Origin of the sequence: Streptomyces sp. NPDC087901, assembly GCF_044742205.1 — a bacterium.
Lineage (GTDB): Bacteria > Actinomycetota > Actinomycetes > Streptomycetales > Streptomycetaceae > Streptomyces.
The window spans coordinates 1-47,315 of sequence record NZ_JBIUUC010000026.1 but is presented as its reverse complement, the minus strand read 5'-3'; the positions used below and the strand labels follow the sequence as shown (position 1 = coordinate 47,315).

General features: G+C 65.8%; 39 protein-coding genes and 3 pseudogenes. 14 read left to right on the top strand and 28 right to left on the bottom strand.

Annotated elements, in window-relative coordinates; translation table 11 throughout:
• The first annotated feature begins 256 nt into the window (after positions 1–256).
• Positions 257–1,555 (top strand): DUF6986 family protein, encoded by a 1,299-nt coding sequence (locus tag ACIOEW_RS39465; RefSeq protein WP_401970248.1) that lies wholly within the window; start codon positions 257–259, stop codon positions 1,553–1,555.
• 45 nt (positions 1,556–1,600) lie between these two features.
• Here the strand turns inward: ACIOEW_RS39465 and ACIOEW_RS39460 are convergent, their stop codons facing one another.
• Positions 1,601–2,629: a LacI family DNA-binding transcriptional regulator gene (locus ACIOEW_RS39460; protein ID WP_362556227.1), complete on the bottom strand. Its 1,029-nt coding sequence runs from the start codon at positions 2,627–2,629 to the stop codon at positions 1,601–1,603.
• Positions 2,630–2,810: 181 nt separating this feature from the next.
• Between ACIOEW_RS39460 and ACIOEW_RS39455 the strand changes: the two genes are divergently transcribed.
• Positions 2,811–3,767, top strand: coding sequence for an ROK family protein (locus ACIOEW_RS39455; protein ID WP_362556226.1), 957 nt, complete (start codon positions 2,811–2,813; stop codon positions 3,765–3,767).
• A gap of 201 nt (positions 3,768–3,968) precedes the next feature.
• Here ACIOEW_RS39455 and ACIOEW_RS39450 read toward each other — a convergent pair whose 3' ends face one another.
• Positions 3,969–6,011 (bottom strand): NPCBM/NEW2 domain-containing protein, encoded by a 2,043-nt coding sequence (locus ACIOEW_RS39450; protein WP_401970245.1) that lies wholly within the window; start codon positions 6,009–6,011, stop codon positions 3,969–3,971.
• A gap of 263 nt (positions 6,012–6,274) precedes the next feature.
• Here ACIOEW_RS39450 and ACIOEW_RS39445 point away from each other — a divergent pair, with 263 nt between their 5' ends.
• The 4 genes from ACIOEW_RS39445 (at position 6,275) to ACIOEW_RS39430 (ending at position 9,814) form a co-directional block, all read left to right on the top strand.
• Complete coding sequence (locus ACIOEW_RS39445; RefSeq protein WP_362556231.1) at positions 6,275–7,564, top strand: ABC transporter substrate-binding protein; 1,290 nt, start codon at positions 6,275–6,277, stop codon at positions 7,562–7,564.
• A 16-nt stretch (positions 7,565–7,580) separates the two neighbouring features.
• A complete protein-coding gene (locus ACIOEW_RS39440; RefSeq protein WP_362556222.1) occupies positions 7,581–8,495 on the top strand; it encodes a sugar ABC transporter permease in 915 nt (304 codons plus the stop codon).
• The gene (locus tag ACIOEW_RS39435; RefSeq protein ID WP_362556220.1) at positions 8,492–9,406 is read left to right on the top strand and encodes a carbohydrate ABC transporter permease; all 915 of its coding nucleotides are present in this window, start codon (positions 8,492–8,494) and stop codon (positions 9,404–9,406) included. Before ACIOEW_RS39440 ends, ACIOEW_RS39435 begins: the two co-directional genes overlap by 4 nt.
• Positions 9,407–9,652: 246 nt before the next feature.
• A complete protein-coding gene (locus tag ACIOEW_RS39430) occupies positions 9,653–9,814 on the top strand; it encodes an SHOCT domain-containing protein (RefSeq protein WP_401970244.1) in 162 nt (53 codons plus the stop codon).
• Positions 9,815–10,036: 222 nt separating this feature from the next.
• Here the strand turns inward: ACIOEW_RS39430 and ACIOEW_RS39425 are convergent, their stop codons facing one another.
• From ACIOEW_RS39425 to mpaD, 23 genes are all read right to left on the bottom strand, one after another.
• Entirely contained in the window at positions 10,037–11,656 is a 1,620-nt protein-coding gene (locus tag ACIOEW_RS39425) for a condensation domain-containing protein (RefSeq protein ID WP_401970241.1), read from the bottom strand.
• Positions 11,657–11,749: 93 nt separating this feature from the next.
• Positions 11,750–12,049: an acyl carrier protein gene (locus ACIOEW_RS39420; RefSeq protein WP_362556214.1), complete on the bottom strand. Its 300-nt coding sequence runs from the start codon at positions 12,047–12,049 to the stop codon at positions 11,750–11,752.
• The gene (locus tag ACIOEW_RS39415) at positions 12,040–13,593 is read right to left on the bottom strand and encodes a D-alanine--poly(phosphoribitol) ligase (protein ID WP_401970238.1); all 1,554 of its coding nucleotides are present in this window, start codon (positions 13,591–13,593) and stop codon (positions 12,040–12,042) included. The genes ACIOEW_RS39420 and ACIOEW_RS39415 overlap by 10 nt, the downstream gene beginning before the upstream one ends.
• Positions 13,590–16,154, bottom strand: a complete 2,565-nt coding sequence (locus tag ACIOEW_RS39410; RefSeq protein WP_401970236.1) for a beta-ketoacyl synthase N-terminal-like domain-containing protein — start codon at positions 16,152–16,154, stop codon at positions 13,590–13,592. Before ACIOEW_RS39410 ends, ACIOEW_RS39415 begins: the two co-directional genes overlap by 4 nt.
• A gap of 8 nt (positions 16,155–16,162) precedes the next feature.
• Positions 16,163–17,353 (bottom strand): MupA/Atu3671 family FMN-dependent luciferase-like monooxygenase, encoded by a 1,191-nt coding sequence (locus ACIOEW_RS39405; RefSeq protein ID WP_401970233.1) that lies wholly within the window; start codon positions 17,351–17,353, stop codon positions 16,163–16,165.
• 51 nt (positions 17,354–17,404) lie between these two features.
• Positions 17,405–18,343, bottom strand: coding sequence for a transglutaminase domain-containing protein (locus ACIOEW_RS39400; protein ID WP_401970231.1), 939 nt, complete (start codon positions 18,341–18,343; stop codon positions 17,405–17,407).
• A 14-nt stretch (positions 18,344–18,357) separates the two neighbouring features.
• Positions 18,358–19,119, bottom strand: a complete 762-nt coding sequence (locus ACIOEW_RS39395; protein ID WP_362556204.1) for an SDR family oxidoreductase — start codon at positions 19,117–19,119, stop codon at positions 18,358–18,360.
• On the bottom strand, positions 19,116–20,939 hold the full coding sequence (locus ACIOEW_RS39390; RefSeq protein ID WP_362556202.1) for an ABC transporter ATP-binding protein: 1,824 nt from the start codon (positions 20,937–20,939) through the stop codon (positions 19,116–19,118). Before ACIOEW_RS39390 ends, ACIOEW_RS39395 begins: the two co-directional genes overlap by 4 nt.
• On the bottom strand, positions 20,923–22,827 hold the full coding sequence (locus ACIOEW_RS39385) for an ABC transporter ATP-binding protein (RefSeq protein WP_401970229.1): 1,905 nt from the start codon (positions 22,825–22,827) through the stop codon (positions 20,923–20,925). The genes ACIOEW_RS39390 and ACIOEW_RS39385 overlap by 17 nt, the downstream gene beginning before the upstream one ends.
• A gap of 77 nt (positions 22,828–22,904) precedes the next feature.
• Positions 22,905–23,426 (bottom strand): chorismate--pyruvate lyase family protein, encoded by a 522-nt coding sequence (locus ACIOEW_RS39380; RefSeq protein ID WP_401970227.1) that lies wholly within the window; start codon positions 23,424–23,426, stop codon positions 22,905–22,907.
• Positions 23,423–24,841, bottom strand: coding sequence for a class I adenylate-forming enzyme family protein (locus tag ACIOEW_RS39375; RefSeq protein ID WP_401970225.1), 1,419 nt, complete (start codon positions 24,839–24,841; stop codon positions 23,423–23,425). Before ACIOEW_RS39375 ends, ACIOEW_RS39380 begins: the two co-directional genes overlap by 4 nt.
• Positions 24,838–25,470, bottom strand: a complete 633-nt coding sequence (locus tag ACIOEW_RS39370; protein ID WP_401970222.1) for an HAD family hydrolase — start codon at positions 25,468–25,470, stop codon at positions 24,838–24,840. Before ACIOEW_RS39370 ends, ACIOEW_RS39375 begins: the two co-directional genes overlap by 4 nt.
• 53 nt (positions 25,471–25,523) lie before the next feature.
• Positions 25,524–26,573 carry a nicotinate-nucleotide--dimethylbenzimidazole phosphoribosyltransferase gene (locus ACIOEW_RS39365; RefSeq protein WP_362556192.1) on the bottom strand — a complete coding sequence of 350 codons (1,050 nt, stop codon included), beginning with the start codon at positions 26,571–26,573 and terminating at the stop codon, positions 25,524–25,526.
• 38 nt (positions 26,574–26,611) lie between these two features.
• Positions 26,612–27,922 carry a glycosyltransferase family 4 protein gene (locus ACIOEW_RS39360; RefSeq protein WP_401970221.1) on the bottom strand — a complete coding sequence of 437 codons (1,311 nt, stop codon included), beginning with the start codon at positions 27,920–27,922 and terminating at the stop codon, positions 26,612–26,614.
• On the bottom strand, positions 27,919–29,067 hold the full coding sequence (gene rfbG, locus ACIOEW_RS39355; protein ID WP_401970219.1) for a CDP-glucose 4,6-dehydratase: 1,149 nt from the start codon (positions 29,065–29,067) through the stop codon (positions 27,919–27,921). The genes ACIOEW_RS39360 and rfbG overlap by 4 nt, the downstream gene beginning before the upstream one ends.
• Positions 29,049–29,822, bottom strand: a complete 774-nt coding sequence (locus ACIOEW_RS39350; RefSeq protein ID WP_362556187.1) for a sugar phosphate nucleotidyltransferase — start codon at positions 29,820–29,822, stop codon at positions 29,049–29,051. The genes rfbG and ACIOEW_RS39350 overlap by 19 nt, the downstream gene beginning before the upstream one ends.
• Before the next feature lie 188 nt (positions 29,823–30,010).
• Complete coding sequence (locus tag ACIOEW_RS39345) at positions 30,011–31,090, bottom strand: UDP-glucuronic acid decarboxylase family protein (RefSeq protein WP_401970217.1); 1,080 nt, start codon at positions 31,088–31,090, stop codon at positions 30,011–30,013.
• A 20-nt stretch (positions 31,091–31,110) separates the two neighbouring features.
• Positions 31,111–32,004, bottom strand: coding sequence for a glycosyltransferase (locus ACIOEW_RS39340; protein WP_362556183.1), 894 nt, complete (start codon positions 32,002–32,004; stop codon positions 31,111–31,113).
• A 69-nt stretch (positions 32,005–32,073) separates the two neighbouring features.
• Positions 32,074–33,090: a 3-oxoacyl-[acyl-carrier-protein] synthase III C-terminal domain-containing protein gene (locus ACIOEW_RS39335; RefSeq protein WP_362556181.1), complete on the bottom strand. Its 1,017-nt coding sequence runs from the start codon at positions 33,088–33,090 to the stop codon at positions 32,074–32,076.
• Positions 33,087–34,094, bottom strand: coding sequence for an isopenicillin N synthase family dioxygenase (locus ACIOEW_RS39330; RefSeq protein WP_401970214.1), 1,008 nt, complete (start codon positions 34,092–34,094; stop codon positions 33,087–33,089). The genes ACIOEW_RS39335 and ACIOEW_RS39330 overlap by 4 nt, the downstream gene beginning before the upstream one ends.
• A 44-nt stretch (positions 34,095–34,138) precedes the next feature.
• Complete coding sequence (locus ACIOEW_RS39325) at positions 34,139–35,362, bottom strand: cytochrome P450 (protein WP_401970212.1); 1,224 nt, start codon at positions 35,360–35,362, stop codon at positions 34,139–34,141.
• Entirely contained in the window at positions 35,359–37,002 is a 1,644-nt protein-coding gene (locus ACIOEW_RS39320) for a carbamoyltransferase (protein ID WP_401970210.1), read from the bottom strand. Before ACIOEW_RS39320 ends, ACIOEW_RS39325 begins: the two co-directional genes overlap by 4 nt.
• Before the next feature lie 68 nt (positions 37,003–37,070).
• Positions 37,071–38,345 (bottom strand): daptide-type RiPP biosynthesis aminotransferase, encoded by a 1,275-nt coding sequence (gene mpaD, locus ACIOEW_RS39315; protein WP_401970208.1) that lies wholly within the window; start codon positions 38,343–38,345, stop codon positions 37,071–37,073.
• A gap of 240 nt (positions 38,346–38,585) precedes the next feature.
• On the opposite strand from mpaD, the gene ACIOEW_RS39310 reads away from it, so the two are divergent.
• The 6 genes from ACIOEW_RS39310 (at position 38,586) to ACIOEW_RS39285 (ending at position 44,088) form a co-directional block, all read left to right on the top strand.
• On the top strand, positions 38,586–38,936 hold the full coding sequence (locus tag ACIOEW_RS39310; protein ID WP_401970205.1) for an acyl carrier protein: 351 nt from the start codon (positions 38,586–38,588) through the stop codon (positions 38,934–38,936).
• 17 nt (positions 38,937–38,953) lie between these two features.
• Positions 38,954–40,459: an AMP-binding protein gene (locus tag ACIOEW_RS39305; RefSeq protein ID WP_401970203.1), complete on the top strand. Its 1,506-nt coding sequence runs from the start codon at positions 38,954–38,956 to the stop codon at positions 40,457–40,459.
• A 128-nt stretch (positions 40,460–40,587) separates the two neighbouring features.
• On the top strand, positions 40,588–41,682 hold the full coding sequence (locus ACIOEW_RS39300) for an aminotransferase class I/II-fold pyridoxal phosphate-dependent enzyme (RefSeq protein ID WP_401970201.1): 1,095 nt from the start codon (positions 40,588–40,590) through the stop codon (positions 41,680–41,682).
• A 51-nt stretch (positions 41,683–41,733) separates the two neighbouring features.
• The gene (locus ACIOEW_RS39295) at positions 41,734–42,015 is read left to right on the top strand and encodes an acyl carrier protein (RefSeq protein ID WP_401970200.1); all 282 of its coding nucleotides are present in this window, start codon (positions 41,734–41,736) and stop codon (positions 42,013–42,015) included.
• The gene (locus tag ACIOEW_RS39290) at positions 42,012–42,950 is read left to right on the top strand and encodes a transglutaminase domain-containing protein (protein ID WP_401970198.1); all 939 of its coding nucleotides are present in this window, start codon (positions 42,012–42,014) and stop codon (positions 42,948–42,950) included. The genes ACIOEW_RS39295 and ACIOEW_RS39290 overlap by 4 nt, the downstream gene beginning before the upstream one ends.
• A gap of 502 nt (positions 42,951–43,452) precedes the next feature.
• Positions 43,453–44,088 carry a helix-turn-helix transcriptional regulator gene (locus ACIOEW_RS39285; protein WP_401970196.1) on the top strand — a complete coding sequence of 212 codons (636 nt, stop codon included), beginning with the start codon at positions 43,453–43,455 and terminating at the stop codon, positions 44,086–44,088.
• Positions 44,089–44,201: 113 nt separating this feature from the next.
• Here ACIOEW_RS39285 and ACIOEW_RS39280 read toward each other — a convergent pair.
• Positions 44,202–44,441: pseudogene (locus ACIOEW_RS39280) on the bottom strand (AraC family transcriptional regulator); the annotation flags it as partial.
• A 59-nt stretch (positions 44,442–44,500) separates the two neighbouring features.
• Here ACIOEW_RS39280 and ACIOEW_RS39275 point away from each other — a divergent pair.
• Positions 44,501–44,659: a hypothetical protein gene (locus tag ACIOEW_RS39275; RefSeq protein ID WP_179889927.1), complete on the top strand. Its 159-nt coding sequence runs from the start codon at positions 44,501–44,503 to the stop codon at positions 44,657–44,659.
• A gap of 126 nt (positions 44,660–44,785) precedes the next feature.
• Here the strand turns inward: ACIOEW_RS39275 and ACIOEW_RS39270 are convergent, their stop codons facing one another.
• Positions 44,786–45,535, bottom strand: a complete 750-nt coding sequence (locus tag ACIOEW_RS39270; protein ID WP_401970194.1) for a transposase family protein — start codon at positions 45,533–45,535, stop codon at positions 44,786–44,788.
• 203 nt (positions 45,536–45,738) lie between these two features.
• Positions 45,739–46,176, bottom strand: a pseudogene (locus ACIOEW_RS39265) (IS110 family transposase); the annotation flags it as partial.
• Positions 46,177–46,328: 152 nt separating this feature from the next.
• Between ACIOEW_RS39265 and ACIOEW_RS39260 the strand changes: the two are divergent.
• Positions 46,329–47,088, top strand: a pseudogene (locus ACIOEW_RS39260) (transposase); the annotation flags it as partial.
• Positions 47,089–47,315: the final 227 nt, after the last annotated feature.

The following is a 47,315-nucleotide window of genomic DNA, read 5'->3' as shown; positions in this document are numbered from 1 at the left end:
ACTACGGCGTCGTCGGTGACCTCTTCAATGTCGTCCCGCAGCTCACCGACGAGGTCACCGCCCGCAAGGGCTGACCCGGCCGGGCAGCACACGGCGCAACAGCAGGACCCTCAGTCCGGGGCCGCACGGTGAACCCACCGCGCGGCCCCGCACTGTTTCCGATCACCATTGACGCAGATACGGCAGCCTTATAACTTCACTATACGGATTGTTGATTCCGGGAAGCGGAAACAGCGAGAGCGTGGAGGGTGCGGAAATGGGTCAGCAGGAGAAGGTGGCGACGAGCCTCGCCGGCGCGGTCAGTGAGGGGATCAGCGCCTCCCTCACGGCGGTGGACGCCGAACTCGCCCGCCGCTACCCGGGCGACCCCGGAACGCGCCAGCCCGTCCACACGGTCTACGTGCCCGGGGACGCCTTCACCGCAGGCACCATCCGGTCCTGGGGCGACCAGGCGTTGCGGGCGCTCGACGAGCACGCCCCCGACGCGGCCTCCCTCGCCGCCGTGCTCGGCATCCCGGCCGGCCTCGCCGGACCCGTCCACGACCGCGTACGCGCCAAGTTGAGCCGTGAGCCCGTCGAGGACCTCCGCGTCGACTTCGAGGACGGCTACGGCCCCCGCTCCGACGCCGAGGAGGACGAGGCCGCGGCCCGTGCGGCCCGGCTGATCTCGGAGGCGTACACGAACGGCACGGCGGCGCCGTACATGGGCATCCGGATGAAGTGCATGGAAGCGGCCGTACGCGACCGGGGCATCCGCACCACGGACGTCTTCCTCACGGGTCTGATGGAGGCGGGCGGCCTTCCCGACGGGCTCGTGCTCACCCTGCCGAAGGTGACGTACCCCGAACAGGTCACCGCCTTCGTCCAGCTTCTCGAAGCCTTCGAGGAGGTGCACGCACTGCCCTCCGGACGGCTCGGCTTCGAGATCCAGATCGAGACCAGCCAGTCGATCCTCGCCGCCGACGGCACCGCCGCCGTCGCCCGCATGATCGACGCCGCACAGGGCCGCGCGACGGGTCTGCACTACGGCACGTTCGACTACAGCGCCTGCGTCGGGGTCAGCGCCGCGTACCAGGCGAGTGACCACCCGGCGGCCGACCACGCGAAGGCCGTGATGCAGGTGGCGGCCGCGGGCACCGGCGTACGTGTCTCCGACGGTTCCACCAACGTCCTGCCCGTGGGACCCACCTCCCGGGTCCACGAGGCCTGGCGGCTCCACTACGGCCTCACCCGGCGCGCCCTGGCCCGTGCCTACTACCAGGGCTGGGACATGCACCCGGGCCACCTCCCGACCCGCTACGCGGCCGTCTACACCTTCTACCGCGAGGGTCTGGAGCAGGCCGCGGCCCGGCTCGCCGCATACGTGGCCAAGGCGGGCGGCGACGTGATGGACGAACCCGCCACCGCCAAGGCGCTCAGCGGCTACCTGCTGCGCGGCATCGACTGCGGCGCGCTGGACACCGCAGAGGTGGCCCGGCTGACCGGACTGACCCGCGCCGACCTGGACGCCTTCGCCTCACCGCGGCGTGGCGGACTGACCGTGACCGCTCCGTAGGCCTCCGGCGCGCCCCGCCGCCCGGTCGGAGGTCACCGAAGCCGCTCAGGCCGGGCGCAGTTCGCCCGAACCGCGGGGGATCAGCCTTGTCGGGAGCTCGACGCGTGCCGGCGAGTGGTCGGCGCCGTCGAGCCGTCGGAAGAGGTGCTCGGCCGCCGTGCGGCCCACGGCCGCCGCGTCCTGGGAGATGACGGTGATGCCGAGCAGATCCGCGAGCTCGATGTCGTCGAAGCCGACGAGGGCGACCGGGTGTTCCCGGCCGGCCAGTACGCGCACCGCGGTAACCGTCACGCGGTTGTTGCCCGCGAAGAGGGCGGTGACGGGTTCGGGGCCGGAGAGCATGGCCTCGGCGGCCGGACGGACCCGCTCGGGATCCGTGGAGCCGAGCGAGACCCAGGAGTCCTCGACCGTGATCCCGGCGTCGGTCATGGCGGTGTGATACCCGCGCAGGCGCTCCGTGGCGGTGTGGATCCGGGGCTGGTCCCCGATGAACCCGATCCGGCGGTGGCCGTGGGCGATCAGATGGGCGACGCCCTCGCGGGCGCCGCCGAAGCTGTCCGAGAGCACCATGTCGGCCTCGATGCGGCCCGCCGGACGGTCCACGAAGACCGTCGCTATGCCGGCCTTGATCTCCGGCTCCAGATAGCGGTGGTCGTCGCCGGCCGGAATCACGATGAGCCCGTCGACGCGTCGTGCGCACAGCGCGAGCACGAGCTCCTGCTCGCGCTCCGGATCCTCGGCGCTGGAGCCGTTGATGAGCAGGGCGCCGTGCGCGCGGGCCACCTCTTCCACGGCGCGGCTCAGCGGCCCGTAGAACGGGTCCGCGAGATCCTCCAGGACCAGGCCGATCGAGGCGGTGCGGCCCTTGCGCAGCACGCGCGCGCTGTCGTTGCGGCGGAAGCCCAGCGCGTCGATGGCCTCCTGGACCCGGCGCTCGGTGTCGGGCGTGACGCCCGGCTCGCTGTTCACCACGCGCGAGACCGTCTTGAGGCCCACTCCGGCACGGGCGGCCACGTCCTTCATGGTCGGCCGGTTGCCGTAACGGGGCTCGGGGTGACGGGTGGTCTCGGCCACGGTGTGCAGTCCTGTCGTAGGGTACGGGCGATCCGGACCGGGCCGCGGAGGGTACCGCGGAGGAGGCCGGAGGCTGTGGCGTCGAGCATAGGCCCTGGACAACGTTGTCAGCGGAATGGAGACTATGCAGACCATTTACTGAAGCCGCAGGTCCCGCCACCTCACCCACGGAGCCACACCGATGCATACCGACCTCGTCGCCGCGCTGGACATCGGCGGCACCAAGATCGCCGGGGCGTTGGTGGACGGCGACGGCACGCTCCGCGTGCGGGTGCAGCGTCCGACGCCCGCCCGCGAGGACGGCGAGACGGTGATGGCGGCGGTCGATGACGTGCTGTCGGAGCTGTCCGCGTCGCCCCTGTGGGGCCGGGCCACGGGCGTCGGCATCGGCAGCGCGGGTCCGGTGGACGCCGCAGCCGGGACGGTCAGTCCCGTGAACGTGCCGGGCTGGCGGGGCTTCCCGCTGGTGGAACGGGTGAGCGCGGGGACCGGCGGTCTCCCTGTCGAGCTGGTCGGCGACGGGGTCGCGATCACGGCGGCCGAGCACTGGCTGGGCGCCGCCCGCGGCCACGACAACGCGCTGTGCATGGTCGTGTCGACCGGAGTCGGCGGCGGGCTCGTCCTCGGCGGCTCGCTTCACCCCGGTCCCAGCGGCAACGCGGGCCACATCGGGCACATCAGCGTCGACCTCGACGGTGACCCGTGCCCCTGCGGGGCGCGCGGCTGCGTCGAGCGCATCGCGAGCGGTCCCAACATCGCCCGCCGCGCGCTGGAGGGCGGCTGGCGGCCCGGCCCGGACGGTGACACGACCGCGGCGGCGGTCGCGGCCGCGGCGCGAGCGGGGGATCCGGTCGCCGTGGCCTCGTTCGAACGGGCCGCACAGGCGCTGGCCGCGGGCATCGCGGCGACGGCCACCCTGGTCGAGATCGACATCGCGGTGATCGGCGGGGGAGTGGCCGGCGCGGGCGATGTGCTGTTCGCCCCGCTGCGCAGCGCCCTGCGGCGGTACGCGACGCTGTCATTCGTCCAGCGACTGACCGTGACGCCGGCGGTCATGGGCAATGACGCGGGGCTGGTGGGCGCGGCCGCGGCGGCCTTCGCCGCGCGCATGGGTGCGGACGGGGCAGTGCCCGTCTAGAGCCTCTCGTTCGGATCAGGCCGGGCTCGCGGGATCACGCCCGGCTCACGGAGTCCGGCCTGATCCCGCTGAGTCCGGCCTGATCCTGACGAGAGGCGCCCTGGACGGCAGGGCGGTGGCGGTGCTCGCCGGGCGCCGCGGCACTCCGACGGGTGGCGACGACGTCGGACGCCGCCACCCGCGTCCCTCGCTCAGGCGGCCTCAGCAGGTGATGCGGAGGTCCGCCCAGTCGGCGTGGTCGGAGTCGACGCCGTCTCCCCCGTCGGTGACCACCAGACGTACGACCTGCGCGCCGCTGACGTCCGCCGAGACGGACTGTGCTGCCATCGCGTTGGTCAGGACCCCGGTCGATGCGGCCTTCGTGCCGTCCGACCAGATCTCGAAGGCCACGCTTCCCTTCGCGCCCTTCTCGTCGTCGGCCCCGACGCGGGCCGTCACGGTGCTGCACGCGCCGCCCGCGTAGTACTCGACGGCACTGGCCGCGTGCACGCCCAGCCCCTTTGCGTACACCTCGCCGCCGATGGTGAGCGGATGGCCGTCTCCTGCCGCGCTCTCACCGTTGCTGGTGTCCTTCTCGACCGGTCCGTAGCCGTTGGCCGCGGAGAGCTGGGGCAGATCGCTCAGATAGCCGCCGCCGGGCGGCGGAGCCGTCACCACATGGGCCTGGAACGGTACGGAGGACCGCACCCGCTTTCCGGAGGGCGAGCGGTACTGAGCGGTCAGCGTCAGGTCGTATGTGCCGGTGGGCGTGCCGGCCGGAGCCGTCACCCGCCAGCGCGTGGTCAGCGCCCTGCCCGTCGGCAGTGCCGCCGTCGAGGTCGCGGAATCGGCGCTGACCTGCCAGCCGGACGGTGCCGTGAGTGCGGCCGACACCTTCACGGCTGGTGTACGGCCCAGATCGGTGACCGTGGTCGTCAGCCGGGCCGTGCGGCCGGCTTCCATCAACGGACTCCCGTCCAGGGCCAGTTCCACGGCCGGCGGATACGCCGCCCAGTGGCTGTCGGCTGCGACGCGCAGCAGCACCGTCCCATGGGCCGGGACGGTCGCGGAGAGACCGCCCGCCGTGTTGCGCGTGGTGTGCGCCCACAGGTCGCGCACGGTGTACGCGTCCGCCTGCGGAAGCCCCGCAGCCGCAGCCGTCGTCGCGATCCGCTGCGCGCTCCCGGTCTCGTTGAACAGCGCCACCACCCGGCTGCCGTCCTGCATCTCCTTGCCGACGACCCAGCGTCCGGCGTCGGAGGAGAGCACGACCCCCTGTTTGCCCAATGGGTCCTGGTCGACGGCGATGACCTCGTGGTTGGAGAGGATCTGATACGTCTCGGGCGTCGCCGTGCGCAGATCGGAACCGATGAGCAGCGGCGCGGCCATCACCGACCACATCGAGAAGTGGGTGCGGTACTCGGTGTCCGTCATCCCGCCGTTCCCGACCTCCAGCATGTCGGGGTCGTTCCAGTGGCCGGGGCCCGCGGCCGCGGCGAGCGGCAGGTTCTGCTTCATGATCGACAGCATGCTGCTCCAGCTGTCGTTGATGTCACCCGTGGTGCGCCACAGGTTGCCCAGCTCGGCGGCCCACTCCCAGGGTTTGTTCTCGCCCCATTCGCAGATGCTGTAGACGATCGGCCGGCCGGTGGCGGCGAGCGCGTCGCGCATCGTCGTATAGCGCTCCTTCGCATCCACTCCCTGGTTGTTGCAGTTGTCGTACTTGAGGTAGTCGACGCCCCAGTCGGCGAACTGCTGCGCGTCGCTGTACTCGTGCCCGAGCGCGCCGGGAAGTCCGACGCTGTCACAGGTCTTGGTGCCCGCGCTGGTGTAAATGCCGAGCTTGAGCCCCTTCGAGTGGACGTAGTCCGCGACGGCCTTGATTCCGTTCGGGAATCGCGCCGGATCGGCTTCCAGCTTGCCGTCGGCATTGCGCTGCGGCTTCGCCCAGCAGTCGTCCAGATTGACGAACTCGTAGCCCGCTTCCCTGAGTCCCTTGTCAACGAATATGTCGGCGATTCCCTTGACCATCGCCTCGTCGAACTCGGCCCGGCAATGGGTTGAGTTCCAGTTGTTGAAGCCCATGGGCGGAGTGAGCGCGAGACCGTTGCCGGCCCGTGCACCCGCCGTCGGCGACAGAGCGGGGGCCGGGGACTGGGCGACGGCGGGAACGGTGGTTCCCGCCGCGCACAGGAGGCCTGCGGTCAGCGCTCCGATGACTCTGTGGCGGCTTGTGCGGGTTGTACGGCCTGGGAGATGACGCATCGTTACGTTCCTCCGTGCTCGTGCCGAATCGAGTGGCGTCATGTGCACGCCAAGACGAGCGATTACGTTAGAGCGTGTTGGAGTCTGTTGGAAGAGGGGTGGTGCCGGTTGTTCGGTATCTCGTCAAAACCCTTGACGCCGCTGCTTGTTGAGGGTGAGATCCAAGCGCACGTTCGGTTGTGTTGGGTTGCCATCCGGAGGAGTGGGTCATGGCGCACTCGTACGACAGGTCAGATCTGCCCGGCAGTGTCGCGGGGCATCGGATGTCCCGGCGAAGTCTGCTGCGTGGCGCGGCAGTCGGAGCCGGCGCGGTCACGCTTCCCGCACTGCTCACCGCGTGCGGAGGTGGCCCCGGAGGTGACGGCAAGACCATCACCCTGGGCTCGAACTCGTCGGACCCCGTCCCGAAGAAGGCGTTCGCCGACGCCTTCAAGGCTTATGCCGAGCAGTCCGACGGCCGAAAGGTGAAGGTCAACACCGTTGACCACAACACCTTTCAGGAGAACATCAACCGCTATCTGCAGGGCAAGCCCGACGACGTCTTCATGTGGTTCGCCGGAAACCGCATGCAGTTCTTTGCCAAGAAGGGTCTGCTGTACGACATCAGTGAAAACTGGGAGGGTTACGAGGGATTTTCGGACGCCCTGAAGGCCCAGTCCACCGGCGAGGACGGCAAGCAGTACCTCACGCCGTACTACTACTATCCGTGGGCCGTCTTCCACCGGAAGAGCCTCTTTGCCGAACGTGGCTATCAGGCGCCCAAGACGCTGGACGAGTACGTGGCCCTCGCCAAGCAGATGCAGAAGGACAAGCTGGATCCCATCGCGTTCTGCGACAAGGACGGCTGGCCCGCGATGGGCACCTTCGACTACATCAACATGCGGACCAACGGATACGAATTCCACAAGAGCCTCATGGCCGGCGAGGAAGCCTGGACGGACAAGCGGGTCAGGGAGGTCTTCGACACCTGGCGACGCCTGCTCCCGTACTGCCAGCAGGGCGCCAACGGCCGCACCTGGCAGGAGGCGGCGACCAGCCTCCAGAAGCGTGAGGCCGGGATGGCGGTCTTCGGCCTGCCGCACCCCGGAGCCCAGTTCCCCGAGGCCGAGCAGGCCGACCTCGACTTCTTCCCCTTCCCCGTCATCAACCCGGAGCACGGCCAGGATGCCGTCGAGGCGCCCATCGACGGGTTCCTGCTGGCGAAGAAGTCGAAGAACCTCAAGAACGAGAAGAGCCTGGAGAGCGCCAAGGACCTGCTGAAGTGGCTTGCCACCGGCAAGGCCGAGGACATCTACCTGAAGAGCGACCCGAACAACATCGCGGTCAACGACCAGGCGGACACCTCCCAGTACTCCGCCATCCAGAAGAAGGCCGTCGAGCTGGTGTCAGGGGCGAAGCAGATCTCCCAGTTCCTGGACCGTGACACCCGGCCGGACTTCTCGTCCACGGTCATGATCCAGGCGATCCAGAAGTTCATCAGCAGTCCGAACGACGTGGACGGCCTGGTCAACGACATCGAACGGCAGAAGAAGACAATCTTCGCCTCGGACTGAACCGGGAGTACCGACCGTGTCGTTCATCTCGGGGCGGCGCACCGGACGACGGGGTTCGCGGCGGTTCACCCGCCGCGACCTCTTCGTGCTCGGCGCGCTGCTCGGCATACCCGTCCTGCTCGACATCGCCATCGTGTGGGGGCCGACCCTCGCCTCCGTCGTCCTCTCGTTCACCAGCTGGGACGGCATCGGCGACATCGAGTGGGTCGGAACACGCAACTACACGAACCTCTTCACGAACTACCCGCAGTTCTGGCCGGCCGCCCGCCACAACCTGCTCTGGCTCGCCTTCCTCGGCCTGGTCGCCACGCCGTTCGGGCTGCTCCTCGCCGTACTCATCGACAAGGGCGTGCGCTTCAGCCGCTTCTACCAGTCGACGCTGTACATGCCCGTGGTGCTTTCCCTCGCCGTGGTCGGCTTCATCGCACAGCTGGTCTTCTCCCGCGACCAGGGAGCCCTCAACGCGATCGTCGGCGACACCGCATCGCCGACCGACTGGCTGGGCGATCCGGACCTCAACATCTGGATGGTCCTGCTCGCCGCGGCCTGGCGTCACACCGGCTACGTGATGATCCTCTACCTGGCCGGGCTCAAGGCCGTGGACTCCTCCCTCAAGGAGGCCGCCGCGATCGACGGGGCGAGCGAGTCCCAGACCTTCTTCCGCATCGTCTTTCCGACGCTGCGCCCGGTCAACATCATCGTCGGTGTCATCACCGTCATCGAGTCGCTGCGCGCCTTCGACATCGTCTACGCCGTCAACCACGGCCGCAACGGCCTTGAGCTGCTCTCGGTGCTCGTCACCGACAACATCATCGGCGAGGCCAGCCGGATCGGGTTCGGCTCCGCCATCGCCGTCGTCCTGCTGGCCGTCTCCCTGGGATTCGTCGTGACGTACCTGGTCCAGGAGATCCGAGGGGAGAAGGACCGATGACCACGCAAGCAGCCGCCGCCCGTCCGGCACCACCCGTCCCCGTCACGTCCCGGCGCAGGATCCGGCCCGGCCGGCTCGGCGTGCACGCCTTCCTGATGACGGTCTCGCTCGCCTTCCTCGCCCCGCTGCTGCTCGCCGTGTACGCCTCGCTCAGGCCCTACGACGAGACCTCGGAGCACGGCTACTTCTCGCTGCCCCGCCATCTCTCGCTGGACTACTACCGGCAGGCGTTCACCGACTCCGGCATGACGAAGTACTTCGTCAACACCATGATCATCGCGGTGCCCGGGGTTCTCATCACCCTGTTCCTCGCCTCGTTCGTGGCGTTCGCGCTGGCCCGGCTGAGGATGCGTGGCGGCCTCGTCCTGCTGATGCTGTTCACCGCGGGGAACCTGCTCCCGCAGCAGGTGATCGTCACCCCGCTGTACGTCGTCTTCAACCGCATCCCGTTGCCCTACTGGATGTCCGACTCGATGACGATGTTCGACTCCTACTGGGCCGTCATCCTGGTCCAGGTCGGATTCCAGCTCGGCTTCTGCGTCTTCGTCCTGGCCAACTTCATGCGGACGCTCCCGCAGGAGATCCTGGAGGCGGCCGTCGTGGACGGGGCGGGCGTCTGGACCCAGTTCTGGCGAATCACCCTGCCCCTGTGCCGCCCGGCGCTCGCCGCCCTGGGCACACTCCAGTTCACCTGGATGTACAACGACTTCCTCTGGGCGCTGGTCTTCATCTCGGACGGCGACAAACTTCCGGTCACCTCGGCGCTGAACAACCTGCGGGGCCAGTTCTTCACCGACTACAACCTGCTCGCCGCCGGATCAGTGATCGTCGCACTCCCGACCCTCGTGGTCTTCCTGCTGCTCCAGCGGCACTTCATCGCGGGGCTCACGCTGGGGTCCAGCAAGGGGTAGGGGGCGACCTGCGGAGACGACCCGTCAGCCGGCTCCGGCAGGAGCCGGCTGAGCAGCCGACGACGCCCTGGGGACGGGTCGGGACGAGGCAGCCGCCAGGTCTGCCGGCACGTGCTCCCCGCCTTCACCGTGCCCGGGGAGAATCCGGGCGGTCTTTGGGGATGCGACCACCACGGAAATCCAGTCGTACAGCCGGGAAGCCAATCAAGCCGGGTGACGCGGGGAAGGACTTCGTACGGCTTCACGGTGAACCTCCAACAGGTCGTACGGGAAAGTCCAACCGCCCATCACGCGCCCCCGCAGACCCGCACCGCCCCGCCCGCATCGCTCGCCGACGAGCTGGCCGGCCTGCGGGACCAGGGGATCCTGACGCCTGCCGAGTTCGAGCAGCCGCGAGCGGTTCCATGAACACGAAGACGCGCACCGCCGTCGACGACAGCCCTTCACCGGCATGCTGTCAAGAACGCCTGCCGCGAGGTCCAGCCGCTGCCTGTCTACGAGCCCATTCCCAGCCATCAGCCCGCGTTGAGTGCGGCCAAGGCCGATGCGGCCGTTGCGGCTGCGCGACGATGGCTGCGATGCCCACAGGGCGGCGACCGCAGCTCCTCCTGACCCCGCCCGCGCCACTCCTCAGGATGAGTCTGGGCGGGTATCGCCGCGCCCGGACCCCGAATCAAGGAGGCGCCCCCTGTTTCGACCTCCAAGATAGACGTCATATCGGGTTGGCGCAGATCCGTTCGGGAACGAGTGCAACCTGTCGACGATACTGGAGTGGACATGGCGGGCCGTAATTCGTTCATTTTCGACATAAACGCGGCAAGCAATTTTCGGATCCCCCTCGTCGCCCTCTTCGATCGCAATGGATGCCGATTCCACTCCCGAAATCTCTTCCAGTAGGCTTCGAGTGGAGCGAAGGTCGACATGGGTGCGGTCCCGATATATCCATTCATCAGAGCGAACCATGGGGGAAATTCCACAGATGTCAACGATGTCGGAGATTTCGATATCGCGAGTAGCAGCCTCGGCGCAAATACTCTCCACCCCCCGAAGAAGAAGTTCTACGTCAGCCCTGGCCAGGTATGCGTCATCCGCCTCGATTCTCAAGTGAACCATCGACCTTGCCGACAGGACGTTGAATTTCAGCGTAGGGGCAGTCCATCGAGAACTGGAACCCAGCCATTTCACCTTCCCTAGAGGTTTGAATTCTGCTACGGGAAGGTCACCGACAGCATCAATGTAATTGAACATGCAGGAATCGCGTGTCACATGCATTCCGCGCTCACTGCGAACTTCACGCATCAGTTCATCCTCTATCGTAGGGTCATATCTCCCGTGCCGATACGCCCGCAGTGCCGCTCCGCTGACTCGTTTCGCAATGGTGTCAAATGTTGCGCCGCTGCAGTCGACTGGTGCGACTGCGTTCTGGGCGAGATTTGTGACAGAATTCTCCACCTCCCTCGACAGGCGATTCGAACAGAGAATCTGAAGAGTTACGTAATTGTTTGACGTCAGTACCGAAATCAACGAAAAGAATGCGGCGGCAACGATCGAGGGCCGACTTACACCCAAGCGCTGCGCAGTCATCGCCTGCGACTTCGCAAGGGCGGCCGAGTTATAAGCTGCTTGAATTATCCGCTGGGGCCCGTGGACGCTCTGCACCGGGCGGGTGGCCCTGTCGATGCGAGGCGAGAATGTCGTGCCTGGAATCTGACGAAGCACGTTCGCCCAGTGCCCTGCTGCCCTGGAGCTCCGCGCCCTTCCGAGTTGAGAGTGTTCGTATTCCTGGATCTCGAAGGGTTGCATCGCACGAGATTTGGGATTCGAGTGCGCACCGATTCCCCTCATCCTATCCGTGATGGCAGCATCAACCAATCCCGCGGAGATGCCATCGACAGTCATGTGATTGTAAACAACATAAAGGCGTCGCACTGAATTGTGTTCGATGGTGATTGCAAATCGTACAGAGTACTCGTCACCGAAATGCTTTCGCTGCCAATGGTCGATGTAATCGTTCAAGGATTCGTGTTCATCGCCCTCGATTTCAATAGCGATGACCGGAACGGTTCCCTTGATCGAGAGGATCTGAAGTCGATCGGGGCCTGAGTCGAATCGGGTTCGGAGAGCCTCGAACCGTTCCATCGCAAGCGCGACGGCCTCGACTACTGTTTCAATTCGAGTACCTTGGGGAATCGGTATTTCTCGCCTGATATTGAAAACACCGAATTCGGATGGATGCTTCTCGTCGAGCAAGCGGGAGAACCTTACCTGCCCCCACGTCATGGGTCGGATACCACTTCGGGTTCCGTGGAAGTGTGCGGGAATTTCGGAGATTCGCATGCTGGGTTAGATCTCCTTTACTTGGGAGTCTGGGGTCGCACCACTCACCCGTTCTATGGAATTCACAAAGCCAACGATGGCTCTGACCGATGTCAACTCCACCAGCATTTCGTCATCAATAAGCGAATCATAGACCTCCTCCAATCGCATCATGAGCGCTACATGAGCCAGGCTGTCCCATTCCGGAATGGACTGGAAGGCCAGATCGTCAGTGACATCGGAAGTGCAAATATTCAGACTTTCCGCGACCACTCTGCGAATTCCCTCTACCTGATCCATATCGCCCTCGCAATCCACTACGCCCACACCCTGGCCGTAGCCAGGGCTTTCAGAGCGGAAGTATCTGTCTTCCCATTAGAATTCAGCGGGAATTCATGGATGACCTCGATTCGGTGTGGAATCATGTATGAAGGAAGATGTTCACGCAGCTCCCGCTGAATTTTTGAACCTGCCCCCTTCTCCAAGTCCTTGCCACATACGAAGGCGACGAGACGTGCTGTGCTCTCTGCCGAGCCGGCCACAGTTACCACCGCACTTCGTGTCACACCGTTCTGCCTGTTCAACTCACCCTCGATCTCGCCCAGTTCGACCCTCATCCCATTGATCTTCACCTGCTGATCAATGCGCCCCAGGAAGATGAACTCGCCTCCGTCATTCCGCTTAGCGATATCTCCGGTTCGGTACCATTTCCGCATGACACCGTCCGAGCCCTGCGCCTCGAAAAGAACCCTTGCTGTCAGGGCAGCATTTTCCCAGTACCCAGAGAAGACCTGTGGCCCGGCGAGACAAATTTCCCCCTCGCCATCGGATACCAATTCCAACTGGCTGTTGAAAAGGTCGGCATTCGTGCCTCGAATCGGGATGCCGATAGGCACCGTGCCGTTGGCACGGCTGGCGTCGGATACTCGAGGGCTCCAACGGTGTGCCATGCAGGCCACCGTCACCTCTGTCGGGCCATAGAGATTCTCAACCACGGAACGGGACGCGGCTCGCTGCCACGCACGGGCGCTCTCCACCGGGAGCGCCTCACCGCAGAAGAGACTCCAGCGAAGCGGAGAAAGGCTGTTGGGAGTAAGTGAGCCTTTCTCACGGAGCAAGCCGGGAACCGAGGGGACGGAGAACCAGACACTGATCCCGTTCTCCGCTACAAACCGAAACGGCGCCAACTGGTGAATAGCCTCCATGGGGACCAGGCACCCGCCACTCCGCCAGGCCATGAACAGGTCGAACATGGACAGATCGAATGTCTGGTCAAAATTCTGAGTGAACCGGTCATCAGGTCCGAAATCATACCGTTCTGCCATGACCTCCAGAAAATGCGTGATGTTTCGATGACTGACAGGAACACCCTTTGGAACGCCTGTCGTTCCGGAGGTGAAGAGGAGATAGGCCGCTTCATCCGGGTCCACGAATACAGGTGATGTCATGGGTGGTTCCTCACACCGGCCACTGTCCGAGAAAACACTGACACGAATATCTTCACTGCCCAGGATGGCGGGGATCTGAGGCGCTGATGACTCGTCCGCAAGTATGACGTCGATACCTGCAACCTCCACCATCAGCCGAGTGCGCTCCAGTGGGAATTTTCTGTTGAGGGGAACCACGGTTGCCCCCAGGTAGAGAGCTGCCAGCATGCCTGCATATGAAGCCAGACTCTTATGGGCAAACAAACCTACGCGTTTGGGTGGGCGGCCGTCGCTGCCGCTCAGCTCAGTGGCCCAGCAGCGTGCGATATGGTCCAACTGGGCGTAGGTCCATTCATTTCCTCGCAGTCTGAGGGCAGAGTTGTCCGGGTATCGCTCGACCGATATCAGGAACCCGGAATTCAAATGCTCTCGCCGATCGGTCACTGCGCGGCGCCCTCTCGGAGATCGTCTGCCGTCAACTTCACGTATCGCGTGTCGACTTCAGATGGATGTTCCAGTATCAGATACTCGGCTATCGCCGCGAGGCTCGGGTGGTCGAAGATAATTACCGGTTCGATATCCAACCCGTACATCTCGCCCAGTTCAGCGGTGAGTTGAACCAGAGAGATCGAGTCGAACCCGAGTTCCATGAGGTCGGCATCAATGTCGACGTCTTCCGGCTCCATCAACAGGAATCCACATGCAGCAAGTTGCATGTCGCGCTCGGTCATCAGGTGCCGGCCGGACTTCGTCGCAGGCCGATCCTCGACGGCTGCCGAGAGTTCCGCCGTCTCCTCCGGGCTGTCGAAGGCCCAGAACCTTTTCCGCTCGAATGGGTACGGGGGGATGTCTGTCCGGCCCGGATGGCGATTGCCCCACAGGCCCGCCAGTTCCACCGGTGCCCCGTCGGCCCAGAGACGGGCCAGCTTTGTCAGCCGTCGCCTCTCGAGAAGCGACGATATGAAATCCCTGCCGTCGTCATCATCCAGTACGTGGCTTCCGCCGCCTGCGAGCTGCACCGAGCCGACGCATGCCGCCGGGCTCTCCTGCTCCTCGATGAAGGAGTCCAGTGCGGCATTGAGCGACTCGAGATCGACGGCCACCACAGCCAGCCGCTCACCCAGGTGCTTGACGCCGACCTGAGTGCTGAAGGCCAGACGCTCGAGCTCTTCTGCTGTGTCCGGCCGGCCGGTGAGCGAGAGGGCCATCGCGACAGCCAACCGGCGGAGGCTGTCCTTGGAGTGGGCAGTCAGGACGACCAACTGCTCGCCGCCACAGGGCCTGTGATCGCCGGCTTGGCGAAGCGGCACCTCGGCCGCGGGTGACCAAGGGCGGTACTCCTCGACAACCACGTGCGCGTTCGCCCCACCGGCACCGAACGAACTGACTCCGGCGCGCAGCGGTGTCACCTCGCCGTCAACCACAGCTCCTTGCCATGGCATCAGGTCACGTGGGAACACCAGTGACTTCCCGGAAATCTTGGGGTTGACCTCGTTCAGACCAACGCACGGTGCGATCTGCCGGTGCTTCATCTGCAGTAGGACCTTGGTCAGTCCGGCGATCCCGGAAGCCCCTTCCAAGTGTCCGATGTTCGCCTTCACCGAACCGACGGCGCAGTCCTGTCCTTGTGGTCGGCCGGCGGCAAGCGCCCTGGAGAGTGCGGCCGTCTCCAGCGGGTCGCCGAGTTCCGTGCCCGTGCCGTGTGCCTCGACGTAGCTGATGGTGCGCGGGTTCAGGCCGGCCCTTGCGAGGGCCGTCGCCACCACATCCGCCTGAACAGAAGGGTTGGGAACAGTGAAGCCGGAGGTACGGCCGGCCGTGTTGACCGCGCTCCCCCTGATCACCGCCCAGATACGGTCTCCGTCGGCAACAGCATCTGCGAGTGGCTTGAGAAGAACAGCCCCTACCCCCTCACCGGGCACGAACCCATCTGCCGCCGCATCGAAGACCTTGCACGCGTCATCGGAGGACAACATCCCGGCCATGGACAAGCCGACCAGATGGGAAGGGTGCAGGAGTAGATTGGCTCCGCCGGCGATCGCTACCCGGCATTCACCGCGCCGCAAGCTCTCACAGGCCAGGTGGATGGCGGTGAGCGACGACGAGCATGCCGAGTCCACCGCGAAGCTCGGGCCGTGGAAGTCGAAGAAGTAGGACACCCGGTTGGCGACCGACCACGCTGCGGAACTCGGCCCGGTCAGACGGCCCTGCGCCCACTGCGAGGCTCCGAGCTTCCCATAGGCGGAGTTCATGGTTCCGAAGAAGATGCCCGTACTCGGCTCATGCGTGGTGGCGCCGAGCTGCCCCGCCTGTTCCAGAAGGTGCCAGCACGTCTCCAGGAACAGACGCTCCTGCGGATCCATATTGGCCGCGTCCCGGGGCAGGATTCGGAAGAATTCGGCATCGAACTCGGCCACACCATCGATGAAGCCGCCCCAACGCCCGTACGACTTCTGGGCTTGAGCGCGTCGTTCGTCGTAGTGAGTTCGCCAGTCCCAGCGATCGGCGGGCACCTCGCTGATGCTGCTGACACCGTCGCGCAGGTTGTCCCACAGCGCTTCCAGATCGGTGGCCCCCGGGTACCGCCCGGTGACCGCGATGACCGCAATCCCGTCGACCGGGGCGGTCGACGAGGGCTCACGCTGCTTTTCTCCGGTCTCCACGGCCTCGGTGATGTGTGGCGTATGCGACTGCGGAGTCGAGATGACGTTTCTCAAGTCGTCCTCGCGCTCTTTCAGCAGAAAATCAGCCAGCTCATCGATCGTCGTGTGCTCGAACATGATCGTCGGTGGGATGTCCCCGAGATCCCGGTCGAAGCGGAGAGTGATGTTCATGCGTGTGAGAGAGTCCATATCCAGCGCCCTCAAGGAATCCGGACCACTCAAGTCCTGGTCCGCGCAACCGGTGACCTCCGCAATGGTCCGACGGACGTAGGCACGTATGTCAGCAGGGTGAAGGGTACCGGCTGGAATCTGGTGCGGTATGTCGAAAGAATCAGACGGCATGACGGTTCCTATACAGCCGATCGGCCTGACGAGGCCGGGGGTGGACAACTATTTGCAGTGGCCGCCAAGGGACGTCCCGTAGTGCCTGGTGGATCAGGGTCGGACAGGCCCTGGGACGGGTACCGCCCGATGTCGGCTGTGCGCTCGCTCATCAACCGGTACTTGATCTCCGTCAGGTGATTCACCGTCTCCAGAACAGTTGTCCTGGGCACGCCGAAATCAACCAGGCAGGCGACCTCATCGGCACCCGATGCATAGAGATCGCGCATCATTTTCTCGACCTCGTCCCGATCGCCGATCAGGGAACGTCCTCGGAGATAGCGTTGCACCGCGAAATCCATGCTCTTCCGAAAGGTTTCCGCATCAGTCCGAGTCTCTTGCTGATTCGCGTACGCCTCCAGGTATCGACGAAGTGGCTCCTGGGCAAGTTGACGTGTCTGCCGCCCATCAGCGCCGATCGCCGCGTGGACCATGACACTGACCCGGCCCGGCCCTGTGTGATGTGCAGCGTGAGCACGGCGGTATTCCGAGATCAGCGAGGCGAGTTGAGCGGGTGGGAAGAGCCCATAGCTGGTGAGCAGTCCGGCGCCCGTCTCGCCCGCGTACCGGAACGTGGCCGGGTTGCCCGCAGCGGTCACCCAATGGGGAAGACGGGGCTGGATCGGACGGGGATAGGTGCGAATCTCGTGCACGGCACCGCTGGGGCCGACGCGCTGGACCGTTGCTCCGCTCCACAACGCCTGAACCGTGCGCAAGTGCTCCTTGGCCAGGGAAGCACGCTGCACGTACTGCTCGGGAGCGAGGACGAAGTCGCGAGGGTTCCAGCCAGTGGCCGACGACAGTTCGACGCGCCCACCGGACAGGTTGTCGACAACCGCCCATTCCTCCGCGACACGAATCGGGTCATGCAGGGGCAGTACGACACTCCCCGCGCGGATGCGGATGGACCGGGTCGCGACGGCCAGGGCCGCGGCCAGCACCGCGGGGTTGGGATGCGCGCCGCCAAACGGAGTGAAGTGCCGCTCGGGGACCCAGACGAAGTCGAGACCTCCCTGGTCAGCGGCCTTCGCGGCCTCGATCAAAACCTCGTACCCTGCGGCAGCCGGCATCTCCTCGTCACAGGCCGAGAAGAAGTAGAGACCTACAGGACATTGGGCAGTGTGGCTCGCTGCGTTCGGATCGTCATGCTCTGAGCGCATGCCTTGGTCCCTTCTGACGGAGATGCCTGTCGTCTGTGTGAGCGAGCAGTGTCATGCACCGATCTGCCCGTCGCGTGCTCTGGTCGGGAAAGAGAGCTGCGTCGGGACACCACCGCTGGTCGCCAGAACGAACTCGTCCGCTGCCAGCCGCCAGGCGGCCTCCCCGATGGAACGGTTGGCAGGCCAGGCATCGGCTGGTAGCAGGCCCCACCCGCAGAGAAGGTTCAGAAGGTGGGGGTCGAAGGAGACCCAGCGCCCATCGATGTGGAGTTCCATCCATGCGTGGGGGATGGAATACGGAGCGGCGAGGAACAGGCCGAAGGACCGGCGAGCCCTCAGTCCCAGAGCGCCCGCCTCACGCACCAGGAACGTGGAGGCCAGGGCGCAGTCCGCGAGCCGGCTCTCCGCCAGAAATGCGAGGTCGGCGCGCAGTTCCGGGGGGATCAGATGGAAATGAATCGGTGCCACCAGGTTCGTGATCGCCTCCGCCTCCGGGAACACACGTGTGGACCGTCCGTGGACCGTCCGTGTGAGAGTTACCGAGCCGTCAGCCGATCTGCCGCACTCCGGCCGGGCAAGAAGTGGCGCGGCTGGTTCCAGACGGCTGTCGGTCGTCGGCGCGGCGCCCAGGCCGGCAGCGGGATCCCCGTTCCGTCCGCTCGGCTTGACCTCCACTTCATAGGTAAGGGTGGACGGCGTGTTCGCCGTGGCTCGAATGGCTGCGGACCAGCCTCGCATCGAGAGGTAGCGCGGCGAGGGCATCCTGAGCGCGAGCGAAGCGTTGGCGAGGTCCAATTGGTCGTACCGGACTGTTCCTCCCGTACGCCGGAAGGGGAGTCCCGCTTCCATCAGAGCTTCCAGAAGTGGCGGTTCGATGCCGTGATGCCAGCCGGCGTCCCGTGTGTCCTGGCGGAACACGCGGTAGACGTCTGGAACCCGGCGAATCCTCTCGACTATCGCCCGCAGCGCCGCTTCCTCGGATTCCGCCATGTACGTCCGCGTCATCAGACTGCTCCACCCGCTGCCCGCAGGTTCTGACCGGTGAGCCACCGTGCGTCGGGCCCCACGAGGAAGCCCACGACGTCGGCGATGTCCGCGGGCCGGCCCATCCGGCCGAAGGCGCTTGACCGCTTCCACCGCTCCAGCACCTCGGGCGGGACGCCCGCTGTCATTTCTTCTGTTTCCACCGCACCGGGGGCGACGGTGTTCACCGTGATGCCGCGGCCTGCGAGCTCCTTCGCGGCTACCCGTGTCAGTTGGTCCAGCGCCGCCTTGCTTGCCGAGTAGGCGGCTTGCATGGGGTGCGCGAGCACTGTGGCAGTCGAGGAGATGTTCACAATGCGCCCGCCTTCACGCAGCCGGGTGACGGCCTGCTGGATCGCGAAGAACGCCGCCTTCACATTGAGCGCCATCATGGCGTCGAAGTCTTCCTCGCTGGTGTCGGCAAACCGCGCCTTGCGCATCAGGGCAGCGTTGTTGACCAAAATGTCTATCTGGCCTGCCACGCTCTCGCTCTCGTCGAACAGACGCCTCACGCCTTCGACCGACATGAGGTCCGCGCACACGGCGAACGCCGAACCTCCGGAGTGCTCCGCATGGGCCACCACCTCGCCGGCCGCCGCGGCGTTCTCCCTGTATCCGACTCCTACGGTCGCTCCGTCGCGGACGAGGCGCGCGACAATACCGCGGCCGACTCCGCGTGAGCCTCCGGTCACCAGGGCGACCTTTCCGGCCAGCGAACCGTCGCCCGTCGCCCTGCCGTTCATATCTTGGCTCCGTCCCGGTACGAAGCCGCCTGAAGACCGTAGAGATCGGCGTACAGCCCCTTGCGCGCCATGAGCTGCGCGTGCGAGCCGTGCTCGACCACGCGGGCTCCGTCGATCACGACGATCAGATCGGCCATGCCAACCGTGGAGAACCGGTGCGAGATCAGCACGGTGATCTGTGACGCGACATCGGCTCCTTGCCCGCGCGCAGCCGTCGCATAGCGCTCGAACAGTGCATGTTCCGTCTCCGCGTCCAACGCGGACGTCGGCTCGTCGAGAACCATGAGCAGAGGCTTGTCCCGCATGAACCCGCGCGCCAGCGCGATCCTCTGCCACTGTCCGTGGGAGAGGCCCACACCCCCCTCCCAGGTCGGACCGAGCTGGGTGTCCACGCCGTGTTCGAGTCCCGAGACGGTCCCGTCAGCCCCCGCGCGGGCGATCGCTCCCTCAACCGCCGACCGGTTGTCGATACGTGCCAGGTCTCCCAGCCCGACGGATTCCACAACGGAATACTCGAACCGGAAGAAGTCCTGGAAAGCCCCTGTGACGCGAGCACGCCAACCATCTGGAGGGAGGCGGCCGAGATCCGCTCCGTCCACGGTGATGTGCCCTGATGTCGGTTCATAGAGCTTGCACAACAGCTTGACGAGGCTCGACTTGCCGGCACCGTTCGCGCCCACTATGGCAACCACCTTGCCTGCCGGGAGATGAAGGTTCACATCCCTCAGGGCGTAGGTGTCGCCACCCGGATACCGGAAGGAGACGTTCTCCAGCCGGATGCCGTGTTCAAGCCGGTCGGGCACCTGCAGATCGGCTCTGCTCCGCTCCGCTGCCGCGAGGTTTTCGAGCCAGGCGAGTTTGCGTGAGGCGTCGAGCCAGATGGCGCGGAAGAACTGCGTCTGTGTGACGGTCTGACCGATGTACTGCGAGAGGCGGCTCCCCGCGGTGAGCAGGAGCAGGGTGTCCGTGGCCGCTGGTCCCCGGCCATGGGCGACCTGGGCGATGGCAGCGATGAACGCGGCACCGAAGAGCAGCTGGGAGGCCGACTGCCACAGAGCGCTCCGCCACCGCGCCTCGCTCAAGGGGGCGTATCGGCGCAGCCAGGAGTCACGCCACTGCTCGCGCAGCCACCCCTGCACCCCTGCGACACGAATCTCCTTACCCGCTCCCGCCTGCGTGGCGAGCGTGAACAAATGCCGCGCGCGACGGTCGTGCTGAGCGCCCGACTCCTCAACTGCTTTGTCCACACCCGACCTCCAGTGTGAGACAGCCACCCCCGGGACAGCGACGAGGCCGAGCAGTCCCAGAGCTGGATGGACCGACATCAGCACTGCCAGGGTGACGACGAGACGGACAGCGGCGCCGACGGTCGAGAACAGTTGCTGGTACAGCTGGCTGAGAGCACCCGCGTGGTCGCGCAGAAGCGAGAGCCGGTCGAGGTACGACGGTCGCTCGTGGTGTTCAAGGGTGACGATCGAGGACTGCAGCCTGGCGACATAGGACTCGACGTACACAGCGGCTCGGTCGGCAAAGCGGCGGTTGGCCCTGTCCGTCACGGTGTTCAGCAGCCAGCTGCCGGTTGCGAGGGCTCCGAGAGCTACCGCTGCCGTCATGATCTGTGCGGAGTCCTGATCGATCACCGCATGGATCAAGAGCGCGAACCCCACTGCGAAGAGGGCGTCCGGTGCGGCGGCGGCGACGGTCGTGACGAAGGCGACGAGGATGAGTGCGGGGCCCGCCCGGTATCCGAGCCGCAGAGAGCGGCCCAGTGAGGTCAGCGAGGGGGGCAGTGGTGCCATTTCGTCAGGAGTGCGAGACATCAGGCTCCTCCGTTTCGAACCGGGATGCCTGAAGGTCAAACATCTGGCGATAGCGGCCTCGTGCGGCCATGAGTTCTGCGTGCGTACCCAGCTCGCTCACATGACCGTCCTCCAGCACGCAGATCCGGTCAGCGTGCCGGACCGTGGCGAACCGGTGGGAGATGAGGATCGTCGTGGTGCCCCGGGTTGCGCGCAGGATCCGCTCGAAGACCTCGGCCTCGCCCTTGACGTCCAGCTGGGCCGTGGGTTCGTCGAGGATGACGACGCCGGCACCCTGGCGAACCGCACACAGCGCGCGTGCCACGGCCACCCTCTGCCACTGTCCGCCGGACAGGTCCCGGCCCCCGTCGTAGCCAGGAGCGAGTACGGTTTCGAGGTCTGCCACGTCGGCGGCTCCCGCGTCCCGCAGCGCCGCCAGGACTGCGTCGTCAGGTGCACCGGTCGGTGCCACATTCGTACGCAATGGCATCTCGTAGCGAATGAAGTCCTGGAACACCGCTGTCACGCGGCTTCGCCAGGATTCCGGGGTGAGGTCCCTCAGATCGGTGCCGTTCGCCTCGATCGTCCCCGCCGTCGGGTCGTAGAGCCTGCACAGGAGTTTGATCAGAGTGGTCTTGCCCGCCCCATTGACGCCCACGACCGCCAGGGAGGTGCCTGCCTCGACAGTGAGGTCCAGGCCGTCGAGCACTGGGCGCTTGCTGTCCCCGTAGGAGAACCGGACTCCGCTGAAGCGGAGTCCGACAGCGGAATCCCGCCGGGCCGGGCTTCCCTCCGAGGGAAGTTCGCCGGCCTTCGCCATCGACGCCCTGAGTCGGAGTACGGATGCCACCGAGTGGGCGGCCGGCGGCAGGGACCAGTTCAGACCGCCGAAGGCGATGGCGGATGCCCCCACGACTGCCTGGGCGAAGACGGTCATGTGACCCGCGTCGATCGTGCCCGCCGAGGCGCTCCTCGCCAGCGACCACAGCACAAGGCCGTTGGCAGCCAGCAGCACGAGCAGGGTCCAGATGACGGGCTTCTGCCTCAGCCGCGTCTCCTGCCACCGCAGATCTACCAGTCGCCGGCGGTGTCGGGTGAACTCGGCTACGGTCCATGCGCTGAGGCCGAACAACCTGAGCTCCTTGGCCGCGGGTGATTCGACCGCGAGCCGGTAGGCATATTCCGCCCGCCGTTGAGCATCCCGGACGTCAGCCGCGTCGCGGTCCCAGACGCTGCTCTCTCGCAAGAGCCAGTGCGTCGACAACCAGGCTGCGGCGATCACCAAGGGAGCCCACCACGTGTACGCCGCGAGCAGAGCGACTTGGGCGAAGCCGGCGACCGCCTGGACAAGGCTGCCTGCGATGAGCCCGACGGACAGATGCATCGGCGGCCCTGTGACACCTTGGTCGAAGTCCCGTGCGCCGGTGAGTTCGCCGGCCAGGTCATGCGACTCCAGATGGGCGAGACCCGATGGCGTCGTCGCAGCGTCGATGAGCTGTTCGTGCAGCCAGCACGAGAGACGTTCGCCCAGGTCCGTGCTCAGCTGACCGTGCAGTGCGCCGAGCACCTGAATGAGCAGGAACACCGCGCCCACAGAGGCCAGCGGTACGGCCAGGGCGCGCTCGTCGGCAAGTGATGACACCAGCAGGCCTACGGCCAGGGTGAACAGCGCGGGCAGGAGCCCCCGTACGGCAATGAGGCACCACCAGATCAGGGCCCTTGTGCGCTCTGCACGCGGGAGGACGGCGAAGAACTTCCACTCCTCTCGGGCGCGCAGCCGTTCCGTGAAGCCATGCGGCGACGGGTGGGATGCCGCCTCAGGGCCTTTCTCGGGCAGGCCGCCGGCGCGCTCCGTCTCCTCGGTGTCGTCTGGAATCACTGAAGTCTCGCCGTGTGGCGGGGTGGGCATAACGTGTACTTCTCTCCGTATGTGGCCCTGGTTCGCGGCACTCGCCGGGGCTTCGTGCAAGGGCTGTCCCGTATCCCCTAGATGCCGTGGACGAAGCAGGCTTCAAGGAAATGCTCCTCGATGAGAAAGCCGGGGGAGTTGTTGATGTAGATCGCGTAGTGCCGACGGGCCGCATCGGAGCTGTCGTCCTCGCAGACCTGATCGGGGAGCGACTCACGAAAGGTCTCGACACGGTTTTCGCGCAGGAGCCTTCCTATCGGTTCCGCCGTTCCCAGCAGCCCGTTTCTGACCCGGGCAGGCAGGACGTCAAGAGCGATCAGGGCCTTGGTGCGGGCGAACACCCGGCCGGAGTCCTGTCCCGCCAGATCCGTACTGCGCACCAGGATCGCGCTGCCGGTGGGGATGACCAGTTGCCTGGCCGCCTCCTCATCAGCGGTGGTCTTCGCCTGGATGAGGCGATTGGTGACCAGTCGTTCACCAACGATCTGCTCCAGCATCGGGGTGACGGTTCCATCCGTGGCGAGAAGCAGCCGTTTCACGATGTCTGCCCTGGCGAAGTCCTGCCGGCGCTGCAGCCCGGTCCGTCCGTGGTGTGTCATGTGGCCCGCTTCCGCGGTGGTGACCACTGCGCCTTGCCGGTCGGCGACCTCAAGATCTCAGCGACCGGTTCGACCTGCCGGGGCACAGCGTGCGGCGACAGCCTTGTGCGGCACCAACTAAGCAGTTCGTCCACCGGCGTTGGCATCCGGAGTACGACTCTGGCTACCGGAACCTGTCCCCTCGCACCGTCCGGTGCGGCTGTCACCACGGCGTCCAGCACATGAGGATGCTTGGTCAGTACGCGCTCGACCTCGCTCGGGCTCACCTTTTCCCCCGCCACATTGATCGCAGCGCTCATCCGGCCGACCAGGTCGATCCCCTGAGGCTGCCTCAGCCTGGCGAGGTCACCGGTGCGGTACCAACCGTCTTCGTCGGTGAGCGGCATCATGCTGTCAGCGGTGAGCCGCCCCTCCGCCAACGAGGTGGAACGCAGCATCAACTCACCGGTTGTGCAGGCGTTTCGGGATTCGTCGACACGAGCGGAGACGCCCGGCAAGGGTGCCCCGATGTATCCGGTGTCCTCGTCCCCCTCGAGTCGCGCCAACGTCACGGCACCCGCTTCCGAGGAGCCGTAGCAGTTGTAGAGAGCAATCCGATGGCGGCGCACGACGTCGGACGTGGTGCCGACGCCGAGGGGCGCTCCGGCGGACACAGCGGACTTCAGACCGTTCAGCCCTCGATGTGCATCCTGGTTGGGGGTCGCACTCAGGAGACCGTAGTGCGCGGGCAACGCGATGAGGGTGTGGGCGCCGGCCTCGCTCACCACCCTGTCGAGCTGCGAGGGCACCGACCTCGCCGGAGCGCAACGCAACGGGGCACCCGCCAACAAGGGGCCGATGAGGCCGTAGTTGAAGCCATAGGCATGAAAGAGAGGTGCAGCGGACACGACGGGATGGTCCGGCCCATAGCCGAGAAACCTCGCGACGCGGAAGGCATCCGCCAGGATCGAACGCACGCTTCGCACTACGCCAACGGGCGCCCCGGTGGATCCGGAGGTAAAGAAGACGTGCGCTCCATGAGGCAGGCGCACAGGTGTGTCCTCCAACGGCCCGCCGGAGCGCAGCCACAGTCCAGGGGTGCCGAGGACCTGGGCCTCGCCATCACGTGGCGCATGCACAAGCCCGTCATGCAGAACCCTCCCGGGCAAGGCGTTGGGCGCGGTCGGGTCCCTGTGCAGCAGGCACACACGCACGAGGTCGCACCCAAGCGTCGCCACCGCGGCGGCGACGGGATCCGTGACCTGCAACGAGACCCGGTCTCCTGGCTCCGTGTGTGGTGCGAGGCGTACCGCGAAAGCTTCTGCGGCGGCCAGCAGTGCACGGAAGGTCCAGTCGCGTTGCCCTGTGCGCAGGGCGATGTCCTTGCTGTGTCCTGCGCCGTCCCGCACAGCGTCGTACAGGCTGCGGAGCGTCATTCCGACTTCCTTTCAGCACGTCCGGTGTGGGCCAGTAGCTCGCTCAGCTCAGGGAGGTGGCTCGGGGGCGACTGGCCACGGGGGCGCGCTTCCCGTGCCCCCAGGACGAGGGTTCGAACTCCAGCGCTGCGGCCTTGCCGCAGGTCGGTGGCAGTGTCACCGACGTACAGTGCTTCGCTCGTGGCCAATCCCAAGGCATGGACCGCGGCGAGCAACCCGGCGGGGGCGGGCTTGGGCTCCACTGCCTCTTCCCTGGCGATGACCAACGGGACTTCGAGCCCGCACGCATTCAGCAGTGCCTGTGCCTCTCTGCGTGACCGCCCCGTGCAGACGCCGATACTCAGCCCCGAGGCGCGCAGGCGACGGAGTGTCTCGGCCGCGTGGGCTGTCGCCTTGGGCGGATCGACGCCGAGTCGCGCGAGGAATTCCCTTCGATAAGCGGTCCAAGCGGTCGCAAGGTATGCGTCGCCGACCAGGGCACGCACGGTCGCCAGGTCGGTCGGGCGTTGCGCTGCGGCAAGCCTGGCCGAGCTGGGCTCGCTGATGCCGGCCTCCGCCGCGGCGTGTCGCAGGGCGTATCGGTGCACTTCCCAGGAATCAACGAGTGTGCCGTCCAGGTCGAAGATCACCCCTCGCACGGCTCCTCCGCCTGCCCTGTCCTCGGGCATCGCGGTCGCGGCCGTCATCGGTGCCCTGCCATCTCTGCCATGTCCACCGACCGGGCAGACGGCACCAGGTGTGCCACGGCCAGGGCCGCGTTGACGAGACCGAGGGCGAGCGCCGCTCCAGAGGCCATACCCAGGCGCATGTCGAGACTGAGCAGAGGACGTTGGTTCAGTTCGCGCAACAACGCCTGGTGGGCGGGTTCCGTCGCGAGGTGAGCGAACACCAGGTGGTCGGCGACAGCGGGTGCGAGCCTGACAGCCAGCAGCGCGGCAACGGCGGAGATGGTCCCATCGACGACTACGACCTGACGGCGCGCAGCCGCGGCCAGGATGACCCCCACGTTGCCGGCGATCTCGTATCCGCCCAGGGCAGCGAGCAGTCCCAGCGGGTCGTCCGGCAGGCGCGCCACACGCCGGAGCGCGTGTTCCACTATGCCGAGCTTTCGCAGCACGGTGTCCGGATCCACCCCTGATCCTGCTCCAACGGCCTGGCTGGGATCAAGGTCGAGGAGACGCGCGGTCAAGGCAGCAGTGGCAGTCGTGTTGCCGACGCCGATCTCGCCGACGCCGACCATGGCCACGTCGGCCAGTCGTTGCGAGGCGTATTCGGCGCCGTTCGCGACAGCCCGGAGGGTCTGGGGCCGCGTCATGGCGTCGCTGTACCGGATGTCGCGAGTTCCCCGGCCTACCTTGAACCGCTGATCACCGACAGCCTTCAGAAGCCCGAAGTCCATGCCTTCGACTCTCGCGCAGACGCGTGCGGCGAGGATGTTCACCGGGGCCCGTCCATCGAGGATCAAGCCGAGTACCTTCGCTGTCGCACCGTGGCGGAAGGAGGAGGTGCCGGCTGCCGCCACGCCGTGATCGCCCGCGAGCACGCTCACGGCGGCGGCGAGAGGTCCTGGCGATGGCTCGTGGCGGATGCCGGCGACTCGGTGCACCAGCTCGTCGAGTTGCCCGAGGCTGCCCGCAGGACGAGCCTTCGTCAGCTGCCTGACGGACGAGAGCCTGGTGCTGCGGGAATCCGCCGGCCGGACGGCCGAGCTCAGCCTTGCCACCTGCTCCATCAGGGCGATCGGGTCCTCACCCCCGGTCCTGGTCCGGCTCACCGCGCCCCCTCCGTGAGGTCGCGGGTGAGGGCCGATATGCCTGCCGCGAAGGTTGTGTTGGTGAAATGTCCAAAGATCCTGCGCCGGGCGGCCTCACCACGGCGGCGCGCCTCGGCCGGATGGGCCAACGCCTGCCGCAGGCTGCTGGCAAGGGCGTCCGGAGAGAGCGTCCGCTGTCCGGACGGGCCGTCGACCCGCACGGGGTAGCCGTATTCCTCGCTGGGGACGAGTTCGCGCAGCGAGTCGACCGCAGCGCTCACCACAGGTCGGCCGAACGCCATCATCTCTGCGCATACGTAGCAGAAGGACTCCCAGAGGCTGGGCACTACCGCGACATCGGCCACGGACATCCAGCCGAGGGCATCGCGCCGCGGAATGTCTCCGAGGAATGAGATCCGATCCGTGATTCCCAAGTCCGCAGCCAGTCGCCTCAGATGGGGCTCCTCGGGACCGACGCCGACCAGGACGAGGTGCGGCTCCTCCTGCGAAGCCCCGGGGCGGTGCACGGAACCGAGCCGGGCCAGCGCGGTGAGCAGAATGTCGAACCCCTTCACTGGGACGAGTCGGCCACAGGCAACCAGGAGGGGCCCGTTCGCTCCCGTGCCGGGGAGCCGCCGGCGGCGGGACCAGGGCAGTGGATCGGCCTCCACCGCCGCGATCTCCGCAGGATCGACCCCGAGGTGCACGACGCCGGAAGGGGCTGTGTTGCCCGGGTAGTAGCCAGTGGTGGCATCGGCCAACGCCCTGCTGATGAACACCGTGTGATCGCTTCGGTGAACGGCCTTCCGCTCCAGATCCAGGAGGTGTTCACGCTCCGCGGACACGCCACTCGTCACGCGGTGACCGTCCCTGTCATAGGGCGTGATGGCGCGGAAGTCCTGGAGCAGAATGTTGATGAGCGGCACATGATGGCGACGCGCGAACATGGCCGCTTCCGGGTAGCAGAAGAGATCCGGCATGATGACTACGTCCGGGGGCGCCGCCTGCGCAGCGAGCTGTTCGGCGGCCTCGTAGAGGCGCCGGTGGACACGGATACTCTGATCGCTGAGTCCGGTATCGGTGTGGTAGACGGAACTGGTCCCGACCCGGTGCACCCGGACTCCGTCAAGGACCTCGTCGGTATTTTCACGCTCCGCATCAGGGGTTCCCGGCAGCGTCGTGATGACGGTGACGTCGTGACCTTCCGCACGCAGGCCGGTCGACAGATTGCGCGCCACCGTGCTGGTGCCGCCCACGGTTGTCGGCGGGTACTCACGTGAGAAGACGAAGGTTCGTCCGGGTGCGGAGGCCGACGTCTGCGGATTCATTGATGCCTGCCCGTCTGTCGCCGCGCGCTGGGCGCTCGCTGAATGGTGTCCAGGAAATGGCTCACCTGAGTCGACGTGACCTGGTGCGGCGCAGAACCGCCGGCCACGCGGTGGTGCCATGCCACAACGGAGGCCGCTGCATCGGCGGAGTCGAAGGCGTGGTGCCAGCCCAACGCGTTCGCGGCTTTCCGCCCGTCAAGACGCAGCAGTTGGTCCTCCGGGAACTCACCGCGGCCTGCGGTCAAAGGCACATCGACACCGCTCAACTCGCGGTGGGAGGCAGCCAGGGCCGACGCAAGTGTGTGTACGGTCTCGCCATCCCCCGGCGGCGCGAAGTTGAACACTTCGCCTCCGGCGACGGATCGGTCCGCAAGGGCGTCCGATAGCAGCAGCAGGCCATGCACCACGTCCAGCACGTGCTGCCATGGACGTACGGCATCGGGCCGGCGCAGGACGACGGGCCCGCCCGCCTGCAAGGCGGCGATGACCTCGGGCACAAGGCGTCCGACCGCTGCATCCCCACCCCCGACGACGTTGCCGAACCGCACGGATGCGGAACGGATCCGCTCACCCGCCGCCGCGTACAGGTCGGCGTACGCCTCGAAGACCAGCTCAGCCGCGGCTTTGGAGACGCTGTAAGGGCATCCGCCACCAAGGGTGTCCACCTCGCGGTAGGGCCATGGCCAGCCCTGGTTGCGGTAGCACTTGTCCGATGTCACGTGGACGAGGACCGGGGGCTCGCAGAGCCTGGCGGCCTCAAGCACATTGACCGAACCCGTGACGTTCGTGGTGAGGGTCGTTCCCGGGTCGCTGTAGCCGATGCTCACGACAGGCTGCGCCGCGAGGTGCACCACGACATCGAACGGCTGCGCAGTCATGACCTGGTGAATAGCGGCGAGTTCGCGTACGTCGCCCCATCGTGTTTCGGCCCCGAGCTCAGTGAGCGCTTCTGAGCGCGTACGGGCGTGGACGTCGTCCGCGAGCGCGAACCCCGTTACTTGTGCGCCGAGCTGGAGCAGGGCCGTGGTGAGCCACGAGCCGATGAAACCCGTGTGTCCGGTGACCAGCACCCGTCGTCCGTTCCACAGGTCGGCAAGAGGCCGCGTCGGACGGGCGTCACGCGTGATCAGATCGGCTGCAGCCACGGCCACCCCTCCTTCTCCACGATTGCCTCGATGTCGATGAAGTCCTTGTAGGTGTCCAGGGGAAACCACAGGCCCTCGTGCGCTACGGCGCCCAGCGCTCCTTCAGCGGCGAGACGGGGCAGTACGTCGTCCTCCAGTTCCCTGCCGGCCTCGAGCCACTGGAACAGCTCCTGGGCGCACATGAAGTAGCCGGCTGATATCGGGGCTTGTTGCCATGGCTTCTCCACGAATGCGGTGACAGTCGTGCCCAGTGCGTCGAGAACCAGTTCTCCGTAGCGGGACCGGACACGAGTGGCAGCCATGGTGACCACCGCTCGCCCGCGCTCGTGGCTCTCGATCAGTGTGTGGAGGTTGAAGTCGGACAGGACGTCCGCGTAGCCGAGAAGGAACGGAGTCTCGCCGAGATGTCCCTTGGCGTCCTGCAATCGTTGCCGTTTGTCCGCCGACGGGCCGCTGTCGACCATGGTGACCCTCAGGCCATCCGTACTGAACCTGCGCCAGCCCACGCCCGCCTCCACCGCCTCCGGACGGACACCGAAGGCCGCCGGGAGCACCTGGCGCACGGAGTCGGCACCGTATCCCACGCACAGAACGAAGTCGGTGAGCCCGAAGGCACGGTAGTAATCCATGACATGCAGCAGCAGCGGTCGCCCATCGGGAAGTCGCCGAAGAGGCTTTGGGATATCGTCCGCGTCCGTCCGCTGTCGCAGGCCGAGACCTCCACACAGGAGCAGTACCGGTGGTTTGGCGGGCATTTGGTTACCTCAGAGATGAGAGGACTAGTTCATCGTTCCGCGCGAACGAAGATGAGAAGTGGAAATGTAAGGCAGTTATCCATCAGCCTCGCAGCTGATCATTCTCGCCCGAGAAACAGCTGTCAACGCTGCACCTGGAAAAGCCTACGCCGTGTCAACTAGTGGACAATTACTGCGTTCTCAAGCGACTACGCTGCGCCCGACGGAATACGCGCAGAGCTCTGGTGGTCGCGGAACCAGTCGACGGTGCGCAGCAAGCCTTCCTTTATGTCCGTCCGCGGTTTCCAGCCCAGTTGTTCCGCGGCCCGCGTGATGTCCGGGCGGCGCACGGCCGGATCGTCTATCGGACGCTCGACGAAGCTGATCGGCGATGTGGAGCCCGCCAGTTCGATGACCATCCCGGCCAGCTCACGTATCGACAGTTCCACGTCGTTGCCGATGTTCACGGGGCCGTGGATCTGTGAGCGAGCCAGTGCCAGCAGACCGGCAACTGTGTCGTCCACGTAGGTGAGTGAGCGTGTCTGACTGCCGTCACCGGCCACCGTCAGGGCCGTACCGCCGAGGGCCTGGTAAATGAAGTTGGGCACCGCGCGGCCGTCGTCCCAGCGCATCCTGGGTCCGTATGTGTTGAAGATCCGCGCGATGGCCACGTCAGCCCCGCGCGCCCTGCCCTCGGCCATGGTCAGCGCTTCCGCGAACCTCTTGGCCTCGTCGTAGACACTGCGCGGGCCGACCGGATTCACATTGCCCCAGTAGTCCTCGGTCTGCGGATGGCACAGCGGATCGCCGTATACCTCCGAGGTCGAGGCGAGCACGAAGCGGGCCGCACTGTTCCGGGTCAGTGCCAGGGCGTTTCGTGTACCGAGGCTGCCGGCGTCCAAGGTGTGCAGGGGCAAGCGCGCGTACGCGGAGGGAGACGCCGGAGATGCCAGGTGAAAGACGAGATCTACACGGCCGGTGACATCGAGTCCTTCGCTCACGTCGGCCCGGAGCAGCTCGAAGTCGGGATGGCCGGCCAAGTGAGCCACATTGTCGGGTGAACCGGTACAGAAGTCGTCGATGCAGACAACTGCGTATCCCTGGGCAATCAATGCTTCGCAAAGGTGGGATCCCAGGAATCCGGCTCCGCCTGTCACCACCGCACGCTGACGACCGGACCGTTCACCAGGTGCCTTGCGGAGCTTCCCGCCCGTACCACACAGCCGCTGGTCGCCCGCGGAATTCATAAATTGCTCCTTTTCCATCTGAGACGTGATCGAGCGCTTCACCGTTGGTTACTGATCGACCGTTATCTCTGCGTGCGAAACCATGTGAGATTGTTGCGCACGTCGAATGTGACGCACTGACGGGATTCGACGGAAGCGCATAGCTCTTCCAGGGCCATGCGACCGAACACGAACTCGCGGAATGCTATGGGCTCAGTTCCCGGGTGCTTCTGCGCGAAGTACTCCAGACTCTCGGTCAGGGCTTCGAGTTTGGTCGGTGCAATGGGGGTCTCCAGGTGATGGACCGCGGCCTGTGGTCGGTACTGGTATCGCGCCCCGGCCTGGTGCAGTCGTAGCCCGAGCTCCACGTCGTCCACGCCCCAGCGCGTGAACCCCTCGTCAAACGCTCCGACACGGAGTGCGTCCGCCCGGCGGAAGGAGACATTTCTCGTGACGAAGCAGAGCCATGGTGCCGGCAGCCCACCCGGGTCGAGGTCGAACACTTTGAAGGTGCGTGAGGCGTAGTAGTCGGGGCGGGTCAGCTTCTTGATACCGCTCCAGTCCCCGTCGAGCGCGTCGTCCTGCGCACGCTGGTTGGCCTCTGAGAACGGCCGGTGCATATAGGTGTTGAACCTGTCTCCCACCACGACGTCCGCCCCGTCCCGGCAGTGACCGCGCAGGTGCTCCGCCACGAGGTCGTCCGAGAAGAGCACGTCGTCGTCCAGACACAGGACCACGGCTCCCGTCGCCGCGCGCAAACCGGCGTTCCGAGCCACCGTGTAGCCGAGCGGCGGTTGCCGAATCAGTCTTGTGTCGGCTGCGGAGCAGCCGTCCAGGATCGGCGCCAGATCGCAGTCGGAGCCGTCGTCCACAATGAGTATTTCGAAGCCACCAGAGACCCCGGTCTGCCGGGACAGCGCCTTGAGGACCATGCTGAGGTGCTCGGGACGATTGCGGGTGTTGATGACAACGGACATGTCCAAGGTGTTCTCTCCTGCTGGAATGCGCCGGATTCAGACCTGCTCGTAGGTGGCGTCGCGGGCCTGTCAGACCCGCAGCAACGTGCAGGCCCAGTGCATGCCGCTGCCGGTGCTCGTCAACGCCAGCGGTTCCCCTGAGGCCAGTTCACCGGTTTCAAGGAGCAGCCCCAGGGACAGCAACTGGTCGGCGCAGCCGAAGTGCCCGTAGTCCTCGGCGAGTGCGGCATTGGTGTCCTCCATGGATATCCCCAGTTCCCTGGCGTACGCCTCCAGCCCTTTGGACGTGCCGTTCATATAGAGAACTCGACGCACCGATGCGTACGGGATTCCCGCTCTGCGGCAAGCTCGTTCGAGCACGGAGCGGTTGTTGTGCCGGTCCTGTCGCACAAACTTGACGAGCGCCCGAGGATTGCTGCCGAGGAGTTTCCTCATCGACTGGCCCGGGGGGCCGATCGGCGCGGGCCTTGGCGCATCGGCCGTGAATGGACTGGCTTCGCCCCCTACGGGCAACCGGCCGGCATCCGCGTATGTGCCATCGCTGATGATCTCGGTGGCCAGCCATGAACACTTCGTATGGCCACGGACGAGGACCGCGGCAGCGGCGCCGTCCGACGTCACTGCCGTGCCTGATTCCATGCGGTTCCAGTACGGCTCACATACCTTGTGGGCCGAGATCAGCAGCGCTTTCCGGTACTCGGGGTGAGTGGCGAACTTTCCCGCCACGAGGTCAAAGGCGACGACGCCGCTGCTGCACGCCTGGTTCACCAGACATGCCTCGGCCGAAAACGCACCGAGTCGAGCCTGGGTGGAGGCCGCCGCGTCCCAGTAGAGGTACTCGGGTATGTCCGCCATCGCCAGGACGACCAGATCTATATCGGCCGCGGTGACGCCCGCCCGGTCCAAAGCCCGTTGCCCGGCCTCGGTCGCGAGATCGGTCAGCCCTGTGCCGTCGGTGGCGCGGTGAAAGGTGCGATAGCCCCAGCCTGCCACCTGGCGCAGCCGGTCGGTGTACGCGGGAGCGGCTTCGGCGACCGGAAGCGAATCGCCGAGCGCCCAGTCGACCGCGACAATGCCGAAAGTCACGGCGTCCCGTTCTGTTGGGTTTTCAGCAGCATGCTGCGGCGCACAAAAGCCCGGCGGGAACGCGCGGTGAAGTAGTCCCCGGACCTGACGCCCGGATGACGTGGTGGACTGTCCTCGTCGGCACAACTGGGCACACACTCGATCAACGCTTCGGAGTTCGGCTGGAAGAAGAAGGCGACGGACACCCGGTCACGGTGGATCTGGTCCGGCCTCGGCATCACCACGCGGTGCACGGTGCTGGGCCAACGGTCATTGGTCCACATCGTCATCAAGCGGCCCAGGTTGATGACAAATGTGCCAGGAATCGGTGGCACGTCGAGCCATCCGCCCTCCTGATCCAGCACCTGGAGGCCGCCGGGCCCGTCGTCCTGATGCAGCACGGTCACCGTGCCGAAGTCCGTGTGCTCCTCGTTGCGAAGCGCTCCCGGAGGCGGTGGCTCTGCCAGAGCCGGGTAATAGTTGATGCCGAGTGGTGTCATATGGCGATCGAACTTGTCATCGAACCAGTCCGCCGGCATGCCCAAGGACGAGGCCATGAGCCCCATGACCTTCAGGGACAGCTGGCTGACGGCCTCGTAGTAGTCGAGGAACGCCTCCCGGAACCGAGGCTGGTCCGGCCACTGGTTCCGTGACACCAGGACGCGTGTGTCCTGGGCCCCCTCGGACTCGCCCAAGCGGGACGCGCAATACATCTCAAGGCCGCCATAGGCCGAGTAGCCGTGCTGCAGAGGCTCAAGGGGGGAAGCGGCCACGCGTTCCTTCACCTGCTGGGGCCCGGCGAAGAACGTGCGCGCAGCGCCATGCAGCCGGTCGATCATGCGCTGCGGCACGCCGTGCCCTGTCACGACGAAGAAGCCGCTGGTCTCGCACGCCTGCGCGACCGCCCGCACGACGGACGCACGTTGTTCCGGCCGGCTGGGACGGTCGAGGCCCAGGTCGATGACCGGAACGTAGCCGTCGACCACAACCGCCTGCGGGGCAGGAGCCTGTATCGGGTCGGACACCGGAGATCCTTCCGTCTGTCGAGTCATGAACCGGCCAGGTGGTGTCACCACTCGACCGGAAGGGCGCGCACGCCGTAGATGAGCATGTCGTCGAGAAACATCAGTTCGTCGGCGGGAACTGCCAGCCGGAGGCCGGGCAACCGTCCGATCAGTTCGGCCAGAGCGAGTTCTGCCTGGGTCTGGGCCAAGAAGCTGCCCAGGCAACGGTGCACACCGTGGCCGAAGGCCAGCTGCCCCTGGACGTCGCGGGTCACGTCGAAGCGGCCCGGGTCGGGGTACACCTCGGGATCGCGATTCACCGAGGGGAGACTGACCACCACCGCGTCACCCGCCCGTACCGGGCACCCGGCAACCTCGGTGTCCCGCGTCGCCACACGGGCGACACCGTGCTGCACGACGGTCCAGTAGCGCAGCGACTCTCCGATGGCAGGACCGCACCATCGCCGCGGGTCCGATCGCACCAGTCGAGCCTGCTGTTCGTCCGTCAGCAACGAGAGCAGCGCCAGGGACAACAGGCCGGATGTGGTCTCCAGGCCCGCCATCACGATCAGGTTCGCCGCTCCGATCGCGTCGGCGAGGCTCAGATTTCCTTGGCCGATCTCACTTGCGAGGCCACTGAGCAGGTCGTCGGCGGGGTCACGGCGTTTTGCCTCGAGCAGCCGTTCCAGGTACTGGTTGAGTCTGCCCGCAGCAGCGGCCCGCCGTACCGGAGTGGCGTCATGCATCTGCATGTCGCGAACGCAGTCGAGGAAGAAGTCGCGGTCTTCGGCTGGAGTGCCGAGCAGCCGCGCAGCCGTGATCGCCGGCAGTGGCAGAGTGACAGCCTCGACCACATCCGCGGGGCCGCCGCCGCTCACCATGTCGTCCACGAGCTGGGAGACGGCCGACTCGATCGCCGGACGCAACTGCCTGACGCGCCCCGCGCTGAACTCGGCTGCCGCCAGACCCCGCAGCCTGGTGTGCTCCGGCGGGTCCATGGACAGGAAATGGCCTGGAATGTGCCGCTTCGAGGCCAAGGGGAAGGGTGGAAAATCAGTGCGTGTGGTGTCGGAGCTGAAAGTCGCGCTGTCGGCGAGGATCTCCCGGGCCGCCTTGAGCCCCGTCACCAGCCACGCCTCACCGCCGTAGGCGAGGGTGCAGCGGTGCAACGGAGCCCCGCTCCTGGCCCTGTACTGCGGGGGCGGCGTGTACGGATCGGGTCGTATCTGCGGAAAGACGAGTGCGGGGCTCGCCCCTGAGGTGGGTGTGATGGCCACGGGCTTGGTCACGCCTGACCGTCCTTGAAGAGCACAGTGTCGCCCAGCACCAATGCGTCCATGTCGGTCGAGAGGAAGCAGCGCAGGGCGTCCTCGGGAGTCTCCACAATCGGTTCCTCGTTGTCGTTGAACGAGGTGTTCAGAAGCACGGGAACTCCGGTGATCCGGTCGAAGGCGTCGAGCAGCGCGGAAAGCCGCGGATTGAGCTCGGGGAGCACCGTCTGCAGTCGGGCCGAACCATCCACGTGGGTGACCGACGGAATCACCGTCCTCTTGGCCGGCCGTACTTGCGGAACAAGGAGCATGTACGGAGCCGGTACATCGGTGCTGAAGAACTCCGCCTGACGATCTCGCGACACCACTGGGGCGAACGGCCTGAACCACTCCCGGTGTTTGACCTTGGCATTGATCCTGTCCTTCATTCCGGGGTCCCGCGGATCGGCCAGGATGCTGCGGTTTCCCAGAGCCCGAGGACCGATCTCGGAGCGGCCTTGGAACCATCCGACGACCGCGCCGCCCGCGAGTTTGGCTGCCACCCGGCCGTAGAGGTCGTCAGGGCGTTCCACTATGAGCCGCCCGCGCAGCGTCGCGATCGCCACGTTGATCCGTGCGTCGTCGTAGACCGCTCCCAGATAGGGCGAGAAGGGTTCGTCCGCCGGCTCCCATCGATGCCCGCCCATGCCGTAATGGCCCTGCAGTGCGGCGCCCAAGGAGGTGCCCTGGTCTCCGGCAGCGGGGACAATATGGATCTCCTCGAAAGGAGTCTCTTCGAGGATCTTGTAATTGGCGACACTGTTCAGGGCCACGCCACCGGCAAGGCACAGGCGCCGCGCACCCGTGCGTTCGTGGAGCGAGCGGGCCATTTCCAGGATGATGCGCTCGGTGTGCTCCTGGACGGCGAAAGCGAAGTCGGCACGCATCTCGCCGGCCGCGTCCTCACTCCCCGCCCGGGACAGTTCCCCGGCAATGAAGCGCGCCAGTTCGCGCTGCTGGGCCACTGACTGCCGGAAGTCACCGCCCCGCAGTCGGTACGACCCGGCCAACTCCTCCACGTACCGGGAGCGGCCGTACGGCGCGAGCCCCATGGCTTTCCCCGAGGCTCCGACCCCTCCGACGGTGGTCAACCCGATGCACTTGGCCACCAGTTCGTACATCGATCCGACCGAATCCGCACACAGGTCGTCCGCACGCCGGACACCCGCGGCGATCTCCCCCCACACCGCGTGCAAGGGCCTGAGACCGTGGGCGTCGCCCGTGTAGTAGGTGATCGTCTCCCCTCGCCGCGTGCCGTCGACCGTTCGCTCCGACCCGCGCCCGTCCATGACGAGCACGGCCGCCTCCTCGAAGGGCGAGGTGTAGAACGTGCTGGCCGCATGTGACAGGTGGTGGCCGATGTACTCGACACGGTCCTTGAAGCGCAGTGTGTATACCGGACTCAGGAAGTCGTTGGCGACCACGCGGTCGACGTCGTCGAGCGTGATCCCGGCCTCGTTGAGCACATAATCGGCCGCAAGACACCTCTGTAGGCGTGGGCCGAGTCCGTAGCCGACCTTCTTCCGCGTCAGGCGTTCCTCCTCCACCGCCGACACGATGCGCCCGTCCTCGACGAGACAGGCGCCGAAGTCATGATGAGAACCTCCCAGACCAAGCACACGCACAAGCCCACCCCCAGGTGATCAGAGCCACTGGCCCTCAACGAAAGTCGGAATCCCGCTTACCGTCAGACACTCACCGAAGGCATCAGCTCCGCGGCTCGGTCCAGCCCATTGCGCAGGCACGCCGCGAGCAACTCCAGGTCCTCCGCCCGGTAGACGAGGGCCGGCGCAAGTTGGAGACATCCGGGCCCTGTCGACACCGTGGCTCCCGCCCTGCGCACCTCGTCCGCAACCAGATCCACTGCCTCGGGCGGTAGTTCGCCCCCACCGGCGGACAGCCGGACGGCACGGAACGCACCGACCCCACCGGCCGAGACGACCAGCTCATGGCTGCTCAGTTCATCGAGAAGCACATCCAGTTGCTTGCCGAGCCGCGCGGAGCTGCCGACCGCGTCCAGGCGCTCCATCTCGTCGATCGTGGCCAGGATGGCGGCACAGGTAGCAGGGGCGCCGGCTTGGGTCTCCGCATGGACGAGGGCGGCGTCGTGCCGGTCAAAGACCTCACAGATCCGGTGGGAGGGCATCACCGCGGCTGCCGCGCAGCTTCCGTTGGTCAGCCCTTTGGACGCCAGGAGCACATCTGGCTGCCGCGGCCACGAGCCGGAGGCGAAGTAGGTTCCTGTTCGACCGAAGCCGGTGGCCACTTCGTCGGCCACAAGCAGGAAGCCGTACTTCTGCCGCAGCCCGTCCAAGGCCGTCACCATCTCCTCGGACAACGGGTACGCTCCGGTCCCCAGAACCGGTTCGACGACAACCGCAGCAATGCGGTCACCTTCGCGACTCAGCAGATCGGCGAGCTCCTCCACGTTGTCGTGCGCCACGTGCCGGATGAGGCGCTGGTCCACGCTGTAGTAGCTCTGGGCGAGCGGCATGCCGGTGAGCCCGTGACTGCCATACGTCAGGCCGTGATAGCTGCCCTTGAATCCCACGACGATCCGGCGCTGGTACTGGCGTTGGAGTGCCCAGTACTGGCGGGCAAGCTTCATCGTGAGGTCGTTCGCCGCGCTCCCTGAAGTGGAGAAGATGACACGGCCGAAGTGGTCGGGTCCGCATACGTCGAGCAGGGCTCGGGCAGCGGTCTCAGCAAGGGTGTGGCCGCCTCGGAAGAGTGTCAGGTAGGAAGCATCGAGGAGCGTCTCATGAATAGCGGACGCCACCTTGCGGTTCCCGTATCCAAGATTTACATTCCACAGTCCACTCGTCGCACAGAGCCTCCACTCCCCATCGGCAAAGAGAACTTTCGTGCCCTTGGCACGCACCGCCGTGCGAGTTTCACTGCCAAATCCGCTAGGAGGGCTGAGGAGTTCCCACAAAGGGGTGCGGTCGGCGTCAGCTATCACTGGCTAATTCTCCTGTCGCGGAGACCTGACGAGTCGGCATATGGATTCCAGAACTCGCCTTCGACAGAAGGAATTCTGGCGAGCCACCGAAGGGAATGTCAAGGCATCCCAGGGCGGGGAGGTGCCCAACTGTACGGGCGTAAAATGTCCTGCTTCAGGGGTCCGTTCGTGCACATTTGGACACTATTAAACCCCGAAACGCTTTCCCGTTTGGCGTGAAACCTCCCACCGGATCGAGTCATGTCAAGTAGTGGACACCGACCAGTCTTGACTGCCCCTCACCCATCGGTAAGCATCATTGAGCCAGAGGACCTGACCACCGGAGGGAAAGATATGGAATCTCGCCAGGAAGTCATTGACACCGTAGCCGCGCGCATTCGCCAGATCCTGCCCGGACTCAAAACGGATTCGAGCGTGGAGGAGAAAGACCTGCGCGATTTCGCCGAGTTCGACTCATTGAGCATCCTGGAGTCACTGGTCTGGCTCGAGAACGAGTTCTCCGTCAAGATCCCGGACGAGGAGCTGGTCATCGACAACTTCTGCACGGTCGGCAAGATGGTGGACTACGTCCTCCTCCATCAGAGTGTCTGAGCGACGGGCTCCTGATCATGGGCCTCTACACCCTGACCGACCTTCTTGACGAACGCTCCGCGACCCGGGCTTTCGCTCCAGCCGTGGAACGGGCCGGCCAGGCCGTCACCTACCGCGGACTACGCGACCTGGCACACGAGTCGGCTGCGGCGCTCGCCGCACAGGGGGTCAGGAAAGGCGACCGAGTGGCGCTCCTGCTGCCGCGATCGCATGAGGCACTCGGCTGGCTCTTCGGAATCGCCCACCTCGGCGCGGTGGCGGTCATTGTGCACGAGTCGCTCAAGCAGCAGCAGGTCGGCCACATAGTGCGGCACAGCGGCGCCCGCCTGGTCGTTGCAGATCAGAGAGCCCGGAAGCTGCTCACCGGCTCCGAGACGCCGGTCCTCTCGTCCGAAGCGGACCGTCGCACAGGTGGCGGACCACCGCCGTCGCCACGCATCATCGGTCAGGACCTGGCAGCACTCATCTATACGTCGGGCTCCACGGGCCTCCCCAAAGGGGTCATGGTCACCCATGCCAATCTCCTGGCCGGAGCGCGCATCGTCGCGGACTACCTCGGCCTGACTGTCGACGACCGAACGCTCTCATTGCTTCCGTGGAGCTTCGACGCAGGACTCAACCAGGTCCTTGCGACCTTCTGGGCCGGCGGAACTGTCGTAATCGCCAGTTCCGCGTACGCGCCAGAGATCTGCCGCACTCTGGCCGCGGCCCGAATTACCGGTCTGGCAGGCGTGCCACCCCTGTGGGAGTCGCTGATCCGGCGCCCCTCCCCGTTCCTCGACATCGAGCTGCCGCACCTCCGCTACGTCTCCAACACAGGCGGCTCGCTGCGTGCCAGCACTGTCGACAGCATCCGCAGGGCGCACCCCCGGACGCAGATCTATCTGATGTACGGACTCACCGAGGCATTCCGGTCGACCTACCTGCGTCCCGAGCTGATCGACCGGTACCCCGGATCCATCGGGCAGGCCATTCCCGACACCGAGATCATGGTGCTCAACGAGTCGGGTGCTCCTTGCCGCCCGGGGGAGGTCGGCGAGCTTGTTCACAGAGGACCGACCGTGACCGCCGGATACTGGAACGACCTACAGGCGACCACCCGGGTGTTCCGCCCCCACCCGTCCCCTGTCCCCGGCAGCACGCCCGAGTACGTGGTCCATTCGGGAGACTGCGTACGGGCGGACTCGGACGGGTTCCTCTACTACGTCGGCCGGATGGACGAGCAGTTCAAGTCACGCGGAATCCGTGTGAACCCTTCCGAGATCGAGTCGGCCCTGCTGCACAGCGGGCTGCTCTCCGAGGCCGTGGTCTTCGCCGAAGCTGACGAGAACGGCGAGGACCGGATCATTGCCGCCGTCGTCCCCAAAGAGACGGACTCGTTCGAAACAGGTCAGCTCGCCTCGTACACCCGCGCGTCGTTGCCCACCCACCAGCAACCGGCCCGTTTCCACGTAGCCACCGAATTCCCCCGCACCTCGTCCGGCAAGACCGACAGGGCGACGGTCAAGCGTCGCCTCCAGTAAGCAGGACCACACCGCGGAGAGAGCGGAGAATGAACCAGGTAACGGAAGCCCAACTGGCTCAGCCACTGGAGCGATTCGCCTCGCTTCATGCCCAGACTCTGCGTCGTGGCGGGGCGGATCCACTGGACATGTCCTACCCGAACCCACGCGTCCACCGCGACCCTCGGGCATTCGGCATCCTTCGCGAACTGCTGATCAGCACCTCGCAGGACGCGCTCCAGTACACGCCGATGGGCGGTGGCACCGTGGCACGACGCCGCGTCGCCTCAATGCTGCGCCGCAGGTTCGACATTCCGTACGGGTATCGAGATGTGCTGCTGACCCCGGGGGCCACCGCCGCCATCAACGTCGCGCTCACCGCGCTGTTCCGTCCCGGCGACGAGGTCCTGGTGATTACGCCGTGCTGGATGGACTACTTCCTCTATCTCAAGCACCTCGGGATTACCGCGATCGCGGTTCCCTCCGCCCACGACAAACGGCTGGACCTCCAAGCACTGCTCGCGGCCGCCGGACCGCGGACCGCAGGCGTCGTTGTCGGACAGCCTTCATGCCCCACAGGAGTCCTGCACCGGGCGGACGAACTCAAGGAACTCGCAAGCACGTTGGAGGCGATCGCCGCCCGCTCCGGCCGCCGCCCGCTACTCATCAGCGACGAGGTGCACCGCGACCAGGTATGGGGAAGCCCTTCGTTCACCAGCCCAGCTCAGTTCTATCCGGACACGCTCACCGTGTACTCATTCGGCAAGGCGTGGTCCCTGCAGGGTCAGCGGCTGGGCTATCTCGCCATCGGACCACACCTGCGCCGGCACGATGACGCACTCATGCGGTCGGAGCGAGCCATACGGTCGACAGGGGTCTGCGCACCCACCGCCCTGCTCCAACTGCTGATCCCGGAGATCGTCGACCTCGAACCGGACGGAACGTCGCTGCGCGAGGATCAGGTCGCACTGCGACGCGTACTGATGGACGCAGGCTACGCACCCGTTGAGGCAGACGCGACCGCTTTCGTCTACGCCTCCTGTCCGCCCGGGGCCACGGACTGGGAATTCGTGACGGCACTCGCGCAACACGGTCTCCTGGCCATGCCCTCTTCGCTGTTCCATGAACCCGGCTTCTTCCGCATGGCTCTCAACGTGGACTCCTCGCGGTTCGGCGACGTCGCCAGGCGCCTTTCTGTGACACGTCAAGAAATCACAGGCAAACCAAGTGAAGCACGCATCTAGAGGAAAGGGTGAACCGCATTGGCGCCATCCGAGGTCCCCAGCCGTTCTGAAGTGGCTGAGGTACTGGACAGATTCGTCCGCACAGAAGGCGGAGTAACGACCGACGACAGCGACTTCGACCACGATGTCAACCTGTTCGAGTCGGGCTACCTGGACTCACTGGCCATAGTCTCCCTTATTTCTTTCATCGAGCAGGAGTTCAGGGTCGAGTTGAGCGATCGTGCACTTACCTCGCCACATTTCACGAACATCACTGGGATAAGTGCCGTCATCACTGAGGAGCTCGCGGAAGCTTCCAGCACCATCCTCCCGTCGACGGGAATCAGCAAGTGATCCCGATCTCGGCGTCGGAGGCGGTGGCACGCACTCGTACGGTACCCAACGGGTTTCGCTCCTACACAGCCACCGACGATGACGCATCACGCGCCTACGCGATCTCAGCAGACCTCCTTGAGGAACTGCTCGACCTCGGCCTGCCCATGAAGACGAGCGGACGAAGCATCCTGCTCGACCCTGTCGATCTTGAGAATTGCAGCACAAATCTTCGCACGAATTCTCCGCAATGGGCCGTTATGGGCATTTGGAAGAAGCACCTGGGCAGCCCCCGTGGCGTCGATGCCGGAACGTGCGAGGTCCGCATCGCATGGAGATGTCCAGCCCCTGGACATCAAGGGGACTGTGACTATCTGGTCAATCAGCGACTCACGGACCCTCAGGCGGCGCACACCTATCACCAGCCGTCCAGTACGACGCTGACCATCACGGCGAACGTCGCAGGGCAAGCGCACGACTTCGGAGACTCCTTCAAGGAGGTGGCCGGCGCAGCCCAAGAAGTCACCTACCACAAGCTTCCTGACGCCCTTTCCTCCGACCTGCGGTTCCTCCAGGCAACCGGCCTCGCCGACTGCCGATTGGCCGGCCTTCACCTGACAGCCGTCGCACAGGAGGCCGGCTTCACCGCCCGCCCCGCCTACGGGTACTTCCTGGGTATCCCCTTCCCCGCCCCGCACGCATGGTTCGAGGTCCAGGTCGGCGGGCAGTGGGTGGGCGCCGACCCGTTCTTCCTCAACACACTTCACCAGTGGGGCGTCCTGGATGCCCGGGCATGGCCCCTGACGCACTCGCCGCGGAATGCACTCTGGCGCACCGGCCTCACGCCTCCCTCCACGGCGCCGTCCCATGCACCGCTTGTCCTGCACCGCGGCCTGCCCGCCCCCGCCAGCCTGATGGCTCGCTGGAGAACTCCCGCATGCGCCCCGCCGACTTGACGACCCACCCGGGTTCGAGATGCCTTCCGGTTCGGAGGCCCCTGAGGGCTTGTGTATCGATGTACTGAACTCTTCTGCAACCGCCATCTCCGTCAACTTCCTTGAAACTGAGGGCCATATGCGGTTGACGTAACCCCTGCGGGATTCCTAGCATCAGTGCATCGATTTACCAACCGGACACCGGCGTGGCCCGGGGCAAGTTCCGAGTAGGAGGCGCGATGGCGCGGCTGCCCCGGCACCGGTGCATCGACCGAGGAGCGACCAGCACGACTGTTCGGCAGGAGCGTCGCGGCAGGTGTCACGACGGGATGCCTCTTCATCCCGTCGGCCGTTCCAGCAGTCCGATTCAATTCGGTGGCAGCAACTTGAAATCGACCTACAGCGCCGGGGTAAGGGCCGGTGTATGCGTAGCCGTGATTCCGTTCGCCGCGATTGCGACAAGGGGAGGGGGCCCGTGCGGTCGCCGAACGGGCTCATTTCCTGCGAAAGAAAGGGAATAGCGATGCCGGTCGACACCGCCACCAGGATGCGTGGAGAATTTCACCTTGAAAATGAAGTTCCCGCACTGATTCAGAACCTGGCGACCGAAGCAAGGTTCGAGATCATATTGTGCGGTGATTCACCTGCATGTATGACCCTGCTGCGGAGTTTCGAGTCGCGATGCAGATGGGTGAACTCCGGAGTGAAGACTCGCATACTGCTTGGACCGAGGCTCGCGAATACCGGGGTGTCGATCGGACTGCCGGAATTGAACCTCGTGACGAGATCGACGAGGGATGGCGTTGAAACATTCATGTCTTTCGACGGCACGGAAACCATAATTCCAACTGGAGGACCCAGTCCCGCCAGCTTCATGAATGTGAATTCACGGGAGGTGGGAAGCGCCGTCAGGGACTCCTTCCAACAGCAGTGGGAATCAATTGCAGACGCAGGTGATATCTCCCATGAATTCGATAATGCACAGCGCTTCATTATCCATGGAATCTCTTCGGGAATGACCGACGAAGCCATTGCGAAGCGACTTGGTCTTTCATCAAGGACCGTGCGTCGCAACATATCTCGGATGATGGAATCATTTCAGGCGCGGAGCCGCCTGGACTTTGGGCGCCACCTCGCAGATATTGGCTTCTTTCGCTGATGCACCCATGCGAATCGCAGCGCAGGATCGCTGTACGCGCCTATCGGTTCCCCCACCGTCTCCCCAGACAGTGAGCCTTTTCAACGTGGCCACGATCGAGTGACGCCGGGGTCACGACGGCTCATGTACGCCCGCGCCGCCAGCCTCTCCACGTCGAACTGCTCGTGGAGGTGCTCCAGCGCCCAGGCGACGACCTCGGTGAGCGGGTCGGCGCCGATCTCCTCCGGTAAAGACCTGTCGAGGTAGCGCCCTCCTGACCGCCCGAGCGGCGCGGCGGGACCACCAGTCGGCGGTGCCAGGGCCCCTGCCGCCTCGTTGCCGCGGTCCGTTCGCACGATGTGGAGAGAATCATCCGGATCGATGGAGGCCCGGGTGAGGCTTCGCACTGACAGCGGTGGGTACATCCGCAAGTATGGACGCTGGCGCATGGATATCGCTGATAGCTACGGGGATCGTCCTGCTCATCGGGGCGGGGCTCATCTGCTACGAGCATTGGGGATCCGGCGCGAACCAGAGCCGGGAGTATGACCTCGGTCCGGACAACACCAGCGGCGGAGGCGGAGGCGGCTGACGCCCACGGTTCGGCCAAACCGCCTCAGCCCGAACCTGCCGCCGATCAGGACCGCGCTGCAGCAGAGCATCGAACAACGGCCTGGATCTCGTCGGACTCCCCTCGCGATAGATCGGTGCCTTGGGTTCAGCGTTGCCGCTCCAGGGTGAGGACGGCTGCAGCGATTGACGACATTCGATTCGGGCTGCACCGGGCCTTGCGGAAGATCCGCCACGACTTCAGCCGTGCGACACCACGCTCGACCGGAGCCCGTGCCGCGGACAGCACGCGGTTGACGGTCTGTTGGGTGGGCGTGAGGCCACGGCCCGGTGGGCGTCTGAGGGGCGTCGTCACCCATGGTCCGGCTCCCATGTAGGCGCGGTCGGCCAGGACTGGAACGCCCTGACGCTCGCAGATCCGGATGATCCGGTGAGTGCGGGCCGCGGTCAGGTCGTGCGTGCGGCCGGGCAGTGCAGGCGAGATCCACAGCAGCCGCCCAACCGGGTCGGTCACCACCTGCACGTTCACCCCGTGCCGGTGGTGCTTGTGGGAGTAGTCGGCCCGGCTGTCGCCGACCCGGTCGCACTCCGCCAGAGTGCCATCGAGCAGAACGTGGTCAGGGTCGGCCTCGCGCAGAGTGCGCAGCAGGCCGGGCGCGTGGTCGACCAGCATGTCGACGACGGCTGCCACGTAGGCGTGCGCGGTGCCGACGGAGATGCCGAACCCTGCAGCGAGCTGGGCGAGAGTGTCGTGCCGCCGCAGGTACACCAGGCCGACCAGGGCACGCTGGTGCGGCGGGAGCTTGCAGCGGCGGTCACCCTCGCGGGTGACGATGAGCATGGTGACCCACTCGACCAGGGCATGAGGCAGGTCGAGTGCGGCTGAATACGGAACCAACGCGGCTCCTGTGCTTGTGGGTTGAGACTTCGAACACCTCCCCCAACGGCACGGGAGCCTCGTGCGTTGCGCACACCGCCGGCATCACCCGATCAGTGGCGACTCTGAAACAGCTCAGTCAGTCCTAAACGATCACTCAACCTTCCCTACGTTGTTCTGCGGGACCGGGCGAGCACTTCGTATGGTTGGCCCACCCAGGGGTGTCGGGTGCGGTCGGCGACGAGGTCCATGCGACGACCAGTGAGGATCTTGAGGTCGATGACGGTTTCGTCGCCGGTGCGTAAGGGGTTGAGGTCCCGCCGGATGCGGACCTGGTCGGCGATGACCGCGGCGTCCTTGGCGTCGGTCTTGCCTTCGCCGCGGTAGCTCTCGGAGGCGCGGTGGATGGCCCGGCCGGAGATGTAGTGCACCGGCTGGTCGTGGTTGAGGAGGATCGCGACGGCCAGGGCGGCGCCGCCGTCGGCCAGGTCGATTCCCCAGGTAACCTCGTCGCCCAGGGCCAAGACGTCGGTGAGGAGTTCGAGGAGTTCTGGCTCGTCGTTGGCGACGCGTCGTGAGAGCAGCCGACGGCCACTTTCGTCGATCGCGACGCAGTGGTGGTGGGTCTTGCCTGCGTCGATGCCGGCCCAGATCGCGGCCATGTGATGCCTCCGTACGGTGGGCTGCTGGTGCTTCCCGACGGACGACCTCGCTGGTGATTCCCTACGGAGCGATCATTCGCAATTCCTAATTGGCAGCCGAGTCGTCGTGGGGCGTCGGGCGGCCAATCAGTGCAAGCCACAAGCGGCAGAAGGTTGGAAGCCACACCCGCACTGTCAACCGGCTCCGAGCTCAGTTGTCCGGGATCTCCCCACGGCCTGGAACGGGCCTTGGACCTCACGAACAAGGGCCCGCTGACCCTGCTGACCGGCTACCAGACCCCGGCAGTCATCCGTCGGCTCGGCACCAAGCGCCTGGAGACCTGGCTCCGGAACCGCAAGGTTCTCCGCGCCGATCAGCTCGCCGAGACCGCGGTCTCGGCCGCCGAACGCCAGCACACCAGCGTGCCCGGCGAGAAGCTGACCGCCCAGATGGTGTACACGCTCGTGGAGGAGGTGATGCTCCTCCACGAGCAGGTCGCCGAGCTCGACAAGCTCATCGAGACCCGGTTTCGCGACCACCGGTACTTCGAAGTGATCACGAGCATGCCCGGCCTGGGCGCCATCCTCGGCGCCGAGTTCCTGGCCGCCACCGGCGGCGACATAACCGTCTTCGGCACCCCAGACCGCCTCGCCGCGTTCGGCGGCGTCGCCCCGGTCCCGCGCGACTCCGGCAACCTGCGACGCCCCCAGCGAGACAACCGCCGGCTCCAGCGCGTGCTCTACACCTCCGCGCTGTTCAGCATTCGAAGGTCCGAGGAATCCCGCCGCTTCTACGACCGCAAACGCGCAGAAGGCAAACGCCACACCCAAGCCGTGCTCGCCCTCGCACACCGGCGCGTCAACGTCCTCTGGGCCCGCTTGCGCGACGGACGGTGCTACGAGCTCACGCCGCCGACGGCCCTCGCGGCTTGACAGACCGCATGAGGAATCGCTGAGAAACCTAGCGGTCACCAACCCTCGATGACAACACTCAACCTTCGCTGTGAGAGGTCAGCACCCGTGCAGGGGCCATGGGGTCCGGAGATCACGGCTGGAGGCGTCACGCTAGTACTGCAACGGTCTTTGGTGTGACTGGTGGCCAGGTTGGTCGTTGGGCTGGTTATGGGTGGGGATCTCAGTGATGTGAAGCGGTGGGCGGC

What these genes read in the sequence shown, in the direction of transcription:
- ACIOEW_RS39465 (WP_401970248.1), top strand. Translation starts at nt 257, where the DNA reads ATGGGTCAGCAGGAGAAGGTGGCGACGAGCCTCGCCGGCGCGGTCAGT.
- ACIOEW_RS39455 (WP_362556226.1), top strand. Translation starts at nt 2,811, where the DNA reads ATGCATACCGACCTCGTCGCCGCGCTGGACATCGGCGGCACCAAGATC.
- ACIOEW_RS39450 (WP_401970245.1), bottom strand. Translation starts at nt 6,011, where the DNA reads ATGCGTCATCTCCCAGGCCGTACAACCCGCACAAGCCGCCACAGAGTC.
- ACIOEW_RS39445 (WP_362556231.1), top strand. Translation starts at nt 6,275, where the DNA reads ATGTCCCGGCGAAGTCTGCTGCGTGGCGCGGCAGTCGGAGCCGGCGCG.
- ACIOEW_RS39435 (WP_362556220.1), top strand. Translation starts at nt 8,492, where the DNA reads ATGACCACGCAAGCAGCCGCCGCCCGTCCGGCACCACCCGTCCCCGTC.
- ACIOEW_RS39410 (WP_401970236.1), bottom strand. Translation starts at nt 16,154, where the DNA reads ATGCCGTCTGATTCTTTCGACATACCGCACCAGATTCCAGCCGGTACC.
- ACIOEW_RS39405 (WP_401970233.1), bottom strand. Translation starts at nt 17,353, where the DNA reads ATGCGCTCAGAGCATGACGATCCGAACGCAGCGAGCCACACTGCCCAA.
- ACIOEW_RS39400 (WP_401970231.1), bottom strand. Translation starts at nt 18,343, where the DNA reads ATGGCGGAATCCGAGGAAGCGGCGCTGCGGGCGATAGTCGAGAGGATT.
- ACIOEW_RS39395 (WP_362556204.1), bottom strand. Translation starts at nt 19,119, where the DNA reads ATGAACGGCAGGGCGACGGGCGACGGTTCGCTGGCCGGAAAGGTCGCC.
- ACIOEW_RS39390 (WP_362556202.1), bottom strand. Translation starts at nt 20,939, where the DNA reads ATGTCTCGCACTCCTGACGAAATGGCACCACTGCCCCCCTCGCTGACC.
- ACIOEW_RS39385 (WP_401970229.1), bottom strand. Translation starts at nt 22,827, where the DNA reads ATGCCCACCCCGCCACACGGCGAGACTTCAGTGATTCCAGACGACACC.
- ACIOEW_RS39380 (WP_401970227.1), bottom strand. Translation starts at nt 23,426, where the DNA reads ATGACACACCACGGACGGACCGGGCTGCAGCGCCGGCAGGACTTCGCC.
- ACIOEW_RS39375 (WP_401970225.1), bottom strand. Translation starts at nt 24,841, where the DNA reads ATGACGCTCCGCAGCCTGTACGACGCTGTGCGGGACGGCGCAGGACAC.
- ACIOEW_RS39365 (WP_362556192.1), bottom strand. Translation starts at nt 26,573, where the DNA reads ATGGAGCAGGTGGCAAGGCTGAGCTCGGCCGTCCGGCCGGCGGATTCC.
- ACIOEW_RS39360 (WP_401970221.1), bottom strand. Translation starts at nt 27,922, where the DNA reads ATGAATCCGCAGACGTCGGCCTCCGCACCCGGACGAACCTTCGTCTTC.
- ACIOEW_RS39350 (WP_362556187.1), bottom strand. Translation starts at nt 29,822, where the DNA reads ATGCCCGCCAAACCACCGGTACTGCTCCTGTGTGGAGGTCTCGGCCTG.
- ACIOEW_RS39340 (WP_362556183.1), bottom strand. Translation starts at nt 32,004, where the DNA reads ATGTCCGTTGTCATCAACACCCGCAATCGTCCCGAGCACCTCAGCATG.
- ACIOEW_RS39310 (WP_401970205.1), top strand. Translation starts at nt 38,586, where the DNA reads ATGTCAAGTAGTGGACACCGACCAGTCTTGACTGCCCCTCACCCATCG.
- ACIOEW_RS39305 (WP_401970203.1), top strand. Translation starts at nt 38,954, where the DNA reads ATGGGCCTCTACACCCTGACCGACCTTCTTGACGAACGCTCCGCGACC.
- ACIOEW_RS39300 (WP_401970201.1), top strand. Translation starts at nt 40,588, where the DNA reads ATGTCCTACCCGAACCCACGCGTCCACCGCGACCCTCGGGCATTCGGC.
- ACIOEW_RS39285 (WP_401970196.1), top strand. Translation starts at nt 43,453, where the DNA reads ATGCCGGTCGACACCGCCACCAGGATGCGTGGAGAATTTCACCTTGAA.
- ACIOEW_RS39275 (WP_179889927.1), top strand. Translation starts at nt 44,501, where the DNA reads ATGGACGCTGGCGCATGGATATCGCTGATAGCTACGGGGATCGTCCTG.